At 63.2% G+C, this 55,369-nt stretch carries 49 protein-coding genes, 3 pseudogenes and 1 riboswitch; of the genes and pseudogenes, 30 read left to right on the top strand and 22 right to left on the bottom strand.

From position 1 onward, the window contains the following. Positions 1-104 (bottom strand): annotated as a pseudogene (locus AC0L18_RS27715) (co-chaperone GroES); the annotation flags it as partial. A gap of 251 nt (positions 105-355) precedes the next feature. Between AC0L18_RS27715 and AC0L18_RS27710 the strand changes: the two are divergent. Then, a complete protein-coding gene (locus AC0L18_RS27710) occupies positions 356-1,291 on the top strand; it encodes a bifunctional helix-turn-helix transcriptional regulator/GNAT family N-acetyltransferase (protein ID WP_473495043.1) in 936 nt (311 codons plus the stop codon). Between the two features lie 99 nt (positions 1,292-1,390). Here AC0L18_RS27710 and AC0L18_RS27705 read toward each other — a convergent pair whose 3' ends face one another. Beyond that, entirely contained in the window at positions 1,391-2,224 is an 834-nt protein-coding gene (locus tag AC0L18_RS27705) for an AraC family transcriptional regulator (RefSeq protein WP_473495042.1), read from the bottom strand. A gap of 265 nt (positions 2,225-2,489) precedes the next feature. Further along, positions 2,490-2,693: riboswitch (cobalamin riboswitch) on the top strand. Between the two features lie 87 nt (positions 2,694-2,780). Between AC0L18_RS27705 and AC0L18_RS27700 the strand changes: the two genes are divergently transcribed. From AC0L18_RS27700 to AC0L18_RS27675, 6 genes are all read left to right on the top strand, one after another. After that, positions 2,781-3,593, top strand: coding sequence for an ABC transporter ATP-binding protein (locus tag AC0L18_RS27700; protein WP_473495041.1), 813 nt, complete (start codon positions 2,781-2,783; stop codon positions 3,591-3,593). After that, the gene (locus tag AC0L18_RS27695) at positions 3,590-4,537 is read left to right on the top strand and encodes an ABC transporter substrate-binding protein (protein WP_473495040.1); all 948 of its coding nucleotides are present in this window, start codon (positions 3,590-3,592) and stop codon (positions 4,535-4,537) included. The genes AC0L18_RS27700 and AC0L18_RS27695 overlap by 4 nt, the downstream gene beginning before the upstream one ends. Positions 4,538-4,566: 29 nt before the next feature. After that, positions 4,567-5,583 (top strand): FecCD family ABC transporter permease, encoded by a 1,017-nt coding sequence (locus AC0L18_RS27690; RefSeq protein ID WP_473495039.1) that lies wholly within the window; start codon positions 4,567-4,569, stop codon positions 5,581-5,583. Between the two features lie 80 nt (positions 5,584-5,663). Beyond that, positions 5,664-6,161, top strand: a complete 498-nt coding sequence (locus AC0L18_RS27685) for a MarR family winged helix-turn-helix transcriptional regulator (RefSeq protein ID WP_473495045.1) — start codon at positions 5,664-5,666, stop codon at positions 6,159-6,161. Next, positions 6,158-7,336, top strand: a complete 1,179-nt coding sequence (locus tag AC0L18_RS27680; RefSeq protein WP_473495038.1) for an HlyD family secretion protein — start codon at positions 6,158-6,160, stop codon at positions 7,334-7,336. The genes AC0L18_RS27685 and AC0L18_RS27680 overlap by 4 nt, the downstream gene beginning before the upstream one ends. Before the next feature lie 13 nt (positions 7,337-7,349). Then, positions 7,350-8,879 carry a DHA2 family efflux MFS transporter permease subunit gene (locus AC0L18_RS27675; RefSeq protein ID WP_473495037.1) on the top strand — a complete coding sequence of 510 codons (1,530 nt, stop codon included), beginning with the start codon at positions 7,350-7,352 and terminating at the stop codon, positions 8,877-8,879. A 133-nt stretch (positions 8,880-9,012) separates the two neighbouring features. Here the strand turns inward: AC0L18_RS27675 and AC0L18_RS27670 are convergent, their stop codons facing one another. Continuing rightward, positions 9,013-10,176: an IS4 family transposase gene (locus AC0L18_RS27670; protein ID WP_473495044.1), complete on the bottom strand. Its 1,164-nt coding sequence runs from the start codon at positions 10,174-10,176 to the stop codon at positions 9,013-9,015. Positions 10,177-10,563: 387 nt separating this feature from the next. Between AC0L18_RS27670 and AC0L18_RS27665 the strand changes: the two genes are divergently transcribed. Then, positions 10,564-13,251 (top strand): EAL domain-containing protein, encoded by a 2,688-nt coding sequence (locus tag AC0L18_RS27665; protein WP_473495036.1) that lies wholly within the window; start codon positions 10,564-10,566, stop codon positions 13,249-13,251. A 69-nt stretch (positions 13,252-13,320) separates the two neighbouring features. On the opposite strand, the gene AC0L18_RS27660 is transcribed toward AC0L18_RS27665, so the two are convergent. Further along, positions 13,321-13,782 (bottom strand): CAP domain-containing protein, encoded by a 462-nt coding sequence (locus tag AC0L18_RS27660; RefSeq protein ID WP_245269160.1) that lies wholly within the window; start codon positions 13,780-13,782, stop codon positions 13,321-13,323. 253 nt (positions 13,783-14,035) lie between these two features. Beyond that, positions 14,036-14,599 (bottom strand): TetR/AcrR family transcriptional regulator, encoded by a 564-nt coding sequence (locus tag AC0L18_RS27655; RefSeq protein ID WP_091590887.1) that lies wholly within the window; start codon positions 14,597-14,599, stop codon positions 14,036-14,038. 75 nt (positions 14,600-14,674) lie between these two features. Between AC0L18_RS27655 and AC0L18_RS27650 the strand changes: the two genes are divergently transcribed. After that, a complete protein-coding gene (locus tag AC0L18_RS27650) occupies positions 14,675-15,496 on the top strand; it encodes an SDR family NAD(P)-dependent oxidoreductase (protein WP_473495035.1) in 822 nt (273 codons plus the stop codon). A 60-nt stretch (positions 15,497-15,556) separates the two neighbouring features. Further along, positions 15,557-16,651, top strand: coding sequence for an alkene reductase (locus AC0L18_RS27645; RefSeq protein WP_473495034.1), 1,095 nt, complete (start codon positions 15,557-15,559; stop codon positions 16,649-16,651). Between the two features lie 308 nt (positions 16,652-16,959). On the opposite strand, the gene AC0L18_RS27640 is transcribed toward AC0L18_RS27645, so the two are convergent. Together AC0L18_RS27640 and AC0L18_RS27635 are read right to left on the bottom strand one after the other, a co-directional pair. After that, positions 16,960-17,361, bottom strand: a complete 402-nt coding sequence (locus AC0L18_RS27640; RefSeq protein WP_473495033.1) for a hypothetical protein — start codon at positions 17,359-17,361, stop codon at positions 16,960-16,962. A gap of 427 nt (positions 17,362-17,788) precedes the next feature. Next, positions 17,789-18,148, bottom strand: coding sequence for a winged helix-turn-helix transcriptional regulator (locus tag AC0L18_RS27635; RefSeq protein ID WP_023802257.1), 360 nt, complete (start codon positions 18,146-18,148; stop codon positions 17,789-17,791). Between the two features lie 106 nt (positions 18,149-18,254). Here AC0L18_RS27635 and AC0L18_RS27630 point away from each other — a divergent pair, with 106 nt between their 5' ends. Further along, a complete protein-coding gene (locus tag AC0L18_RS27630) occupies positions 18,255-18,959 on the top strand; it encodes a glutathione S-transferase family protein (RefSeq protein ID WP_473495032.1) in 705 nt (234 codons plus the stop codon). Positions 18,960-19,018: 59 nt separating this feature from the next. On the opposite strand, the gene AC0L18_RS27625 is transcribed toward AC0L18_RS27630, so the two are convergent. Beyond that, complete coding sequence (locus tag AC0L18_RS27625; protein ID WP_167366313.1) at positions 19,019-19,159, bottom strand: hypothetical protein; 141 nt, start codon at positions 19,157-19,159, stop codon at positions 19,019-19,021. 71 nt (positions 19,160-19,230) lie between these two features. Between AC0L18_RS27625 and AC0L18_RS27620 the strand changes: the two genes are divergently transcribed. Beyond that, positions 19,231-20,058, top strand: a complete 828-nt coding sequence (locus AC0L18_RS27620; protein ID WP_287249790.1) for a DUF2189 domain-containing protein — start codon at positions 19,231-19,233, stop codon at positions 20,056-20,058. Between the two features lie 337 nt (positions 20,059-20,395). On the opposite strand, the gene AC0L18_RS27615 is transcribed toward AC0L18_RS27620, so the two are convergent. Continuing rightward, positions 20,396-22,360, bottom strand: coding sequence for a TadE/TadG family type IV pilus assembly protein (locus AC0L18_RS27615; RefSeq protein ID WP_473495031.1), 1,965 nt, complete (start codon positions 22,358-22,360; stop codon positions 20,396-20,398). A gap of 387 nt (positions 22,361-22,747) precedes the next feature. Here AC0L18_RS27615 and AC0L18_RS27610 point away from each other — a divergent pair, with 387 nt between their 5' ends. Both AC0L18_RS27610 and AC0L18_RS27605 read left to right on the top strand, forming a co-directional pair. Next, positions 22,748-23,608, top strand: a complete 861-nt coding sequence (locus tag AC0L18_RS27610; RefSeq protein ID WP_473495030.1) for a TIGR01459 family HAD-type hydrolase — start codon at positions 22,748-22,750, stop codon at positions 23,606-23,608. 43 nt (positions 23,609-23,651) lie between these two features. Next, positions 23,652-24,635, top strand: coding sequence for a bifunctional riboflavin kinase/FAD synthetase (locus AC0L18_RS27605; protein WP_473495029.1), 984 nt, complete (start codon positions 23,652-23,654; stop codon positions 24,633-24,635). A 112-nt stretch (positions 24,636-24,747) separates the two neighbouring features. Here AC0L18_RS27605 and AC0L18_RS27600 read toward each other — a convergent pair. Continuing rightward, positions 24,748-25,302 (bottom strand): annotated as a pseudogene (locus AC0L18_RS27600) (HdeD family acid-resistance protein). A gap of 329 nt (positions 25,303-25,631) precedes the next feature. Between AC0L18_RS27600 and AC0L18_RS27595 the strand changes: the two are divergent. Beyond that, positions 25,632-26,537: an alpha/beta hydrolase gene (locus AC0L18_RS27595; RefSeq protein ID WP_473495028.1), complete on the top strand. Its 906-nt coding sequence runs from the start codon at positions 25,632-25,634 to the stop codon at positions 26,535-26,537. Between the two features lie 209 nt (positions 26,538-26,746). After that, a complete protein-coding gene (locus AC0L18_RS27590) occupies positions 26,747-27,559 on the top strand; it encodes a MipA/OmpV family protein (RefSeq protein ID WP_473495027.1) in 813 nt (270 codons plus the stop codon). Positions 27,560-27,561: 2 nt separating this feature from the next. Here AC0L18_RS27590 and AC0L18_RS27585 read toward each other — a convergent pair whose 3' ends face one another. From AC0L18_RS27585 to AC0L18_RS27575, 3 genes are read right to left on the bottom strand one after another with little or no spacing between them, the layout of a single operon-like run. After that, positions 27,562-27,996, bottom strand: a complete 435-nt coding sequence (locus AC0L18_RS27585) for an RES family NAD+ phosphorylase (RefSeq protein ID WP_473495026.1) — start codon at positions 27,994-27,996, stop codon at positions 27,562-27,564. Between the two features lie 3 nt (positions 27,997-27,999). Beyond that, positions 28,000-28,380 carry a type II RES/Xre toxin-antitoxin system antitoxin gene (gene parS, locus AC0L18_RS27580; protein ID WP_473495025.1) on the bottom strand — a complete coding sequence of 127 codons (381 nt, stop codon included), beginning with the start codon at positions 28,378-28,380 and terminating at the stop codon, positions 28,000-28,002. Between the two features lie 4 nt (positions 28,381-28,384). Beyond that, positions 28,385-28,633: a hypothetical protein gene (locus tag AC0L18_RS27575; RefSeq protein ID WP_287378015.1), complete on the bottom strand. Its 249-nt coding sequence runs from the start codon at positions 28,631-28,633 to the stop codon at positions 28,385-28,387. Positions 28,634-28,687: 54 nt separating this feature from the next. Between AC0L18_RS27575 and ileS the strand changes: the two genes are divergently transcribed. Further along, positions 28,688-31,672, top strand: coding sequence for an isoleucine--tRNA ligase (gene ileS / locus AC0L18_RS27570; protein ID WP_473495024.1), 2,985 nt, complete (start codon positions 28,688-28,690; stop codon positions 31,670-31,672). Positions 31,673-31,863: 191 nt separating this feature from the next. After that, positions 31,864-32,535: a hypothetical protein gene (locus AC0L18_RS27565; protein ID WP_473495023.1), complete on the top strand. Its 672-nt coding sequence runs from the start codon at positions 31,864-31,866 to the stop codon at positions 32,533-32,535. 9 nt (positions 32,536-32,544) lie between these two features. On the opposite strand, the gene AC0L18_RS27560 is transcribed toward AC0L18_RS27565, so the two are convergent. Next, positions 32,545-32,997 (bottom strand): nucleoside deaminase, encoded by a 453-nt coding sequence (locus AC0L18_RS27560; RefSeq protein ID WP_473495022.1) that lies wholly within the window; start codon positions 32,995-32,997, stop codon positions 32,545-32,547. A 177-nt stretch (positions 32,998-33,174) separates the two neighbouring features. Between AC0L18_RS27560 and AC0L18_RS27555 the strand changes: the two genes are divergently transcribed. The 5 genes from AC0L18_RS27555 to AC0L18_RS27535 all read left to right on the top strand — a co-directional run bounded on the left by AC0L18_RS27555 (position 33,175) and on the right by AC0L18_RS27535 (position 39,564). Then, positions 33,175-35,133, top strand: coding sequence for a pseudouridine synthase (locus tag AC0L18_RS27555; RefSeq protein ID WP_473495021.1), 1,959 nt, complete (start codon positions 33,175-33,177; stop codon positions 35,131-35,133). After that, complete coding sequence (rsmD, locus tag AC0L18_RS27550; RefSeq protein ID WP_473495020.1) at positions 35,114-35,668, top strand: 16S rRNA (guanine(966)-N(2))-methyltransferase RsmD; 555 nt, start codon at positions 35,114-35,116, stop codon at positions 35,666-35,668. Before AC0L18_RS27555 ends, rsmD begins: the two co-directional genes overlap by 20 nt. A gap of 93 nt (positions 35,669-35,761) precedes the next feature. After that, on the top strand, positions 35,762-37,126 hold the full coding sequence (locus AC0L18_RS27545) for a M16 family metallopeptidase (RefSeq protein ID WP_473495019.1): 1,365 nt from the start codon (positions 35,762-35,764) through the stop codon (positions 37,124-37,126). Positions 37,127-37,391: 265 nt separating this feature from the next. Then, entirely contained in the window at positions 37,392-38,642 is a 1,251-nt protein-coding gene (locus AC0L18_RS27540) for a M16 family metallopeptidase (RefSeq protein WP_473495018.1), read from the top strand. A gap of 37 nt (positions 38,643-38,679) precedes the next feature. After that, positions 38,680-39,564 carry a patatin-like phospholipase family protein gene (locus AC0L18_RS27535; protein WP_473495017.1) on the top strand — a complete coding sequence of 295 codons (885 nt, stop codon included), beginning with the start codon at positions 38,680-38,682 and terminating at the stop codon, positions 39,562-39,564. A gap of 114 nt (positions 39,565-39,678) precedes the next feature. Here the strand turns inward: AC0L18_RS27535 and AC0L18_RS27530 are convergent, their stop codons facing one another. From AC0L18_RS27530 to AC0L18_RS27520, 3 genes are all read right to left on the bottom strand, one after another. After that, positions 39,679-40,494, bottom strand: coding sequence for an ADYC domain-containing protein (locus AC0L18_RS27530; protein ID WP_473495016.1), 816 nt, complete (start codon positions 40,492-40,494; stop codon positions 39,679-39,681). A 100-nt stretch (positions 40,495-40,594) separates the two neighbouring features. Continuing rightward, entirely contained in the window at positions 40,595-41,065 is a 471-nt protein-coding gene (locus AC0L18_RS27525) for a hypothetical protein (protein ID WP_473495015.1), read from the bottom strand. Between the two features lie 108 nt (positions 41,066-41,173). Then, entirely contained in the window at positions 41,174-41,560 is a 387-nt protein-coding gene (locus AC0L18_RS27520; RefSeq protein WP_473495014.1) for a hypothetical protein, read from the bottom strand. Between AC0L18_RS27520 and AC0L18_RS27515 the strand changes: the two genes are divergently transcribed. After that, positions 41,553-42,080: a cation diffusion facilitator family transporter gene (locus tag AC0L18_RS27515; RefSeq protein WP_473495013.1), complete on the top strand. Its 528-nt coding sequence runs from the start codon at positions 41,553-41,555 to the stop codon at positions 42,078-42,080. The genes AC0L18_RS27520 and AC0L18_RS27515 overlap by 8 nt on opposite strands. Before the next feature lie 54 nt (positions 42,081-42,134). Here AC0L18_RS27515 and AC0L18_RS27510 read toward each other — a convergent pair whose 3' ends face one another. Both AC0L18_RS27510 and AC0L18_RS27505 read right to left on the bottom strand, forming a co-directional pair. Beyond that, positions 42,135-42,848, bottom strand: coding sequence for a response regulator (locus AC0L18_RS27510; protein ID WP_473495012.1), 714 nt, complete (start codon positions 42,846-42,848; stop codon positions 42,135-42,137). Continuing rightward, on the bottom strand, positions 42,845-45,388 hold the full coding sequence (locus tag AC0L18_RS27505) for a hybrid sensor histidine kinase/response regulator (RefSeq protein WP_473495011.1): 2,544 nt from the start codon (positions 45,386-45,388) through the stop codon (positions 42,845-42,847). The genes AC0L18_RS27510 and AC0L18_RS27505 overlap by 4 nt, the downstream gene beginning before the upstream one ends. 289 nt (positions 45,389-45,677) lie before the next feature. Here AC0L18_RS27505 and AC0L18_RS27500 point away from each other — a divergent pair, with 289 nt between their 5' ends. Next, positions 45,678-46,379, top strand: a complete 702-nt coding sequence (locus AC0L18_RS27500) for a response regulator transcription factor (RefSeq protein WP_473495010.1) — start codon at positions 45,678-45,680, stop codon at positions 46,377-46,379. Positions 46,380-46,390: 11 nt separating this feature from the next. On the opposite strand, the gene AC0L18_RS27495 is transcribed toward AC0L18_RS27500, so the two are convergent. Further along, a complete protein-coding gene (locus AC0L18_RS27495; protein WP_473495009.1) occupies positions 46,391-47,542 on the bottom strand; it encodes a helix-turn-helix transcriptional regulator in 1,152 nt (383 codons plus the stop codon). 357 nt (positions 47,543-47,899) lie between these two features. Here AC0L18_RS27495 and AC0L18_RS27490 point away from each other — a divergent pair, with 357 nt between their 5' ends. Together AC0L18_RS27490 and AC0L18_RS27485 are read left to right on the top strand one after the other, a co-directional pair. Further along, positions 47,900-48,259 (top strand): hypothetical protein, encoded by a 360-nt coding sequence (locus AC0L18_RS27490; protein ID WP_236371360.1) that lies wholly within the window; start codon positions 47,900-47,902, stop codon positions 48,257-48,259. A gap of 75 nt (positions 48,260-48,334) precedes the next feature. Further along, positions 48,335-48,766, top strand: coding sequence for a c-type cytochrome (locus AC0L18_RS27485; protein ID WP_473495008.1), 432 nt, complete (start codon positions 48,335-48,337; stop codon positions 48,764-48,766). Positions 48,767-48,790: 24 nt separating this feature from the next. Here the strand turns inward: AC0L18_RS27485 and AC0L18_RS27480 are convergent, their stop codons facing one another. Both AC0L18_RS27480 and AC0L18_RS27475 read right to left on the bottom strand, forming a co-directional pair. Continuing rightward, positions 48,791-50,032, bottom strand: coding sequence for a CapA family protein (locus AC0L18_RS27480; RefSeq protein ID WP_473495007.1), 1,242 nt, complete (start codon positions 50,030-50,032; stop codon positions 48,791-48,793). 397 nt (positions 50,033-50,429) lie between these two features. Next, positions 50,430-51,326 carry an MBL fold metallo-hydrolase gene (locus tag AC0L18_RS27475; protein WP_473495006.1) on the bottom strand — a complete coding sequence of 299 codons (897 nt, stop codon included), beginning with the start codon at positions 51,324-51,326 and terminating at the stop codon, positions 50,430-50,432. Positions 51,327-51,491: 165 nt separating this feature from the next. Between AC0L18_RS27475 and AC0L18_RS27470 the strand changes: the two are divergent. The 3 genes and pseudogenes from AC0L18_RS27470 (at position 51,492) to AC0L18_RS27460 (ending at position 55,248) form a co-directional block, all read left to right on the top strand. Then, positions 51,492-52,399, top strand: a pseudogene (locus tag AC0L18_RS27470) (LysR family transcriptional regulator). A 461-nt stretch (positions 52,400-52,860) separates the two neighbouring features. Then, the gene (locus tag AC0L18_RS27465) at positions 52,861-54,219 is read left to right on the top strand and encodes a phosphatase PAP2 family protein (RefSeq protein ID WP_473495005.1); all 1,359 of its coding nucleotides are present in this window, start codon (positions 52,861-52,863) and stop codon (positions 54,217-54,219) included. A 501-nt stretch (positions 54,220-54,720) separates the two neighbouring features. Beyond that, complete coding sequence (locus AC0L18_RS27460; protein ID WP_473495004.1) at positions 54,721-55,248, top strand: YHS domain-containing (seleno)protein; 528 nt, start codon at positions 54,721-54,723, stop codon at positions 55,246-55,248. The last annotated feature ends 121 nt before the right edge of the window (positions 55,249-55,369 follow it).

Below are 55,369 nucleotides of genomic sequence, written 5' to 3'. Positions count from 1 at the left end.
TTCGCCGTGTCGGGGATGATGATCCCGCCGGCAGTCTTGGATTCGGATTCAACCCGGCGTACGACCACGCGGTCATGAAGCGGGCGGAACTTCGACTTTGCCATTTTTTATTCCTCGGTGAGAATGGTGAGAACAGTTCCTCCGTCCGGCGGCGCCGGACAAACCTATAAGCCCGGCGGCGCCGGACCTACGCTTGGCACTCACCAATGGCGAGTGCTAACGTGGCGGTGAGATAAGCCGGTGGCTGGCGAGAGTCAAGGCGCTGAGTGAGCTGATCGACAGCCGCAGCCTGCTTTCGAACTGATACTTGACTGAGTCAACTAAATAGTTGATCTTGTGCGGGCAAGAGGATGCCATGACGATTCATCATCAACCCGGCAGGGAGCGGATCGATGCTATGCGGGGCTTCAACCGCTTCTACACCCGCCAGATCGGGTTGCTCGACGAAGGGCTGCTGAAAAGCGCCTTCTCGCTGACCGAGGCCCGGGTGCTCTATGAACTGGCGCATCGCGATGGCCTGACCGCCACCGATCTTGCGCGCGATCTCGGTCTCGACCCCGGCTATCTCAGCCGGTTGCTGAAAAAGTTCGAGGAGCGTGGCCTGGTCGAGCGCGTGGCGACGCAAGCCGATGCTCGGCGCTCGTCGATCGCGCTGACGCCGGCGGGAAGAGCGGCGTTCGCGCCGCTGAACCAGGGTTCGCACGATCAGGTCGCGGCCCTGCTCGAGCGGCTTTCCGCACCGGAACAGGACAGGCTGGTCAAGGCGATGCAGACGGTGCAGCGCCTGCTGGGCGAGAGTGCAGAGCCCAAGGTCCCTTACATGCTGCGGTCTGTGCAGGTCGGCGACATCGGCTGGATCATCCATCGCCAGGGCCTGCTCTACGCGCAGGAATATGGCTGGGACGAAACTTATGAGGCGCTGGTCGCTGAAATCCTCGGCGCTTTCGTCAAATCCTACGATCCGAAATGGGAACGCAGCTGGATCGCCGAGCGGGAAGGCGAAGTCGTCGGCTCGGTCTTCGTCGTGCGCCAGTCGGACGCGGTGGCGAAGCTGCGCCTGCTCTATGTCGAGCCCTCGGCGCGCGGTCTCGGCATCGGCAGGCGGCTGGTCGAGGAATGCATCGGCTTTGCCCGTGCCAAGGGCTACAAGACATTGACGCTGTGGACCAACGACGTGCTGACTGCAGCGCGCCGCATCTACGAGGCGGCCGGGTTCAAACTGGCCAATCAGCAGCGCCACCACGCCTTCGGCAAGGATCTGGTCGGCCAGAACTGGAACCTGGAGTTGTAGCGTCTTTCCCCTCTCCCCTTGTGGGACAAGGGGAGAGGGCAAGATAAGGCGGAGTGCCTCGACACTAGCATCCAACACAAGTTGAAAACTGGCCCTTCCTCACCCTTTGACCGGTATCCAGATTTCCAGCCCGCCATTGCCGATGCGCGGATCGAATTCGGGGCCGTAGCGCTCGAATTCGGGCGCGTCGGCAATCTTGTGCCCGGAGGCCGGCAGCCATTTGTTCCAGATCGTGTTGACCGTGCGGCGGATGGTCGAGATGTGGTCACGATGGGCGAACACGGCGTACTTCTGCGCCGGCACGCGCACGCGCGAAAACTCCTTCGGCAGGTCCGAAAAATCGGACACCTCGACGCCGGCGATATAGTCGAAATTGCCTGCATCGTCGCCGTTGACGCAGACGCCATAGGCGACGTCGCCGACCTCGCCTGGAATGTTGCCGACATAGGGGCCGAACCTTTGCCACTGCATCGGGATGCCGGCGCTGGTTTCGCAACTGTAGCGCTCGCCAAGACCGGCGATGAGGAACGGCCGGCTGGTCTCAAAACGCGGCGGCTCGAGATTGGTGAGGAAGGACTGGTCCATCAGGATCGGCTCCACGAGATCGAGGTTTTTGAGCGAGCCTTGCGCGCGCACCAGTTCCGGCGTGGTGCCGAACTGGTCGCGGAAGGCGCGGGTGAAAGCCTCATGCGAGGCATAGCCGGCGTCGAGCGCGACCGAGAGAATGTCCGGTGCGCCGGCGGCGAGCCTGCGCGCCGCCTCGGTCAGGCGGCGAGAACGCAGGTAGCCCATCACCGAACGGCCGGTCGCCGCGCCGAAAGCCCGCGTCACGTGAAAGCGCGACACGCCGCTGCTGTTGGCGACATCGTCGAGCGAGATGGATTCCGGCAGATGGCTTTCGACGAACCACAGCGCTTTCTCGGTCGGGTTCATACGGCTCCTTGCTGTGGGACTGTGCATTTGGCCGGCTCATAGTGCCGCGTCCTGATGGAGGCAGTTTGATCGAAATTGCGCACCGCGCAATGCGACGCTGGTCGGCAAGTCGGAGGCGTTGGGCGAAGGGCTTGACGGGAGCAGGCGTTGTCCTTAGGTAGTAACGTTATTACATTACGAGATTCGGTATGCTCGTTCTGACAAGACCATTGCTCGCGGGGCACTCCGAACCCCGGAAACTTATTGCGCTGGGATTGGCGGAAAACTAGGGTGGCTGACTGATGGTCCCCAAGCCGAAAGGCGAGGGGTGAAAAGGGAACACGGTGAGATCGTCGGATCGAGGCCGTGGCTGCCCCCGCAACTGTAAGCGGCGAGCAAAATCCGAAATGCCACTGGCCGGCAAGGCTGGGAAGGCAGGATGGCGCAAGGACCCGCGAGCCAGGAGACCTGCCATCGCAGAGTTGACCGGACGGGGTGTGCCGGGAGGAGACGTGGACATCGGTTCTTGTCGGCCGGTCCAGCTTCCTTCCGTCGCCATTGAGAAAGTGACGGTAAGTTGGACGCCTGCCAGCCTCTTCTTGAAGCGCGTGAACTGAGCGCCACGGCGAATGGCCAGCGCCTGGTCAGTGCGGTCAGCCTTTCGGTCGCGGCGGGAGACCGCCTCGCCATCATCGGCCCCAACGGCGCCGGCAAGACGACGCTGCTGCGCATGCTATGTGGCACGCTGCGGCCGAGCGCGGGAGATGTGAGATTTTCCGGACGCCGGCTGGAGACATTTCCGGCCGCCGAGCGGGCGCTGCACATGGCGGTCGTCGGCCAGACCGATCAGCCCGATCCGCGGCTTGCCGTGATCGACTACGTCGGACTTGGGCGAGTCCCGCATGCCGGCTTGCGACGCAGGAGCGAGCAACGCGACATCGTCGTCGAAGCGCTTCGCAGAACCGGCCTGCTGCCGCTGCTCGGCCGCACGATCGGCTCGCTATCGGGTGGTGAGCGGCAACGCGCCCAGCTGGCGCGCGCCGTCGCCCAGGAGCCGAAAATCCTGTTCCTCGATGAACCGACCAATCATCTCGATCCGCGCGCCCGCAGCGAACTTCTCGAACTTGTATCGCAGTTTGGCATGACCGTCGTGGCGGTGCTGCATGATCTGTCGCTGGTCACGCCATTTGCCACCAGCGTCGCGGTGATGAACGAGGCCCGCCTGCAGGCACTCGCCGGTCCGCGCGAGGCGCTGACCAAGCAGTTGATCCGCGAGATTTTCGGCGTCGAGGTGCTTCGGCTGCGCCATCCCACCGAAGACCGCGAACTCACGGTGTTCGAAGTCCCGAACCGTGCCTCTTCTGATCTAACCAAGGAGCAACATCCGTGAAACGCCTCGCACTCTCTTTTGCCTCTCTGGTGCTTGCCCAGGCCGCCTTCGCTTTCCCGGTAACAGTCGACAGCTGCGGCACACCGCTGACGTTCGACGCCGCGCCGAAGCGCGCCGTCATCCAGGATATGAACATGGCCGAGATGGCCTTCGCGCTGGGGCTGCAACCGTCGATCGTCGGTCTGACCGGCATCACCGGATGGTACAAGGTCGGTCCGGAATTCAAGGCCGGGCAGGGCGCCATTCCGGAACTCGCACCGAAATACCCGACGCTCGAAAACCTGGTCGCGGTCGAGCCCGATTTCTTCCTCGCCGGCTGGTATTACGGCATGAAGCCGGGCGGCGAGGTAACGCCAGATACGCTGGCGCCGCACGGCGTCAAGACGCTGGTGCTGACGGAAAGCTGCGTCCATCTCGACAACAACCGCCCCGCCGCCTCGATGGACCTGCTCTACGGCGACATTGAAAAGCTGGGCAGGATTTTCGGCAAGCAAGCCAGGGCGGAAAAACTCGTTTCAGGCTGGAAAGCGCAACTCGCCGATATCACGGCAAAGGTCGGCGACCGCGAGCGGACGCGGGTGTTTCTCTACGACTCCGGCGAAGACAAACCCTTCACATCAGGCAAGTTCGCGATCCCCAGCGCCATGATCGCCGCTGCCGGCGGCGACAACATCATGGCCGACATGCAGACGAGCTGGGGCAACACGGACTGGGAAACGGTCGCTTCCCGCAATCCGCAGTTCCTGATCCTGCTCGACTATCAGGACGGCGGCGGTTACAGGAAACTGCTCGACTTCCTCAAAGTCCATCCGGCAATGAAGGAGACCGACGCGGTCCGGAATGAGCGCTTCGTCGCGCTGCGCTATGCCGAGCTGACGCCCGGACCCGCCAACATCGAGGCGATCGGCAAGATCGCCAGCGCGATGCACCCGGAAGCCTTCTGAGTTTGCGCCACAGGGCGTTCGAATTGGCCATGGCAGCAGGAGCGGCAGCAATCGCCGCTCTTGCTCTGCTGTCGATCGCCTATGGATCGACAGTCATAGCGTTGAGCGACGTGGTTGCTGCGCTCGGACATGCGGCCGGGCTGGATGGAGACCTCGTGCCCGGCTCAGTCGGCAATATCCCGGTCGCCAAGATCCCAATTGCCAAGATTGTCGTCGATCTCAGGCTGCCGCGCACCATCATGGCGATCTGTGTCGGCGCCGGGCTGGGCGTCATCGGCGCGCTGCTGCAGACGGTAACCCGAAACGACCTCGCCGATCCGTTCCTGTTCGGCCTTTCCTCCGGTGCGGCGGCGGGTGCTGTTTCCGTCATCACCATTTTTGGCGACCGTTTCGGCATCTGGACGTTGCCGGTTGCCGCCTTCACCGGCGGCATATTGGCCGCCGGCATCGTGCTTTTGCTGGTTTCGCGGGTGAGGGGGCAAGGCCCCGAACGGCTGATACTGGCCGGGCTTGCCGTCTCGTTCATGTTCATCGCCTTGACCAACTATCTCGTCTTCGCCGGAGACCAGCGCGCCGCTCACTCGGTTTTGTTCTGGACGATGGGCGGGCTCGGCCTGGCGCGATGGGACAATGTCGGGCTGGCTGCTCTTGGCGCGTGCACCATTCTTGCTTATGGCCTGTGGAACCATCGCAAGCTCGACGCCTTCCTGGCCGGCGAGAATGCTGCCGAAAGCCTCGGCGTGCCGGTTGTGCGGATGCGCAGGACGGCGTTTCTCGTCGCTGCCTTCTCGACGGCGATCCTGGTCTCGGTCGCAGGTGTCATCGGTTTCGTCGGGCTGATGATCCCGCATCTGTCCCGGCCCCTGGCAGGCCCGTTGCATCTGCGCCTGATTGCAAGCTGTGCCCTCTTCGGAGCGATGCTGCTGCTGGCAAGCGATCTTCTGGCGCGCACGCTGCTGCCGCCGCAGGAACTGCCGATCGGCATCATCACCAGTTCGGTCGGCGCTTTCTTCGTGGTCACCATGCTCATTCGCAATCGTTCATGATGGGCTGCCATGCACACTTGCCGGCTTCTGGCACAATGCCGCGTCTTGAATAGTGAGCACGCTTATAATATATGCCGCTCATGGTTTCCGACGGCATCGACAGATTGGGTTTTTTGATCCACGACGTGCAGCGCCTGATGCGCAAGCGCTTCGAGGCGCGCGCCAGCGGGCTCGGCCTTTCCTCGGCGCAATGGCGGCTGATGGTCCGCGTCGCCAAGGAAGAAGGCATCACCCAGGCCCGGCTCGCCGAGCTTCTCGAGATCGAGCCGATCAGCGTGTCGCGCCTGGTCGACCGCATGGAGGAGGGCGGCTGGATCGAGCGCCGCGCCGATGCCGCCGACCGCCGCGTCCGCATGATCTTCCCGACCGCCAAGGCGAGCCAGGCCTACGCTGAGATCAAGAGCCTTGCTGGCGAAGTCTATGAAGAATCGCTGGCCGGCGTGTCGCCGCAAGATCGTCGCGTCCTGATCAAGGCACTGGAGACGATGACCAGGAACCTGGCGGACGGCGAGCCGGCGCCGGGCGAAAATGTCGAGAGTGGCGAAAAAGTCGAGAGTGCAGAAGGCGCAGCAGCATGAACGCGGTAGCCAAGGTAGATGAGAATGCGACCAAGCTGGAGTTGGAAGCTCCCGCGCAGCCGGCGGCAACTCCGGTTACGGCCGCTCCGCAGCTAGCGCCGGCGCCGGTGGCGCCGAAGAAGAAGCGCCGTGCCGGCCGCATGCTTTTGATGTCGGCGCTCCCGGTGGCGCTGATCGCCGGCGGCAGCTACGTCTGGGTGACCGGCGGCCGTTACCAGGAGACCGAGAACGCCAATCTGCAGCAGGCCAAGGTCACGATCGCCGCCGATACGGCCGGCCGCATCGTCCAAGTCGACATTTTCGACAACCAGTCCGTCAAGCAGGGCGACGTGCTGTTCGCCATCGATGCCGAGCCTTACCGGATCGCATTGGCCCAAGCTGACGCGGCGGTGGCCGGCGCGCGCCTCAATGTCGAGCAGCTGCGTGCGGCCTATAGCCAGGCGGAAGCGCAGGAGAAGTCGGACGCCAGCCAGGTCGACTATGCGCAGTCGCAATACGACCGGGCCGCCGACCTGGCCCGCAAGGGCATCAACGCCGAGTCGTCGCTGGACGAGGCCAGGAACGATCTCGACAAGGCCAAGCAGCAATTGGCCGTGGCCGAACAGGGCATCCTCAGCGCCAAGGCGGGCCTTGGCGGCAATCCCGATATCGAGACCGACAGGCATCCGACCGTGATGGCGGCGCTCGCCACGCGCGACAAGGCTGCCTACGATTTGGCGCAGACCACGGTGAGGGCGCCGGCCGACGGCATCATCAGCCAGGCTGCCTCGTTCAAGGTCGGCCAGTATGTCGGCTCGGGTACGCCGCTGTTTTCGCTGGTCGAGACCGGCGATACCTGGATCGATGCCAATTTCAAGGAAACCCAGCTCACCAATATGAAGCCCGGCCAGACGGCTGAAATCGTGGTCGACACCTACCCGGGCCGGACGTTCGAAGCCACCGTCAAGGCGATCGGCGCTGGCACTGGAGCCGAGTTCTCGCTGTTGCCCGCCCAGAACGCCACCGGCAACTGGGTCAAGGTCACCCAGCGCATTCCGGTGCGCCTGCAGCTGGCCGATGCCGACGCCAGGATGGCGCTGCGCACCGGCATGAGCGCGACCGTCACGGTGGACACCGGCGTTTCCCGCGGGCTTCCGAGCATCTTCGGCCACGCCGCGGCGGGTGAAGCGCAATAGACGCCTCAACGTCATGAGCACGCCAGAAGCCTTTCGCGAAGTGCCGCATCGCGGCCTGATCACCATTGCGATCATGCTGGCGACAGTCATGCAGGTGCTCGACACCACCATCGCCAATGTCGCTCTGCCGTCGATGGTCGGCGACCTTGGCGCGTCGGCCGACACCATCAACTGGGTGCTGACCTCCTACATCGTTGCCGCCGCCATCATGACGCCGGTGACCGGCTGGCTGGCCGACCGCTTCGGGCGCAAGGAGCTGTTCCTGACGGCGGTGGTCGGCTTCGTCGTCTTCTCCATGCTATGCGGCGTGGCATGGAGCCTGGAGACCATGGTGCTGTTCCGCCTGATGCAGGGCGTGTTCGGCGCGGCGATCGTGCCGCTGTCGCAGACCTTCCTGCTCGACATCAACCCGAAGGAACGCCACGGCCAGGCGATGGCGATCTGGGGCGCCGGCATCATGGTCGGGCCGATCATCGGCCCGACGCTGGGTGGCTGGCTGACCGAGAGCTTCAACTGGCGCTGGGTGTTCTTCATCAACCTGCCGATTGGCATCATCGCCTTTCTCGGCATGGCCGCCTACCTGCCGAACATCGCCAGACGCGTGCGCGGCTTCGATTTCTTCGGCTTTGCCATGCTCTCGCTCGGCGTCGGCGCGCTGCAGCTCATGCTCGACCGTGGCGGCGATGCCGACTGGTTCTCCTCGGCCGAGATCTGGATCGAGCTTGGCCTCGCCATTTCAGGTTTCTGGATGTTCACCATTCATCTGCTGAGCGCCGAAAACCCGTTCATCGACCCGAAGATATTCCTGGACCGCAATTTCGCGACCGGACTGGTCTTCATTTTCATCATCGGCGTCATCCTTCTGGCCAGCCTGGCGCTGCTGCCGCCGATGCTGTCGACGATCTTCGGCTACCCGACCATCACCACCGGCGTGGTGATGGCGCCGCGCGGCGTCGGCACGATGATCTCGATGCTCGTCGTCGGGCGCATCATGCACAGGATCGATGCCAGGCTGCTGGTGATGATCGGACTGGGGCTTACGGCGCAGTCGCTTTACACGATGTCGGGCTTCTCGCCGCAGATGGACAACTGGCTAATCCTGACCTCGGGCGTCATTCAGGGCCTCGGGCTGGGCCTGGTCTTCGTGCCGCTCTCCACCATTGCCTTTGCCACGCTCGATGTGCGCTTCCGCACCGACGCTACGGCGCTGTTTTCCCTGGTGCGCAACATCGGCTCGTCGATCGGCATCTCGATCGTTTCGGTCATGCTGGTGCGCAACACGCAGATCAACCACGCCGAGCTCTCGGCCTATATCAATCCGTTCAACCCCAACCTGTGGGCGGCCTCGCCGGCGGCGGCGGGCGGCGATCCGGCGGCGCTGTCGCAGATCGACGGACTGGTCAACCAGCAGTCGCTGATGATCTCCTACATCAACGACTTCAAGCTGATGATGGCGGTGACGCTGGTGGCTTTCCCGCTGGTCTTCCTGCTGCGCAAGCCGCAGAAGGCTTCAGCGGCTGCACCCGCCGCGCCTATGGACTGACCTCTGGGACCGGCGCAGCGGGCCGAACCGCCTGCCGAGATTTCACCGGCAGGATCGGCGATCTTCTGCGATGGGGCCTGCACGAGATTGGCTCCCCCTTCTCCCCTTGTTGTGCAGGGCTGTCCGGGGAAAGTTATTCATATACGAAGGCCATCTGATTGGGAGACGCTCGGTCCCTTGGGCGGCTTGGATTGACCGGTGGCGGCTTCTCGATGGTGTGCATTTTCCGCCGCCCGAACAAGTATTGAGCGACCAGTTCTGTGAACCTCAAGATTGGAATAGTGACGCGGCGGGTGCGCGCGATAATGCGCAGCAGTGCAAAGGCGATCATTGCGGCAAAGAGTTGCAGGCGGATTGCATTGCTGCTGTTGCCGAGGAACTTGCGGATCTTGAGGTGCTGCTTGATCCAGCGGAACAGAAGCTCGATTTGCCAGCGGCCTTCGTAGAGCTGTCCAATCTCGACGGCGGAGCGCTCCAGATCGTTGGTCAAAAGCGTGATGGTGTCGCCCTCTTCGCGCTGAACGCGCAGGCGACGCAGCCGCATCGGCAGCTTGCAAACGCCCTTGCTGACCAGGCTTACCTCACTGTCTTCCACAACCAGGAAGCCGTCGCCCTGCGGCTCGGCTACAGGGCGATCGCGCACCAGCGCCAGCCCCATGTTGGATTTGGGCCGCGTCACGAAGATCGATCCGGCTTCGGCGATCGCCGTCCACCAGCCATAATGGCAGTAGCCCTTGTCGAACACGTAGGTCGCTCCAGCTTCGATCGTGATCTGGCGACCGACCTGGGCGTCGTTGACGTTGGCGTCGGTGATGTCGAGGACGCGCGGACTGTCGGTCTTCGGGTCATAGACGACATGCACCTTCATGCCGCGGATGCGCCCATTCGACTTGGCCCAATCGCACAGTTTGCCGAGCGGAACGGGGGTCGAGTCGATCAGCCGCAGCATTGCTTCGCCCTCGCGCCGCGTTTGCCTGTCGAGCAGGTTCGCCACCAGACCGAACGCCTCGGCAAAGATGGCGACCGGACGCCGTCGGTTGGCATCCGACAAGGTCGAACGTATCAACGGACCGCTGCCCAGGTGATAATGATGCTGGCTGTTGGCGTTCCAGCCGGCTTCCAGGCCACGCAAGCTGCTGCTGCCGCAGAACTGGGCATAGATCAGCGCCACCAGATGATCCCAGCTTCTGAACGATTTGTCGTACGCATCCCCGTCGTGGTGATCCACAATTGCTTGGAATTGACGCCGATCGATGGGTTCAAGAAGCTGCCCGAAGATGCTAGGTGCAAAGCGCATGCCCCGTTCCTTTTCTGAGTCTCGACAACCAGAGAGAAGACGGACAAACCCCGTTTTACGGGGCATGCACATGTGGCATTTCGATTCACTCAAAACTTTCCCCGGACAGCCCTGCTTGTTGTGGGAGAAGGTGGCCGCGAAGCGGCCGGATGAGGGGTGCTCCAGCTTGGAACCGACAGCACTCCGGCCAGCATCCCTCAACCGTCTCGGCGCTGCGCGCCGATCCACCTTCCCCACAAGGGGAGAAGGCAAGAACTGCGCCATGCCACCGGTCGGCATCGACCCGGTTCACCTGCCATTAGTATATCTGGACCACTATGCGGTCGCTTAGCTTGCAGCGAGCTTTCATTGCTTTGCGCCAGGCGCGCCGAACCGGAGGAACTGTGTTTGGTCACGAAACCATCGAGGCAAGCCGCCCAAGCGCCCGAACCGACCGAGCTTGCCACGCTGGCCAAACTGGCGGGCTCCTCGTACGAGACGCTCGAGCGCGAACTCAGGGCTACGATCGCAACACTTGAGCAGCAGGCGCTGCGATTCGAGACGGCGATCGACAACATCTCGCAAGGCATCTGCTTTTTCGACGCCGCTGAACGGCTGATCCTGTGCAACCGCCGCTATGCGGAAATTTACCGCATCGCACCCGAACACTTGCGTCCCGGCCGGACGCTGGGCGAAATCGTCGAACGCCGCATCGCTGCCGGGACATCCGCGATGGCCAGCGACGCCTATCTCGCATTTGCCCGGGCGGTCAATTCGGGCACGACTTTGAGAAACTGGACCGCCAATCTCACCGACGGCCGGACAATTCAGATCTGCCACCAGCCGATGCCTGACGGCGGATGGGTGGCCACGCATGAGGACATAACGGAGCTCACCGCCAATCGCCTGATCGTCGACGAGCGCATCTCGCTGCAAACGCTGATCGACTGGGTGCCCGACTACCTGTGGGTGAAGGACACCGAAAGCCGCTTCGTCGTCGCCAACAGGGCCATTGCTTCCGACAGCGGCAAGGCCAAAACCAGTGACATGATCGGTTTGACCGATTCCGATCTTCATGCCCCCGAGCTTGCGCAGAAGTTTCGCGCCATCGAGCAAGGCGTGCTGCGCAGCGGACAGCCGATGATCGATGAGGAAGAGTTCGTTGTCGATGCGTCAGGCGCCGGCAAATGGTTTTCGTCGACGAAGGTGCCGTTGCGCAATGTTCAAAACGATGTCTTCGGTCTGGTCGGCATCGCCCACGACATCACCGCCCGCAAGCAAGCGGACACCCTTCGAGACGGGCAGGCGCAGATACTGGAAATGATCGCGACGAGCGCCCCGCTCGAAGATGTGCTCGACTGCCTCATGCGCCTCGCCGAGTCTCAGTTGACGGGGATATTCGGTTCCGTCCTGTTGCTCGACAAGGATGGCAGCCACTTGCGGCACGGCGCCGCGCCGAGCTTGGCAAAGGCCTATACAAGCGCCATCGACGGGATCGCCGTCGGCCCCAAAATGGGATCCTGCGGAACCGCTGCCTACCGGCGCGAGCCGGTCATTGTCGCGGACATCATGCACGACCCGCTTTGGCACGATCACTGCGAATTGGCGGCGGCCTATGGCTACCGTTCGTGCTGGTCGACCCCGATCCTGTCGCACCAGGGCGCTGTGCTGGGCGCCTTTGCCATGTACTCGACGACCGTGCGCGAGCCGACCGCGGCCGAGACCCGGCTCATCGATTTCACGACGCGTATTGCCGGGATCGCCATCGAGCGCAAGCTGGCCGAAGATCGGATCCACTTCATGGCCAACCATGATGTGCTGACCGGACTGCCCAATCGCGCTCTGCTTGAGGACCGGCTTTCGCAGGCGATCCTCTACGCGCAGCGATACGATCGCTGGGTGACGGTGGTGTTCATCGATCTGGACAATTTCAAACTCGTCAATGACACGCTTGGCCACAATGCCGGGGACGAGCTGTTGAAGACCGTAGCCGGCCGTATCGTCGAGCGCGTAAGGGCGACCGATACGGTCGTGCGGCTTGGTGGCGACGAATTCGTCGTCGTTCTGTTCGATCAACCGACGAATGTCGATCTCATCTCCGAGACCCTGCAAGCAATTCGGGCGGCGATTGCAGAGCCGGTTCAGCTCGGAGCACATCGGCTGAGGGCGACGGCCAGTATCGGCATCGCCAGCTACCCCAAGGATGGGACCAACCCCGACACGCTGCTGGCCAATGCCGATGCGGCCATGTATCGCGCCAAGGAATTCGGCCGCGACAATTTCCAGTTCTACGCTCCCGAATTCAACACCAGAGCGCATGAGAAATTCGTGCTTCAGGAGGACTTGCGTAACGCCCTGGCCCGTTCGGAATTCACGCTGTTTTATCAGCCTCAGGTCGACCTTCGGTCGGGCCACGTCTTTGCCGTCGAAGCGTTGCTTCGCTGGAATCATCCGACGCGCGGCATGATGGCACCGAACGCCTTCATTCCGACGGCCGAGGAGACAAGTCTGATCGTGCCGATCGGCGATTGGGTCCTGCACGAGGCCTGTCGGCAGAACAAGGCATGGCAGGATGCCGGCCTGCCGCCGATGACCGTCTGCGTGAATGTGTCGACGCGGCAATTCAGGGAAAAGAACCTGATCGGCCGTGTCGCCGATGCCCTGAAAGTCAGCGGTCTGGAGGCCAGATATCTCGAGCTGGAGGTGACCGAAAGCCTGATCATGCAGGATATCGACCTGGCGGTCGCAACGATGAATCAGCTGCAAAACCTGGGCGTTCAGATCTCGATCGACGATTTCGGAACAGGCTACTCCAGCCTCAGTGCGCTCAAGACCTTTCCAGTGGCGCGGCTGAAAATCGACAAATCGTTCATCAACGATATCGCTGCTGACGAAAACGACCAGGCTGTCGCCAGCGCCGTAATATCATTGGGTCAAAATCTGAATCTGAGGGTCATCGCCGAGGGCGTCGAGACGGACGATCAGGTGGCCTTCCTGCGCAAAAACAACTGCGATGAAATGCAGGGCTATCATTTCAGCGAGCCGGTTTCGGCCCCCGACATCGAGAAAATGCTCAGTGGCGAACCCATGGATTGACGGGTCGACCATGATCTCCTCAGCCAAGGCGGCATTGCCGCCAGCGCGGATTGCCCTGTGCCCGCGTTGCTATTTGCCCAGGACAAGGCTCCAGTAACGCCGCGAGCTGTCGCGGCCGTCCCGCACATAGGCCAGGCCGAAGCGGGTGAAGCGCGGGTCGAGCATGTTGCGGCGGTGGCCGGCCGAATGCATCCAGATGTCGAACAGCTTCTGCTGATCGAAACGGCCCTCGGCGATGTTTTCGGCGGCAGCACCGGCAATGCCGTTGCCCTTGACGCGCAAAGCAAATCCCTTGCCCCAGCCGGTCGAGTGGGTCATGCGGCCGCCGCGCGCCATATAGCCGGACTGCTGCAGGGCTGCCTGTTCGAGCTGACGGTCGGGGACAAGCGGTTCGAGGCCGGCTGAGGCGCGGATGCCCGCCAGCGTGCCGACGGCGGAGGCGGAGACCCCGGCGCCTTCGCCGGTGGGCAGCACAGTGGCACAAGCGGCAAGCCCGGCCAGCGCGGCAAGGCCGGCAGCTCTAAGCAGCATTCGCCTGTTTGGCGTCGGGCGCGTTTCGTCAGGGCGGGGTTCTAGGGATGGTTGATTGGCGGTGCCGGTGAGCGTCATGCCTGCCTGACATAGCGGCAATAGTGGCTTTTGCCGGGCAAGGCGTTCAGAAATCTCGCTCGCTGCCCCCTTAGCCGTCCGCGAACTCCGCTGATGCGCGCTGCGGCGCGATAGTCTCCAAGCTTGCCGCCCACCCACCGCCGGTAGCCGCATTGCTCAAGGGCGCTCCTGGCGGCTATCTGGCAGACACCTGGCTGATCCCGGTATCGATCCAGGCACGCGTCTGTTCCAGAACTTCATCCGAAAGCGCAGGATCGTCGATAGCCCGGGCGAGGATCACTGCCCCCACCATCGCTGCCCAGCATCCGATCGCTGTGCGGCGTCTGTCTGCCGGATCCAACTCCGGCAGCGTCTTGCCGATATGGTCGATCTGCGAGCGAAGGCCTTCGGTCATGGCCGAGCGGGCAGCCGGGGTCTGATGGCGGATGTCCGCAACAAGGCCCGCTGTCGGGCAACCACCGGCGGCATTGTCGCGATGCCGGGGCGAAAGATAGTCATCCACATAGGCGCGAAGGTCGCCCCCTCCGCTTGAGTCCGCGGCGAGGACATGGGCAAGGGTTTGGGCGATCAGGTCGTCCTTCGAGCTGAAATGGCCATAGAAGCCGCCATGGGTGAACCCGGCGGCTTTCATCACCTCCGCCACGCTGACCGCGTCGAACCCCTTGTCGCGAAACAGCCGGCTGGCAACATCCAGAATTCGGCGGCGGTTCTCCGCCATCTGTTCTCGACTGACCTTCATTTCAAAATTCTCCGCCGGCGCCGTTGACATTTACATGATGGGCATCATATTTACAATGCAATCATGATGATCGTCATGAATATAGAGTCCATCAGCGAAAAGAGCAATGCCATGACCATTCCGTCAGTCCTCATAACCGGCGCCTCCACCGGCATCGGAGCCGCCTATGCCGAGCGCTTCGCGCGCCGCGGGCACGACCTTGTGCTGGTTGCCCGTGACACGGCACGAATGGAGGTTCTGGCCGCCCGTCTGCGTCAAGAAGATGGCGTGGCGATCGACATCATCCAGGCTGATCTTACGCAGCCTGCCGAGCTTGCAACGGTAGAGACGAGGCTGCGCGACGACGCCCGCATCGGGATCCTCGTCAACAATGCCGGAACGGCCATCGGCGGAAGCTTCATCGAGCAGAGCACCGATGACGTCGCGCGGCTGGTTGCGCTCAACACCACCGCGCTTCTGCGGCTAGCCAGCGCCATCGCCCCGCGTCTTGCGGCGGCCGGCGAAGGGGCGATCGTCAACATCGGCTCGGTGGTCGGCCTGGCGCCGGAGTTCGGTATGACGGTCTACGGCGCAACCAAAGCCTTCGTGCTGTTTCTGTCGCAAGGACTCAGCCTCGAGCTCGCGCCGAAGGGCGTCTACGTCCAGGCCGTGCTTCCCGCCACGACGCGAACGGAGATCTGGGGACATGTTGGGGCCGACGTCAACACGCTTTCCAACGTGATGGAGGTCGACGATCTGGTGGATGCGGCGCTGGTCGGCTTCGACCGCCGCGAACTGGTGACCATCCCGCCGCTACCCGATGCCGGGCAGTGGGACGCGCTTCAGGCCGCACGCCAGGCCATGCTTCCGAACTATCGGAACGAACATCCCGCCGAGCGGTACCGCACGGTCGCCTGAGCATCAACGAACCCGTTTCGATAAACGACCCGCCGCGGCGGGGACAAACAAAGGTGATCCATGACGAGCACAACGCTGTTTGAGCCCTATACTCTCGGCTCGCTGACCCTCTCCAATCGTATCGTCATGGCGCCCCTGACGCGCAATCGCGCCGGCCCGGGTTTCGTTCCAGGCGATCTCGCCGCGCAGTATTACGGCCAGCGCGCGTCGGCCGGCCTACTGATTTCCGAGGCCACGCAGATCTCGCAGCAGGGACAGGGTTACCAGGACACGCCCGGCATCTACTCCCAGGCTCAGATCGGCGGCTGGCGCAAGGTCACCGACGCCGTGCACGCCAAGGGCGGGCGGATTTTCCTGCAGCTCTGGCATGTCGGTCGCGTCTCGCACGTCGACCTGCAGGAGAACGGCGCCGCGCCTGTCGCGCCCTCGGCGATCCGGGCCGCGACCAAGACCTTCGTCGGCAACGGCTTTGTCGACGTTTCGGAGCCCCGCGCACTCGAACTGGATGAATTGCCGGGCATCGTGGAGGATTTCCGCAAAGCAGCTGCGAACGCCATCGAGGCCGGCTTCGATGGCGTCGAGATTCACGGCGCCAACGGCTATCTGCTGGACCAGTTCGCCAAGGACGGCGCGAACCTCCGCACGGATGCTTATGGCGGATCGGTCGAGAACCGCGCCCGGCTGATGCTGGAGGTTGCGACTGCGGTGGTCGAGGAGATCGGCGCTGACCGCACCGCCATCCGGATTTCGCCCGTCTCGCCCGCCAACGGCGTCTCGAGCTGCGCCCCCCAGGCACAGTTTGACTATATCGTCGATCAACTCGATGCTTTGGGCATCGTCTACATCCATGTCGTCGAGGGCGCCACGGGCGGATCGCGCGATGTCGCGCCGTTCGACTTCGGATCGCTGCGCCGGCGCTTCAACAACACCTATATCGCCAATAACGGCTATGACCTCGAACTCGCCGCGTCGCGGCTCGCCGACGGCAAGGCGGACCTGTTCGCCTTCGGGCGACCGTTCATCGCCAATCCCGACCTTGTGGAACGGCTGCAGACGCGCGCGCCGCTGGCCGTGTTCGATCAGGCGACGCTCTATGGCGGCGGCTCCGCTGGCTATACCGACTATCCCGCGCTCGCCGCTTCAAGCCGGCCATGAGCGATCAGGGTGCCGCGCCCGCGCGGCCATCCCACGCCGACAGCAGCGCCGCCGCCTTCGCCTGTAGGCAGCACGGTGGCGGCAAGGCCGCCTGCCTGAGATAAGCGCAATCCTGGCGGCCAAATCAATCGGGCGTGGATTGTTCCACGCCCGATCAAATCAGCGCTCGGGAGTTCAGTCCCTCGGTATCCCCGGCAGGGGCGAGCCAGAGCCCGACTGATCCAGCCCGACTGATCCTTTTATAGCAAGCAGCCTCGTCGCTTAACGGTGGCACCGCTCATCCCGGAGAGTAACCATGGTGCTCCCAGTTAGAGGCCGAAAGCTTCCAGTGAGAACTCGCCACTGCTTTCGTCTAGTTGAATGACCTTCACCTGCATCTTTGTCGGAGCGCATTCCTTAATTGATCTCGGTTTGGCATTCTTGTCCTTCGCGATAGCGATGATCACCTTTACCCACCCGTCGCAGTGATCGAGCGCCCACCTGAGGTTTTCCATCAACTCGTAGTAGCCACGACTGGTTTTGCTGTCAGCCCAAATAGGCCCGCGCTCGTAAACAAGACGACCGTCTGCCGATTTTTTGAACTCGTCCTGCCAAAGGGTAACCGCAACGGTCTTGGTCCCCTCATTTCGAGCCGACCAACTCCACTGCACGTTAACCGGAGCTGTACCGAAATGCGCAAAGGCCGCAGTGTGCGTGTATTTCTTCGGCATGTGTCTCTCCCACCGTCATCGCGAGGTAAGCACCATTGCTCAGGCCCCACAAGCCCCCAGTCGACAGCCCACCAGGTATTGCGACAGGAAGCATGGCCAAGCACCTGCGGTCGGTTGTCGCCGAGCAATACCGCGGCATCTATAGCGCCCTATGGCGATGCCGGTTGGTCCGATCGCGGTCCGGTGGCCGGTTTCCGAGGTTCGCGCCGAGGTGAAGCAATGGGCGGACACATCGGAGGACAGGGGCGTCTGCGAATGGCCGCTTCAACCAAATGCCCACCCATAGCGTCGGTCGGCATTCGGCCCATTGCGGACACCACTCGACTGGTCGTCTCCGGCGCTCCCTCCGGTATCCGGCCCGGACGGCAGATCCGACCCAAAAGCGGTTGTCCAGCCTCGGGCACCAACCTCAGATTTTCCCCACTGCCTACTCCGCCGCCACCAGCCTTGGCGCCGATGAGACCCGGCCGGCCCGATCGTCCTCGGTATCTTCCCACCAGTCGCCCAGGGCGTCGATGAGCGGCACAAGCTTGAGACCCGCTGCGGTGAGATCATAGTCGACGCGTAGCGGATAGCCGGCATGCGCCGTTCGCCGCACGATCCCGGCTTCCTCCAGCTTGCGCAGTTCCAACGCCAGAATGCGGTGCGACACGGTCGGGTTGTCACGCCTCAGGTCGCTGAAGCGCTTGGTCCCGTCCTTGAGATAGTAGAGCAGCAAGGTCGGCCAGCGACCGCTGAGCACACGCATGGCCTCTTCGATCGGGCAGCTTGAGACGACATCTTTCATGGCGGATCCTGGTTACAAAATAGTGCGTAATTTACATGGGACGACCAGCGTTTAGGGTCAAGCTTCGCTGCGCAGCGTGATCCCTGAACATGGAAGAGACAAAGAAATGGAACCTATCCTCCTTTACGGCGTCCCGGCGGGAAGTTCGATGGGGCTCGTCGCTGCTTTTGAACGCTTCGGACAGCCCTACCGCCTGTGCCGCGTCGACATGCTCACCGAAATGAAGAACGACGCCTATGCCCGCATCAACGGCCGTCAGGAAACGCCAGTGATGATCACCGACGAAGGCAGAGTGCTCACCGAGACCATGGCGATTGCCGCTTGGCTGGAAGCCCGCGATACGCAACGTCGCATCAGCTTCGACCCGCGCTCGCCGGAAGCCGACCGGATGCATCAGCTGATGGCTTTCGTGAACACCGGTTTCACCGCCGCTTTCACCCCGCTCTGGGCTGCCTATGAAATGGAATCGGCCGAACCGGCCCTGCTGGCGACCTTGCGTGACTTTGGCCGCCAGGCTGTTGCCGAACGCCACGACCGGCTTGAGGCGATGATCGTCGACACCGACTTTCTGGTCGGCGACCGCCTGACGCTGGCAGATACCACGTTGATCGGCGTGGCACGTTGGGCGGAGTTCCACCAGGCGGTCGACGGCGCCGCCTATCCCAAGCTGGCAGCGCTGCGCCGCCGGATCGAAAGCGATCCGGACGTGCGATACGCGCAGGCCATTGAGGACGGCGAAACGCCGGCGGGTTCGGGTGCCTGCCTTGGCCACGTTCCGCTGGCCGAGGTGATTGAACGCTTTGGTGCCTAATGCATGTCGCGCAAAAGTGTGCGGCGGTTTTGCGATAACGACATGCATAAACAAACAACCTAAAGCGCGTCGCAATGAATCCATTCAGCCGCGACGCGCTTTAGCACACGCCAGCGGCGCGGCACGAACACGGCCTGTGCCGCGCCGCGCATGCTCAATCCCACCCGATTCGCGACAAGCACATCGAATTCGGCTATCATGCCATCGCTCTTGAAGTGGCAGCTACGGGCGGCCATCCTGGCGGTGGCCCCCTGAATGCGGGAGAATGGGTATGGCCAGCTTTCATGTCATGTCGGACGCGCGTGGGATGCACGTGCAGCCCAGGGTGCGCCGCATCACCACGGCGGACCTGATCGATGTGCTGCGGCTCGGCGTCGAGGATTTTTGGGCAAAGCCATCGCATTACGTCTTCCTGTGCCTGATCTATCCGGTGGTCGGATTGATCCTGGCGCAGTGGACGACATCCGGCGCCTACGCCATCCAGCTGCTTTACCCGCTGATGTCCGGCTTCGCCCTGCTTGGACCGTTCGCCGCGATCGGCCTCTACGAGATCAGCCGCCGCCGCGAGCTCGGCATGGACACGTCCTGGTGGCACGCCCTCGAGGTGCGCCACTCGCCGGCGCTGCCGGCGATCGCGGTCATCGGCATCATGCTGGTGGCACTGTTCCTGCTCTGGCTGTTCACCGCGCAATCGATCTACTCCAGCCTGTTCGGCGCTCAGCCGCCGGCCTCGATCGGTGGCTTTGTGCGCGAGGTGCTGACAACGCCCAAAGGCTGGACGCTGATCCTGCTCGGCAATGCGGCCGGCTTCGTCTTCGCCGCGATCGTGCTGGCGACGACCGTCGTCGCTTTCCCGCTGCTGCTCGACCGCGATGTCGGCGCGGTCTCGGCGATCGAGACCTCGGCACGGGCGGTGATGACAAACCCGCTGCAGATGGCGCTGTGGGGCCTGATGGTCGCCGTGCTGCTGGTCATCGGCTCGATCCCACTGTTTGCCGGGCTCGCCGTCGTCATGCCCGTGCTTGGCCATGCGACGTGGCATCTCTATCGCAGGCTGGTCGAACCAGAGCGGGCGCAGCCGGACCGGCGGCCGATGTAGGCGGAAGTGGCGTTTGGCACTGCGTGTCGGTCGCCATCCGGACATCTCCTCACGCGGGGGGAGATCGCCGCCGAGGTTTTCGCTCTACGATGTACCCCCACCCCTAACCCCTCCCCACAAGGGGGAGGGAGACTTCCGTTGGCGCCGACCTCGGCAGATTGCCTGCCTTTCGGCGCCAAAGGCGAGGTTAAAGGTGCGCGGCAGCGTTCCCTCCCCCTTGTGGGGAGGGTTAGGGTGGGGGTCCATCTTTGCAAGAATCCCTATGTGGTTGTGCTGCGCGTGAAAGAGGGTCCCTTAAGTCACCAGTTCCATCGCCTTCAGCCGACCCCCACCGCCTTCAGCCGACGATGCGCAGGTTCGACAATTCGTTAGCGATTTCCCTAAAATTGTCCGACAGCGTCGCCCCGGTCGCGTTCCAGAACAGCTTGGCCGGCTTGGTCGGATCGGTGGGATCCTTGCGGAAGCGCGAGTCCGAGGAGCAGGCCTTCAGCGCGTCGAGTGCTTTCTTGTCGCCGGCATCGGTGGTCGACAGGTCGAGCGCAACGGTCATGACGAGAACGTTCGAATTCTTCGCGTTGCCGCAAAGGGTCTGCATCTGCTCGTCCAGCGCGGCGGTGTAGTTGGCGCCGGTGTAGGTCGTCTTGCCGATGTCGGTGCTTGTGTTCATGAACAGGCGCGTCACGCTTCCAGACCCCGGATATGTCAGGCCGGTGTAACCGTAAGCGGCGTAGGTCGACCTGTTATTGGCATAGCCGCTGTCGCTGACGGCGCTGTAGGTATTGGCGCCGTCGGTCAGCACGATGACCACCTTGTCGTTGCCTCTTTCAGCGTTCGGCCGGCCCTCGGTGAAAGGTTCGTTGCTCGACACCGTCCGCCAGCCCCAGGCAAGGCCTTCCGGCACGTTGGTGTTGCCGTTCGGCGCCATGGCGTCGATGGCGTTGTCGATCTCCTCTTTCTGGGCAAGCTGGGTCACGTCTTTGAGCGGTGTGATCGGGTTGGTCGTGCAGGACGAATTCGGGCCGTCGCCCGAGGTCGCCGACTTCGAGCCGTAAGGCTTGACCAGGAAATATTTGCGCATGTCCGACTGCCGCTGCGAAGCGGTTGGGCTGTCGGTGTAATAGGGCCAGTCGGCCCACCAGTTGTTGCCGTAGCCGTAGGACAGAGAGGTCACGTCGTTAGCGCCGTCGCGGTTAAAATCGAGCCAGAGGGTGCCGGCCTCGTCGGGCGCAAACATCGGCACGAACAGCGTGGCAGGCGCGGCGGTGCTCGGCGTCGTGTCGTCGTTGTTATAGGGGTACGGCCTCGCCTCCACGCAACCCTGCCAGCTCGCATAGCGGCTGGTGGTGTAGATATATTCCGGGGTGGTCCAGTGGCCGGTCCGGCAAGTGCCGTTTTTCCTGTATTGATCGCAGATGTACTGCCTGCTGTTGGGCACTTCTTCGCGACCGGATTCGACCGTCATGTCGGCGAAGAGGCTGAAGCGGGTCAGTGGTTGATCCTCGGTGTCGCCCCAGCCGGTGCCGCGTTTGTACCAGACGCCGTTGAGCTTTTCGGCGTATTTGTCCGGATCGTCGGCGGCGGTCATCTTCGCCCAGTCGAAATCCTCGTGCTGGATCGGGGAGATGCCGTCCTGGTCCATCCAGCTATCCAGGTCATGGGTGGGACCGACATTGACCGAAGCAGCGAACGGCACGAGGGAGAACTGCACCGGTTTGCTGACCTGCTTCATCTGCTGTGCCTGCAGCGCCAGCGTATCGACAAGCTGCTTGGCGGCAGTCTTCAGCAGGTCTATTCGCCTCGCGCCGGTGCCGGAACCGAGTTCGTTCATCGAGCCGGAATTGTCGAGCACCAAAGCGACTTCCAGCGTGTTCTTGAGACGGATTTCCGAGCAATCCGTGAAAGTTGTAGCGCCGCTGGTGGTCCCGCCGCCCAGCAGCATGGCGGCGGCCGGCAGAAAATAGGGGTGATAGGTCAGGGCGCTGCAGAGCTTCAACGTGCCGCCACCCGCATTGCTGTTGGGCAGGGTGACGGTAAGCGACGTGTTGGCCGGATCGACGGGGCCGAGATTGGTTTCGAAGAAAGTCTTGGCGTAGGCCCTGGCGGCGTCGTCGGTTGCGCCGGAGACGACCTGCTGAGCCGTGGCGAGGCCGGCCGCGTCCAAAGCGTTCAACGTGGCGTGCTTCTGACGCAGCAGTTCCGAGTAATCGACGCTGAGCGCCACTCCGCCCATCAGAGGCACCATCGTGATGACCGTCATCAGCGTATAGTTGCCACGCCGGTCCCTACCGAATTTTCGGATCATTGTCTTCAGCCCCTCGCCAAAACCCCTAGTCGGCGAAAGATGCCATCAATCCTTAAATTTCAGATTGCTGAAAAACATCCAAGATCGGCTTGCTTTTTCAAGGCTCGTTAACCACGCCGCCGATGCCGGCATTGCTGCGCGCGGCTGGACCGGCCGCCGAAGCCTTCAGAATGGGGAAGTCTCGGCAAGAGCGGCTTGCGCGTTTGCCTTCGTCAGTGCCAAGGCGATCCTGAAACCTGGGCAATCCTGAAACCAGGGCAATTCTGAAAAATGTGAAAGCTGGTGACAGGGTCAAGTGCTTCGGTTAATGCGAACCTGCCGCGGTGGACCCCTGTCGCGGCGGACGTCGGCGGCGACGCTCGCAACCATCATGATTTGGGAAACGATATGGCGGACTCGCCCGATATCATCGGCTCGCTCGCGGATTTGTCGGGAGCCTATTGTGCCATCCTGTGCGACGTCTGGGGTGTGGTCCACAATGGCGAACGGCATTTTCCGGCCGCGGCTCTGGCGCTGGGCACCGCGCGCGAGGCGAAGATACCTGTCGTGCTGATCACCAATTCGCCGCGCCGCAGCGCCGATGTGGTGGCGCAGATGAATGCGATCGGCGTTCCCTCTGCGGCCTATGACCGCGTCGTCACCTCCGGCGACGTGACCCGCGACCTGATCATGGAAGGCCCGCGAAAAATCTTCCACATTGGCGCCGATCGCGATTTCACGCTCTATGACGGGCTTGATGTCGAGCTGGTCGAGGAGTTCGAGGCGTCCGGCGTGGTCTGCACCGGGCTGTTCGACGACGAGGTCGAGAAGCCGGAGGACTACGCCGATCTTCTGCGGCGGCTGCGCGCCAGGAACCTGCCCTTCATCTGCGCCAATCCCGATATTGTGGTCGAGCGCGGCGAGCGGATGATCTGGTGCGCCGGGGCGCTGGCCCGCGACTATGCCCAGCTCGGCGGGCGCACGCTGATTGCTGGAAAACCTTATGCCCCGGTCTATGACGTCGCGATGAAGGAGATCGCCGACCTGCTCGGCCGCCCGGTCGAGCGCTCGGACGTGCTGGCCATCGGCGACGGCATGATGACCGACATCAAGGGTGCTGCCGACAATGGCTTCGACGTGCTCTACGTGTCGGGCGGCATCCATGCCCGCGACTACGGCGATGCGCTACAACCGGATCCGGCCAGGCTGATCGCCTTTCTGGAAAGGCATGGCTACCGGCCGGTCGCGATCATTCCGAGACTGCAGTAGGCTCGCTCGATGACGGAAGCCTCGAAATGACGCAAGCCCCGAAATGACTGAAGCCTTCGAACGCGTTTCTGCCATCTCGCCGCTGCCGGCCCATTTGCGGGGTGGCGTGGTAGCGATCGGCAATTTCGACGGTGTGCACCGCGGCCACCAAGCCGTGCTCGAACGCGCGCTGGCCGAGGCCCGCCGGCGCGGCGCGCCGGCGCTGGTGCTGACCTTCGAGCCGCATCCGAGAAAGGTGTTCCGGCCCGAGATTCCGCTGTTCGTGCTGACACCGCCGCCGATGAAGGCAATGCTGCTGTCTCATCTGGGCTTTGCCGCACTCGTCGAGCAGCCGTTCACGCGCGCCTTCGCCGCACTGTCAGCGGAAGCGTTCGTGACCGATGTGCTCGACGGCAATCTCGGCATCATCCACGCCGTGACCGGCTTCGACTTCCACTTCGGCAAGGACAGGCAAGGCGGACCGGCCTATCTGATGGCGGCCGGCGAACGCCACGGCTTCGGCGTCACCCTGGTTGACGCCTTTCGCGACGAAGGCGCCGAGGTGGTGTCGTCGAGCCGAATCCGGGCGCTGCTGTGCGAAGGGGCAGTGGCGGAGGCCGCCGGCCAGCTCGGCTACCGCTTCACGGTCGAGAGCGAGGTGATCGGCGGCCAGCAGCTTGGCCGGACGCTCGGCTTTCCAACCGCCAATATGAGGCTTTCGCCGGAAGCCAATCTGAAGGAAGGGATTTACGCCGTCCGCTTCCGCCGCGCCGACGGCACGCTTCATGATGGTGTTGCCAGCTTCGGCCGCCGCCCGACCGTCGATGACAACGGCACGCCGCTTCTGGAAACCTTCGTCTTTGACTTCGCCGGCGATCTCTACGGCGAGCTATGCGCGGTGTCCTTCTTCGGTTTCCTGCGCGCCGAGGTGAAGTTCGACGGGCTCGACGCGCTGGTCGCGCAGATGAAACGCGACGAGGCCGAGGCGAGGGCGCTGCTTGCCGGCGTCAGCCCGCTGTCCGAGCTCGACGCGGCCGTTGCTTTCTAAAGCATGATCCCGAAAAGTGGGAACCGGTTTTCGGAAAAGATCATGCTAAAACAAAGCATGATCCCGAAAAGTGGGAACCGGTTTTCGGAACAGATCATGCCAAACCAAGGACCTATTTTTTCAGCGCCAGGCCGACCGCAATGAAGGCCCAGCCCTGGAAGATCAGGTCGACGGCGAGAAACAGCCCCAGCACCCATACGCTGTTGACTGGCCAGCCCATGGCGATGACCAGGCCGGCCAGCGCGCTGATGACGCCGGCCGCAACCAGCCAGCCCCAACCTTTTTCCGGCCTGTGCCTGTACCCGACCCAGGCCCTGAGCACGCCTGATGCGAGAAGGGCGACCGCCAGCAGGAAGGTCAGCACCGCCGACGCCAGCAGCGGGTTTTAGAAGGCGAAGAACCCGGCGACGGCATAGAGAAGACCACTGAGCAGCCAGTAGAAAAACCGGGTCCATGTCTTCACACCGAAGGCATGCATGATCTCGATGATTCCGGCCATCAGCATCAGCCAGCCGACGACGTAGATCGAGGCGACAGTGGCGATGAACAGATTGCCGAAGGCGATGCCGCCGAGGATCAGCAGCAGAACGCCGAGCCCGACGAACCATCCCCATTTCGCCCGCGTCTGACCGATTGCATCTTTCAAGGCATCGCCGTGCAGTGTCATCGCCCTTCTCCCTCAGGTTACCATTGCCGGCTTGGAAGGTAACGCTGACAGGCTTGCCGGTAAAGCGAGCAGGATGCGAGCGCCACACCCCGAGCGATCGCTTGCCAGACGTGGCTAGACCCGAAGCGGCCAAATATCAGACGTAATATTCGACCATGTGCGGCGGCAGTGCTAAAGCATGACGAGCGGGTTCTGGACGACTGTCGTCCTCTTGTCTTCGCCATGGCGCAAACGAAAGCGGTGGCCCAGCGCTGGCTGTGACGCCTTATTGGATGACGTGAGGCTGCTGCTGTCGCCCGTTTTTATGCTTGATGAGGCTAGGGAAGCAAATGAGCGACGTGGACGAAAGCCTCGATCTGAGGGAGATTAACGGAGTGCGCAGTTTGCTGACGTCAAAGCCACGACCGGTGGGCTGGGACGAACGCCGGGCACGGCTCGACGAGGTTGGTTCGGTCTGGCCGATTGCGGACGACGTCAGATGTGAGAATGCGGTTTTCGACGGCCTCGAGGGAGAGTGGTCGCTAGCGCCTGAGAGTGACAGCGATAAGGTTCTGCTCTTTTTCCATGGTGGTGGCTACTGCTCCGGCTCGCTCAAAAGTCATCGTCGAATGGTGACCGAGGCAGGTCGAGCAATGGGAATGCGCACCCTCGCGATCGACTATCGACGCGCACCGGAACATCCTTTCCCTGCGCAACATGAAGACGCACTCACCGCATGGCGCTTTCTGGGGCGGCAAGGGATCGCGCCGGATCGCATCGTGGTTGGCGGCGACAGTGCGGGCGGCAACCTCACCTTATGCCTGGTCAGTATATTGTGCGCGGCAGGGGAGCGGTTGCCGCGATGTCTTTGGCTGGTTTCGCCCTGGACGGACCTCTCGATGTCTGGCGCGACGCTATCGACTAAGGACGCAATCGACCCTATCGTCCACCGGGCGTATTTGGAGGAACTGGCCACCGCCTATGTTCCCCATGGCGTTGGTCGGCGCGATCCCCTGATCTCGCCATTGTTTGCCGATCTGAGCGGATTTCCCCCAATGCTGATACAGGTCGGTTCGGCCGAGGCGCTGTTGTCGGACGCAACTCGGCTCGCGCAAGCCGCTGGCGCGGCTGACGTCAAAGTACGTCTCGAAATTTGGCCGTATATGATTCACGCTTGGCCGGTTTGGAATGCAGGATTGAGTGCCGGTCGCCGCACTCTTCACAGCGCGGGAAGCTTTGTCCGCGGATTTTTGTAACTCTTGGGTGAGCAGCCAGGGTCACACGGCTATTGCCAAAATCCAAAAAGCAGCCGAGACATTCCAGAGTGGGAAGCCCGTTGGCAGCTGCTAGCGCATTTTCAGAAACGCCGCCGATGTTTCGGACATTAAGCCAAATTTTACTGAACTGGCGCCATGGCTTGCGAAGGCTGGTTGTATCGCCAACCTGTTCGACTTATGGAGTAATGATGCGTTTTGTCCGAGCGAATCCGGTGGTTCTGGCCGCCTTCATACTTGGGGCCACCGGTGCCGCCGAAGCCGCCGATGGGGCCTTGGGCTGGCTGTCTGGCGACTGGTATCTGACAGTCGGCGCCACCGGCCTGGTCGCCCCCGATTTCGAAGGCAGCAAGAACTATATACTCAGCGCCCAGCCGATCATCTCGCTCGGCAAGGCCGGTCCTGCGGCCCGCTTCACCTCGCGCAACGACAACATCTCGCTGGGGTTGATCGACGAAGGCGGCTTCCGCGCCGGCCTGGCCGGAAAAATCCTGTTTTCGCGCGATGGCGACGACGCCGACGAACTGAGAGGCCTCGACCCGGTGCGCTGGGGCGGCGAGGCCGGCGGCTTCTTCGAATTCTATCCTTTGGACTGGTTGCGCGCCCGCGCCGAATTGCGGCACGGCATTCGCGCCCATAACGGCTTCGTCGCCGACATCGCCGCCGACGCATTCCACGATGTGACGCCGGAGGTCAGGATTTCGGGCGGGCCGCGCGTTTCGTTCGCCTCGTCGGATTATTTCGACGCCTATTACGGCGTCGACGCCGGGGAAGCCATAGCGTCGGGCCTCAGCCGGTACCGACCGGACGGTGGCGTGAAATCGGCGGGCCTCGGCGGCGCGGTGACGTGGAAAGTGACCGAGCCGATGACGGCCAGCCTGTTCGCCGAATATTCGCGGCTGATGGGCCCGGCGGCCGATTCCAGCCTGGTCAAGGAGCGCGGCTCAAGGGATCAGTTCACGATCGGCGTGTCGACGACCTATCGCTTCGATTTCTCGATGTGAGCCTATCCCAGTAGTCGCGTATCGACCGGATGGGTCGTGGCGCTAACGATACGGATGCCGTCGCGGGCCAGCAAATCCGGATTAAGAAGATAGTTCCTTGTGAACGGGACAATTGCACAAGGGACTTCCATGACCGCCTGGGTGGCAGCAGCGACAAAGTTCGTCCCGAGCCGTTGTGTCATGGACAGATCGTCCTTCCAGTCATCGGGCAAACCGGGAGACATGATGGCAATGTCGTCCGGCATTTCGATCTCTAGAAGCTGATAGGTCTGGGGCATGTCTTCCGCGTCGACATGCACAAGTATCTCGAGAAGTGCCGTGGCCGGGTGATCGGCGCAGTAGACAATTGGTGTCCCCATGACATGCCAACGGCCGCCGCTGACCAAACCGCCGACACCCAGCAGGTCGGCGTAGCCGGAAATGCGCCAGATCCGCATATGTCAGGCAAAGATGCCATGGTCGATGCGATGGAGCTCTTCTTCCACCAGCGCTGCACCCGTTTCTGACTGCAAGAGGTTAATAGGTGTCTCGTCAAGCACCCTGCTGTGCTTGCGCAGCCAACGCTGCGCCTTTTCGTGATTGCCGAAAACCCGATCCGCTATCGCCGAAATCCGTTCAAGCCGCATGACGCGGTCGGACTCGGCGATCGTCAGTGTCTCGTTTCGCTCCTTGCGACGCGCTAATGTCCGTCGCGGGCCGACGATCTTGTAGATTTCGTCATTGCTGAAGCCGCGTTGGCGAAGTCCTTCGACCCTGGTGACATGAACGAGAAACCGTTCCGTTGCCGTGTCCTGGATACCTTTGATGTGCAAGCTGGACATTATTTTAACTCCGCTGCCATTTGCCCAAAGACATAGGCGCAACTGGCACATGAAGCAAGGAGGCGTTCGCGAGTTCGGGCTTTTCAATGGGGCCGGCCTCGTCTAAAAGCCCGGTCATGACGCAGTTTCCTCGCGCGCTCGCGATTGCGATACGAATTACAAGCCCGGTGTTCCGGGCGGCCTGAGCGCCGCCGGAGCCGCCGGGAATTTTGCGCGCGGCCTCTCGCGCTTTTTCCAGATCATGATAGTTCAACGCCCGGGCTCTTTGCCGGGCAATGCATATGGCAGACCAATGACCGATACGCCGATGACCGACACTGTTGAAACGATCGACTACTCCAAAACGCTTTACCTGCCGCAGACGGATTTTCCGATGCGTGCCGGCTTGCCGGAGAAGGAGCCGCTGCTGGTCAAGCGCTGGCAGGAGATGGAGCTTTACCGCAAGCTGCGCGAAAACGCCGCCGGCCGCGAAAAATACGTGCTGCATGACGGCCCGCCCTACGCCAACGGCAACATCCATATCGGCCATGCGCTGAACAAGATCCTCAAGGACGTCATCACCCGCTCGTTCCAGATGCGCGGCTACGACTCGAACTACGTGCCCGGCTGGGATTGCCACGGCCTGCCGATCGAATGGAAGATCGAGGAGCAATACCGCGCCAAGGGCAAGAACAAGGACGAGGTCCCGGTCAACGAGTTCCGCAAGGAATGCCGCGAGTTCGCCGCGCACTGGATCAAGGTGCAGGGCGCAGAGTTCCAGAGGCTCGGCGTCGTCGGCGACTTCGACAATCCCTATACGACGATGGCGTTCCATGCCGAGGCGCGCATCGCCGGCGAGCTGTTGAAATTCGCCATGTCGGGCCAGCTGTATCGCGGCTCGAAGCCGGTGATGTGGAGCGTGGTCGAGCGCACCGCACTGGCCGAGGCCGAGGTCGAATACCAGGACTATGAGAGCGACACGATCTGGGCGAAGTTTCCGGTCGTCAGCCTCGCTCGTCAGGTCACCAACGTCGAAGATGGGCAGCCAGCCTTGGATCCGAGGCTGACGCAGACGTCACTGGACTTGCTGGAGGCCGATGTCGTTATCTGGACGACCACGCCATGGACCATCCCCGGCAACCGTGCCGTCAACTATTCGCCACGCATCAACTATGGCCTCTACGAGGTCACTGCGGCCGAGAATGCTTTCGGCCCGCAGCCTGGCGAAAGGCTGATCTTTGCCGAAGCGCTGGCGGAAGAGGCTGCGACCAAAGCCAAGGTGACGATGGACCGCCTCCGTAGCATTTCGGCCGAAGAGCTTGGAAGCCTTACGCTTTCTCATCCCTTCAAAGGTTTGAATGGCGGCTATGAATTCGACGTCCCAATGCTCGCCGGCGAGCATGTCACCGACGAAGCCGGCACCGGTTTCGTCCACACGGCGCCGGGCCATGGCCGCGAGGATTTTGACGCCTGGATGGACGCTGCGTCAGATCTTCGCCAGCGCGGCATCGACACAGCGATCCCGTTCACCGTCGACGATGCCGGCTTCTTCACCAAGGATGCGCCAGGCTTCGGCGCGGACCGCGAGGGCGGTGCGGCGCGCGTCATCGACGACAACGGCAAGAAGGGCAATGCCAACCAGGCGGTCATCGACGAGCTGATCAAGCGCAATGCGCTGTTCGCGCGCGGGCGGCTGAAGCATTCCTATCCGCATTCGTGGCGGTCGAAGAAGCCGATCATCTTCCGCAACACGCCGCAATGGTTCGTCTTTATGGACAAGGAGCTCGGCGACGGCACGACACTGCGCAGCCGTGCCCTGAAGGCGATCGACGACACCCGCTTCGTGCCGGCCGCCGGCCAGAATCGCATCCGCGCCATGATCGAGGAGCGCCCCGATTGGGTGCTGTCGCGCCAGCGCGCCTGGGGGGTGCCGATCGCCGTCTTCGCCGATGCCGACGGCAACGTCCTGCGCGACGAGGCGGTCAACCAGCGCATCATCGACGCCTTCGAGGAGGAAGGCGCGGACGCCTGGTTTGCGGCCGGCGCCAAGGAGCGTTTCCTCGGCAATCACGATGCCTCGAAATGGCAGCAGGTTATGGACATCCTCGACGTCTGGTTCGATTCCGGCTCGACCCATGTCTTCACCCTGGAGGATCGTCCGGATCTGAAATGGCCGGCCGACGTCTATCTCGAAGGTTCCGACCAGCATCGCGGCTGGTTCCACTCCTCGCTGCTCGAAAGCTGCGGCACCAGGGGCAGGGCGCCTTACGACACCGTCGTCACCCATGGTTTCACCATGGACGAGGAGGGGCGGAAAATGTCGAAGTCGCTCGGCAATACCGTCGTGCCGCAAGACGTCATCAAACAGTCGGGCGCCGATATCCTGCGGCTATGGGTGGTGACCACCGACTACTGGGAAGACCAGCGGCTCGGCAAGAACGTGCTGCAGACCAACATCGACGCCTACCGCAAGCTGCGCAACACCATCCGCTGGATGCTGGGCACGCTTGCCCATGACGATGGCGAGGACGTGCCGCTGGACAAGATGCCGGAGCTGGAGCGGCTGATGCTGCACCGGCTCGCCGAACTCGATGAAGTCGTGCGGGCGGGCTACGACGCCTTCGAGTTCAAGCGCATCACCCGCACGCTGCTCGACTTCATGGTGGTCGAGCTGTCGGCCTTCTATTTCGACATCCGCAAGGACGCGCTCTACTGCGAGGCGCCGTCCAGCGTGAAGCGCAAGGCGTCCGTGCAGGTGGTGCGCCATCTGTTCGACTGCCTGGTGAAATGGCTGGCGCCGATGCTGCCCTTCACCATGGAGGAGGCCTGGCTCGACCGTCATCCGGACGCCGTCTCGGTGCATCTCGACCAGTTTCCGCAAATCCCGGTCGGCTGGAAGAACGAGGCGCTGGCGGAAAAATGGCGCAAGGTGCGGCAGGTTCGCCGCGTCGTCACCGGCGCGCTGGAAATCGCGCGCGCCCAGAAGGTCATCGGCTCGTCTCTGGAAGCGGTGCCGGTCGTCACGCTCGATGATGCGGCGCTCGAAGCGGCGATATCGGATGTCGACATGGCCGAAATGGCGATCACCAGCGATCTGGTCATTGCGCATGGCAACGCGCCTTCCGGCGCCTTCACTCTGGACGACGTCAAGGGCGTCGCCGTGGTGGTCGAGAAGGCCGAGGACCGCGGCCTGCTCAAATGCGCGCGCTCATGGCAATACACGGCCGATGTCGGGCAGGACAAGGAATTCCCCGACGTTTCGGCGCGGGACGCGGCGGTGCTGCATGAATTGAAGGCGCTTGGTCGTATATAAGGCGGTGCACAAATGCCACGGCGGGCGGCTGATCGGCCTCGGCTCGTTGCCCTTAACGAGTGGTTGAGATAAACACGCGAAACTCCGGACGACAAATTGTCGCCGGATTTCCGTCGGAAGAGCATAGGCGATGGGGACCGGACCTTTGGCCGGCGGCGATCGAGAGGCTGTCTAGAGTGGGACTTTTTGGCATGACCGAAAGAACTTGCGCGCGCGTTGCGCTGCTGGCGCCACTTGTCGCATCCGGCCTGGCCCTGTCCGGCTGTATGGGCTCGCCGACCTACGGGACCGACAAGACCGCCTCCGCCCAGCTTGCCGGCGATCTGACCAGCGCTTTTTCAGTCATGCCGAAGAACAAGGAAAAGATCGACTACAAGCCGCGCCCCGAATTGGTGAAGCCGGCGCCGGGCCAGAAGCAACTGCCGCCGCCGCAGGACAGCGCCACGGCAAGCGCCGATTGGCCGGAATCGCCCGAGCAACGCCGCGCTCGCCTGCGCGCCGAGGCCACGCTCAATCAGGACGATCCGTCCTACCAGGCGCAGATCGTCGATGACGTGCAGACGGATCCGGCGGCGATCAAGGCTGCGATGAAGGAGTCGGGTTCCGATCATCCGCCGGCCTGGAAGCCGGCGGATTCGGACAAGGGCCGCGCCGCCGAGGTCAAGCGCCGCCTCGCCGAACAAAAGCAGGGTGACCCGAACACCCGCAGATATCTGAGCGAGCCGCCGGTGCAATATCGCGCCGCTGCCGCCACCGCGCCGGTCGACGACCTCGGCGAGGACGAGTACAAGAAAGCACGCCGCCTCAAGAGGGAAGCGGCCGCCAAGAACAAGAGCGGCATGTTCGATTGGCTGCCCTGGTAGGCGCCGACGCTACGGTTCGCGTCGCTCCCTGAAGAAATCCTTCAGAAGCAGCGCCGCGTCGCTCTCGGCCATGCCTGGATAGATGTCCGGCGCATGGTGGCAGGTTGGTGAGGCGAAGAAGCGCACGCCGTTGACCACAGCACCGCCCTTCTCGTCGGCGGCGCCGAAATAAAGCCGGCGCAGCCTGGCGAAGGAAATGGCGCCGGCGCACATGGCGCAGGGCTCGAGCGTCACATAGAGATCGTGACCGGTGAGCCGTTCGCTCGACAGCTTGCGGCAGGCCTCGCGGATCGCCAGCATCTCGGCATGGGCCGTGGGATCTGCAAGCTCGCGAGTGCGGTTGCCGGCACTGGCAACGACCGTATCGCCGCTGGCGATGACCGCGCCGACCGGCACTTCGCCGCGCAGGGCGGCGGCTTCAGCCTCCTCCAGCGCCAGCGCCATGAAATCCGGCCGCTTCAAGCGGTTTCCATTCCTATTATCTCCTCGCTACTCCGGCATGATCCTGTTATCTAGCGCATGACCCCGAAAACCGGAATTGGTTTTCGGAAGGGATCATGCGCCAAATCAAAGTCCTACAGCGTCCTTTGCGCGTCCGTATGGACGCGCGGCGCTGTAGTGCAAACGAGCAAAGGCCAAATGGACGACAAAAACAAGAAATTCCCGCGCCAAAAGGGTCCGGGCAAGACCGGCCCGAAACCGTCGGGCCCGCGTGGTCGTGATCCCGCTGCTGGCAAAGGCGGTAAGCCATCCTTCGGCGCGAAAAAACCTTACGCGCCGCGCGGTGACCGCCCAATGGCGGCTGACGGCGAGCGGCCGAAGCGCGACTCCAAGAGTGGCGAACGGCCGTTCAGCAAGGGGCCGCGCCCTGACGGCAAACCCTATGAAAAGCGTGAGGGGCCGCGCAAGCCATACGCGCCGCGCGGCGATCGCCCGATGGCGGCTGACGGCGAGCCGCCGAAGCGTGACTTCAAGGCTGGCGACCGGCCGTTCAGCAAGGGGCCGCGTCCGGAAGGCAAGCCTTACGAGAAGCGCGAAGGGCCGCGAAAACCGTACGCGCCGCGCGGCGACCGGCCGGCGGCTGCCGAAGGCGAGCGCAGCGAAAGGCGCTTCGACCGTCCCAAGGGAGACTTCAGCGATCGCCCAAAACGCGACTTCGGCGATCGGCCCAAGCGCGATTTTGCCGGTGATCGGCCCCAAGGGGCATCGGGCGGCTTCAAACCGCGCCCGCGTCCCGCCGAAGCGACGGAAGAGGCTGGTGAGCGCATTGCCAAGCGGCTGGCCCGCGCCGGTCTTGCCTCGCGTCGCGATGCCGAGGAGCTGATCGCGGCCGGCCGCGTCAAGGTCAATGGAAGGGTGCTGTCCTCGCCGGCCTTCAATGTGATGCCTGGCGACATCATCCATCTCGACGGCATGGAGATCCCGCCGATCGAGCGCACCCGGCTGTTCCTGTTCCACAAGCCGGCCGGCGTCGTCACCACCAATCGTGATCCCGAGGGCCGCAAGACCGTCTTCGACGTGCTGCCGGCCGACCTGCCGCGGCTGATGACCATCGGCCGGCTCGATATCAACACCGAAGGCCTGCTGCTGCTCACCAATGACGGCGGGCTGGCGCGCGTGCTCGAACTGCCGGCGACCGGCTGGCTCAGGCGCTACCGCGTGCGCGTCCACGGCAAGGTCGAGGAAAGTGCGCTCGCCGGCTTGCGCGAAGGCATCGCGGTCGACGGCGTCTTCTATGGCGCCATCGAGGCGACGCTCGACCGCGAGCAAGGCACCAACGCCTGGCTGACGCTTGGCCTGCGTGAAGGCAAGAACCGCGAGGTCAGGAACATACTGGGCTCGCTTGGCCTCGACGTGACGCGACTGATCCGCATTTCCTACGGACCGTTCCAGCTCGACGACCTGCCCGAGGGCCATGTGCTGGAGATCAAGGGCCGGGTGCTGCGCGACCAGCTCGGCGAACGCCTGGTCGAGGAGTCCGGCGCCAATTTCGACGCTGACATCACCAAGCCGTTTTCCAACAGGCCGGTGCGGCGCGAAGCGGTGCGGGAAGAGGAGCCAGCGCGGCCGAAATTCACCCGCGATGGCGAACGCCGTCCGATCGGCGAAGGCGGATTGATCAAGAACCGCAAGCGCCGCGAAGGCAGCCGCGACGAGGCGCTGGGCAAGCTGTCGACAAGTCCCGGCAGAAGCTTCGGGCCGGAAAAGAGCTTTGCCGATCGCGGCCCCAAATCTGAACGTAGCGGGCCGGGCGGCTTCGGCGGCAAACCGGGCGGCGGGAAAAAGTCCGAACGCGAGCAGCGCCCGATCGAGCCGCCGGGCCAGCGCAAGGCCAATGTCTGGATGGCGCCCGGCGCGCGGCCGATCGGCAAGGGCAGGGCGGACGCCGATGCCGCCAGGGCGGCCGAAGCCAAGGAACGCAAGGCCTCGTTCAAGCCGTCTTATGGCAAGCCCGCCCATGGAGGGGGAAAACCCGGAGGCGCAAAGCCGTTCGGAAAGCCGCGTGGCGAACGCCCAAATGATGGCGGCAAAGGCGGCGACCGGCCGCGCAGCGGCCCCAAGGGATCCAGGGGAGGCAATGCGGATCGTCGGCGGTGAGTTTCGCGGGCGTCCGCTGGCGACGCCCCGCTCAAGCGCCATCCGCCCGACCACCGACCGCACCCGCGAGGCTGTCTTCAACGTGCTGGCGCATCGTTTCCCCGACAGGCTGGTCGGCGCGCGGGTGCTCGACCTGTTCGCCGGCACCGGCGCGTTCGGCCTCGAGGCGCTGTCGCGCGGCGCATCTTATGGCGTCTTCATCGAAGAATCGGCGGAAGGGCGCGGCCTGATCCGCACCAATGTCGAGGGTTTCGGCCTCACCGGGCGTACCAAGATATTCCGTCGCGACGCTACGGCTCTGGGCGAGGCGGGCACGATGGCCGCGTTCGGCCTGGTGTTCGCCGACCCGCCCTATGGCAAGGGCCTGGGTGAGCGTGCCTTGCGCTCGGCCAAGGCCGGCGGCTGGCTCGTCCCCGGCGCGCTCTGCGTCGTCGAGGAGGCGGCTGCGGCGCCGTTCGAGGCAGGGCCGGGCTTTTCGGTTGTCGACGAGCGAAGCTATGGCGAGACCGTCATCCGCTTTATCGAGGTTGGATGAAGGGAGCGCAGCGCCTTCAAATGACGAACAAATCAATTTGCCTGTGGCGATACCCCCGCCTATCGTCCCACCCCATGACAACCGGAGTCGTTAATGACATCTCAGGCTGATTGGCTGCGCGGTACGCTTTTTGCGCTGGCTCTTGTGATGACCGGGCCGGTTCTGGCCGACAACAAGCCGGACGACGGCAAGGTGACGAGTTTCCTGCTCGACAACGGCATGGAGGTCGTTGTCATCCCCGATCGCCGCGCACCGATCGTCACTCATATGGTGTGGTACAAGATCGGCAGCGCCGATGAGCCGCCGGGCAAGTCCGGCATCGCCCATTTCTTCGAGCATCTGATGTTCAAGGCGACGACCAACCATGCGGCCGGCGCGTTCGACCGCGCCGTCTCCGCCATCGGCGGTTCGAACAACGCTTTCACCTCCTATGACTACACCGCCTTTTACGAGACGGTGGTGCCGCAGGCGCTCGAGCAGATGATGGATTTCGAGGCCGATCGCATGCGCAACCTCATCCTCAACGACGACGTCATCGCCACCGAGCGCGACGTCATCCTCGAGGAACGCCGCTCGCGCATCGACAGCAATCCGCAGGCAGTGCTCGGCGAGGAGGTCGACGCCACGCTCTGGCAGAACCAGCCCTATCGCATTCCGGTGATCGGCTGGATGCAGGAGATGGAGAAGCTGAACCGCGCCGACGCCAAGGCTTTTTACGACAAATACTACACGCCCAACAACGCCGTGCTGGTGGTGGCCGGCGATGTCGAGCCGCAGGTGGTCAAGGCGCTGGCCGAAAAGACCTATGGCAAGGTCGCGCGTGGTCCAGACCTGCCGCCGCGCATCCGTCCGGTCGAACCCGAGCAGAACACCAGGCGCACGGTGACGCTGGCTGACGCGCGTGTCAGCGTGCCGAACTTTTCGACGCAATGGGTGGTTCCCTCCTATCACACCGCAAAGCCGGGCGAAGCGGAAGCGCTGGACCTGCTGGCGGAGATCCTTGGCGGCGGCAGCCGCAGCCGGCTGTACCAGCAGCTTGTCGTCAAGCAAGGCATTGCCGCCGAGGCCGGCGCCTTTTTCCAGGGCACCATGCTCGATGCCACCAACTTCACCGTCTATGGCGCGCCGCGCGGCGACGCCAAGCTGGCCGATGTCCAGGCGGCGGTCGAGGCCGAGGTCGCCCGCATCGCCAGCGAGGGCGTCGCATCAGGCGAGTTGGAGAAGGCCAAGGATCGTTTCGTCCGCTCGATGATCTTCGCTCGCGACAAGCAGGATTCGATGGCCAACATCTACGGCGCGACGCTCGCCACCGGCGGCAACGTCAGGGATGTCGAGGAATGGCCGGGCCGCATCCGCAAGGTCACCGCCGATGAAGTCAGGCAGGTTGCGGCGCGCTATCTCAATCTCAACCATTCGACATCAGGCTATCTCTTGCCGCAGACACAGGCAGGGAATTGAGGTGATGAGGAACCAGCATAGCCGCGACTTCCCTTCTCCCCTTGTGGGAGAAGGTGGCCTCGCGAAGCGAGGTCGGATGAGGGGTGTTCCAGCTTGGCACCGACGTCGTTCCGGCCAGCACCCCTCAACCGTCTTGGCGCTGCGCGCCAATCCACCTTCTCCCACAAGGGGAGAAGGGAGAGCCGCGCGTGTTGCCATCCCTTTAGTTACCCTGCTCCTCTCCCTCGTCTTCCTCGTCCTGCCGGCGCTTTCCGCTCGTGCGGCCATGAGCATCCAGGAGGTGACGTCGTCAAAGGGCATCACCGCCTGGCTGGTGGAGGACTATTCCGTGCCGCTCGTCGCCATCCGCTTCGCCTTCGACGGCGGCACGACGCAGGATCCCGCTGGAAAGGTGGGCCTTGCCAATCTGATGAGCGGCCTGTTCGACGAGGGGGCCGGCAATCTCGACAGCGAGTCCTTCCAGATCAAGCTCGACGACGTCGGCGCAGAGATGAGCTTCGAAGCGGCGCGCGACGGCACCTATGGCTCGATGCGCATGCTTGCCGAGCAGCGCGACGCGGCGTTCGACCTGTTGCGGCTGGCGGTCACAGAGCCGCGTTTCGACCAGGCGCCAATCGACCGCATCCGCGCGCAAGTGCTGTCCGGCATCATCGCCAACGAGCTTGACCCGGACACGCTCGCCCAGCGCAAATGGCTGGAGGCACTATACGGCACCCATCCCTATGCGCGGCCCGAAGAGGGCACCAGGCAAAGCATCGCCACCATCACGCCGGACGATCTCATCGCCTTTCACAAGGCGAATTTTGCTCGTGATGGCCTGCATGTGGCGGTGGTCGGTGCCATCGATGCCGAGACGTTGAAGAAAAAGCTCGATCTCGTCTTTGGCGGCCTGCCGCAGCATCAGGCGCTCAGCGCGGTCGCCGATGTCGATCCGAAACTCAACCAGCAGCTCGAGGTCAATTACGATCAGCCCCAGACGTCGCTGCAACTCGCCTATCCCGGCGTCGAGCGGAGTGCGCCGGATTTCTTCGCTGCGGTTCTGATGAACGAGATCCTCGGCGGCAGCGCCTTCACCTCGCGGCTGTTCGAGGAGGTGCGTGAAAAACGCGGTCTGGCCTACAGCGTCAGTTCCGACCTGGTCGACCACCAGCACGCCAACGCCCTGGCCATCACCACGGCGACCCGCGCGGACCGGGCGGCCGAGACTTTGGCTGTCGTGCGCGAGGTGGTGAAGCGCATGGCCCAGGAAGGGCCGACCGAAGCGGAACTGGCGGCGACCAAGAAATACTTGATTGGCGCCTACGCCATCAACAATCTGAACTCCTCCGCCGCCATCGCCGCGACGCTGCTCGAGCTGCAGCTCGACAAGCTCGGCAGCGACTATATGCAGCGCCGCGCTGCCCTCATCAACGCGGTGACGCTGGATCAGGTCAAGGCGGCGGCGAAAAAGCTGCTTTCCGCCGAGCCGGCCGTCATGGTCGTCGGGCCGAAGCACGGCGAGGCCAAGGAGGAATGAGCCCAAATGGGGGGCAGGGCCAAATGAGGGGCAGGGGATGAGCCCGAGCTTCGGCATCGCCTTCGGCGGCGGCGGCGCGCGCGGGCTGGCGCATATCCATGTCATCGAGGTGCTGGACGAGCTGGGTATAAGGCCGGTCGCGATATCAGGCTCATCGATCGGCGCCATCATGGGCGCCGGCATGGCTTCGGGCATGGCCGGCAGCGACATTCACCACTACATGCGCTCGATCCTCGGCCGCCGCGCCGAGGTGGCGGCGCGCATGTGGCGGGCGCGGCCAGGCACCTTTGCCGAGGCGCTGAAGGGCGGGCTGGGTGTCACCCAGTTCAATGTCGAGCGCATCCTCAAGGCATTCATGCCCGACGCCATACCCGAAAGCTTCGCCGAGCTGAAAATACCGTTGAAGGTGACGGCAACGGATTTCTTCGGCCATAAGCTCGCCGTGCTGCGCGACGGCGACCTGCATTCAGCGCTTGCCGCCTCTGCGGCTATTCCCGCGGTATTCCGACCGGTGATGCGCGACGGCAGGCTGCTGATCGACGGCGGCATCTACAATCCGGTGCCGTTCGACCTGATCGAGGACGACGCCGACATCATAATCGCCGTCGACGTCGTTGGCGCGCCGGCCAAAGGCGGGCGCAAATACCCGACCTCCGTCGACCTGATGTTCGGCGCCACGCAATTGATGATGCAGTCGATCATCGCCGCCAAGCTGAGGCAATGCCAGCCGGACATACTGGTCAGGCCGGCGGTGTCGAAATACCGCGTGCTCGATTTCATGAAGATCGACGCCTTGATGGCCGAAACGGCTGATATCAAAGACGAGCTGAAGCGGGAGATCGAGAAGGCGGTGGAGGCGCGGGCCAAGGTCGACACGAGCAAGCGCCCCAAGCAGGTTGGGGGCGTGGCGCGAAAAGTTTGACGCCTGGTGGCCTCAATCGAACGAGGCCACTGCGATAAGCCCAGCAGACCCTTTCGCGATATGACTATTCCGCAACCGCCTGAACCGTTCGCCGGTCGATCGAACGGTTGAGGATCAGCGCCCCGGCATGGCTTTCGCACGCTGTTCGCGGCTGTTGCCGCACATCCGGCAGATCGCAGCCAGCCCCCCCTCCATCGTGAGCACGTCGGGTATTCTGGTGTGGCTGACGCAAAGCGCACCGTCGGCACCCCACGCCGCTTCGAACGACATATTAGGCGCGGCCTCGTCCTGTTGGATGCCCTTGCGGTCGTAGATCACGATCGGCGCCCCGTTGCGGGTATGGCCGACGCCATCGCCGCAATAATCGGCGCGGATCATACGGGTGCATGCCTGGTGATGATCCCACAGCGGTGTGCCGTCCGGCGACTTTTCCCAGGGCCGATATCCGAAGCGCACGCATTTCGCCTGCGCGCCGCCGGTGCAGGTAATGCTGAACGCAGTGTCGGACGGCAAATGGCGGCCGTCCTGCGTCCAGGTGCCGGCGAGCGGAAAGCCCATGCGCCGGCCCTCGATGTCCGGTTCGCAAATGTTGCGCCATGCGCCGCTAGCCGCGTCGCGGGTCGACATGGCGTAGAGCATCACCCCGCCATCCGGATTCCTCGGATCGATCTCGACCGCGTCGATGCGCAGCGGCACCTGGTCTTGTCCATCGCCAATCGTCAGGACGGCGCCGACGAGATCGTCTTGAGCGACAATGCGACCGTCTTCCGTCGTCACCTCGAACCTTGTGCCGACGACGGAGATCGAGCTGATCGCGTGCCCGGTCCCGGCATTGGCCGAGGGCACTGCTGCCATGCTGGAAATGGCTGCGGCGACGGCGACCAATGCGCGGCGGCCGATATGGGCGAGGCGGTTTCTGTAGGCTGACATTGTTGGCTCCTGACGGCAGGTTTTGCTAATGAAACGCGGCCAACGAGAACGGACAGCAACGCCATCCGTTCCATTGACGACGGACGCCTAGGTCCGGACCTTAACGCCTCGGCGTGGGGGTCGGCCGGTCATGGTTGCTCCCGGCGCCGCTGCCGGTGTCGTGCTGGCCAGACGGAAGGCCGCTGCTTTTCTTGCCAGCGGTCGAGGATTGGACGTTGCCCTTCTGGACAGCCGGCAAACCGCGATCGTTCGGGTCAAAGACGGAGCGGTCGTTCGGGTCAACAACGGAGCGCTCGTTCGGGTCAATGACGGACTTGCCGGCCGGAGCGAGACTTTTCGCCAGAACGATGCCTTCGGCGTGCACGCCGTTGAGTGCAAGGACGCCGAGGCCATTCGCGAAAATCGCGTTGCTGGTTAGCGAGTTGCTCGTCACCGCATTGGTGGTTATCGCATTGTATGTCAGGCCGTTCAGCGATTTGCCGTTCGAGCCTTCCGGTCCCCCGGCGCTGGCCGGTGCGGCGAGGCAGGCCATTGCCGAGGCAGCGGCCATGTAAGTCTTGAAGCGATTCAATCTTGATTTCCTTTTCGTTTTCAGCGGAGCCGTCCTCTCGGTTCGCTCCATGGGGCGGCTTTTCGCTCCCGTCTGTTTCGGACGAATGCCGAATTCGTCCGAATTGTTTCAGTTGTTGCGATCCGCCCGGTCCTGCGCTCGATGAGCGAGCGTCCGCTTCGTCGTCATGCAGAAAGGCATGCCGCCCCGCGTCAGCATCCCCTCGAATAACCAATTGCGGCGTGCGCCCGCCGCGGCGACACAAAGGAAACCTTCAGCCGGCAAATCGGCAAATCCGCGCAACATCCCTGCGCCATCGGTGACGCCAGAAACTAGGAGATTTCTGGCGATGCAACCTCTGCGAAAAACCAATGACCGATCGAAAGGTGCGGCGGCGCGGACGGCACGGCTGGCGGTGCTGGCCGGCACCCCTGGCCTGCTGCTGACGGCATACGCGGCGGCGACGTCCACATCGCTGACCATCCGCGCCGATCTCGCGCTGACCTTGATGGACATGCTGGTGCTGGTCTCCGTCCTGGTTGTGGCTGGCAGCATGAAACTGGGCATGAACAAGCGCCGGGCAGCCATGGCCGAGACGCTCGTCAACGCGCTGGCCGCCGTCGGCATGTGCCTTTCGATGGCGGTCGTCGCCAGCATCGCGGTCCAGCGGATCGCGGCCGGCGGCGTCGAACCGCACGGCCCCGGCGTTGTTCTCGCCATGAGCCTGAACCTGGCCTATGCGGTGGTCAATTTGTGGATCCTGCGCCGATGGAAGGCCCGCAACTTGGCTGCCGCGTCGGCGCTGGCCCGCGCGCAAATCTGCCTGTTCTCTGACAAGCTCTCGTCGAACCTGCTCATCGCCGCATCGCTCGCAACAGCCATGATCTGGCAAGGCACGATGATGGCCCGCTTCATCGATCCGATTGCCGGGCTGCTGATCGCGACGATGACCGCGCGCTGGACCATTCCTGTCGTGCGAGACACTGTTCGAAGCCTGCGCCGGGAATATCGCCGGGCGCGCAGGCCGATCGCGTAGGCAAAGCCATAAACCGTACCAGCTGGACGGCTCAGCCTCTTTAAAGCTCCGTATCTAGCGGTGTCGCGCCTCGTCCTGGGCAGGCTCGTAGACATAGCCTTCGCCGCGAACCGTCACCAGGACCACCGGCGCGTCGGGTTCTGTCTCGAACTTCTTGCGCAGTCGGGTAATGCGGATGTCGATGCTCCGGTCGCCCGGCTCGAGGTCCCGGTTGTGGGCGAGCCTGCACAGCTGGTCGCGCGACAATATCTGCCGGGGATGGCGCGCGAAGACGCATAGCAGGTCGAATTCCATCGACGTCAACTGGACGTCGGCGCCGTCCGGGTCGACCATCGTGCGGCCATCAATATCGAGGATGCAGCCGCCGAAACGGATGCGGTTTTCCGGCGTCCGCTCTTCCTCGCCCAGGCGCCGGATGACGCTCCTGACACGCGCCAGAAGTTCGCGTGGTTCGAACGGCTTGGCCATATAGTCGTCGGCGCCGGCGGCAAGACCTTCCAGCCGATGCGGCAGGTCACCGACGGCGGTCAGCATCAGGATGCCGGCGCGGCTCTGCTTGGCGATTTCGCGGGCGAGGTCATAGCCGCTTTCGCCGATGAGATTGACGTCGAGAATGACCAGGTTTGGGCCAAAGCGGTCAAGCTCGGTGTGCATTCCCGCTCCATCCGCAACGGATCGGACATCGAAGCCGTGCATGAGCAGGTAATCCGACAGCATCTCGCGCAACGGCGCTTCGTCGTCGACGATGAGCAATTTCTGTTTTGTCACGCTTCGGCCTCTTCCATTGCGCTGGTCTCCATCGCCCTTAAGCGTTCCATCACGAGCCTGCGAAAGGTCTGCGGATCGAGCGGTTTCTCGATCACCGGCGCGCCCGTCTCCCCGATGAAGCGGTCAATCTCCGGTGCCAGCGTGTCGCCGGTCACGAACAGCAGCCGGCGAGTGAGCCCGGGGCGCAATTGTTCCAGCGCGCGGTAGAGGCCAGGGCCGTCGAGGCCGGGCATGCGTATGTCGCTGATCAAAAGGTTGATCCCGTCCTCGCGCACAGCCTTGAGGGCGGCATTCGCGTCGTCGGCGATGGTGACGTCGTGGCCATCGCGGCGCAGCATCTCGGCGATCATCGAGGCAATGTCGGAATCATCGTCGACCACCAGAATTCGTGCGGCCGAGGGCGCGGGCGGCATCCTGCCTGCAGCCTCGGGCGGAGCGACCGTCTCGGCTCGGCCGCTCGGAAGCCGGATCGTAAACCGTGCACCGCCGCCCTGCGTCGAATCCAGTTCTATGCTGCCGTCGTGGGCAGTCACGATACCCTGGCAGACAGATAGCCCGACCCCGGTGCCTTCGCCGGCCAATTTGGTCGTGTAAAAAGGCTCAAAAGCACGCGCGCGGACCGTCTCCGGCATGCCTGGACCATTGTCGGCGACAACGACCTCGACGACATCGTCTTCCCCGGTGGTGACAATGGTCAGCCGCCGCGGGTGCGGAACCTGCAGCAAAGCCTGCTGCGCGTTGACCACCAAGTTGGTGACCACCTGATGAAGCTGGTCCCTGTCGCCCCAGATATTGGGAAGCGGTTCCGCCAGTTCGGTGCGGATCTCGATCCCGGCCGAGCGCAGGCTGTAGCCGGCGAGTTCCAGTGAGGCAACCACGACATCATTGATGTCGACGGCGCCCCGTGTCGGCGGCTTCTTGCGGGCCATCGCCAGAAAGGTCCGGACGATGCGCGAGCATCGCTCAGCCGCGGCGTGGATCTTGTCGGCGCGTCCCACGGTTGCCTTATCCGTCGAGAATTCCTTCAGCATCGAACTGTAGCCGATGACGACGGATAGCGGATTGTTGAGTTCATGCGCCACGCCGGCCAGCAGCGAGCCGAGAGCGGCGAGCTTTTCCGACTGGTACAGCGTCTCGCGTTGGCTTGCGATCTCCGCCTCGGCCTCGCGCTGGCGGGTAATGTCGGTGACGGCGGCAAGCATGGCCGAACGGCCAGCCTGCGTGATCAGGCGCGCCGAAACCAGCGTATCGATTCTCGACCCCTGCATATTGGTCATGCCGGCTTCGAATGCGTCGACGATGCCATCCCTCAGCAACAGCCGCAGGAGATCGTCTCGCCGTGAGAGATCTTCCCACGTCGACGTCGCTTCGGCTCCGATCTGGCCGACCTCGATGCCGAGCACCTTGCGCGCCGGTTCGTTGACGAACAGGATTTCGGGCCCTTCTATTGCCGAGATGGTGATCGGCAGCGGCACGCCTTCGGCGATGGCGCGAAACTGCGCCTCCCTTTCGGCCAACAGCTTCTCGGCCTCCAGTCTGGCTTGCTCGGCCAGGACGCGATCCGAGATGTCGCGGCCGACGGACTGCACTTCGACAAGACGCCCGTCGCTGTCGAAAATGCCATGATCGTTCCAGGCGAGCCATCGGCGTGCGCCATCCGGCATCGCATTGACAAGTTCCATGCTGGCGTTCGGCGCCTGCGGCGTGAGGCGGGCAAGGTGGTCCAGGAACCTGCGCCGTTCGTCGGGCGGCAGCACATCGAGTTCGCACCAGGACGGGTCGAGAAGCTGTTCGCGTGTCATCCGGCACGCTCGGCAATAGGCGTCGTTGACGAAGCTCAAATGACCCTCTGGCGACATCCGGACGACGAATTCGGTCTGCAGCTCGACCACGCTGCGGTAGCGCTGCTCGCTGGCCTCGAGTGCCTGACGGGCGAGTTTCTGCTGGGCTATATCGCGTCCGATCGACTGTATTTCGATGAGCTTGCCGCTGTCGTCGAAGATGCCGCGATCGGTCCAATGCACGTTGATTTCGCGCCCATTGTACAGGGCGCCGGTCTCTTCCACTTCGCAAACGGGTCGGTCCGGGGTCACTCGACCGATGATTTCGTCGAAGCTGCCGAAATCGGCGGAAAACGAGTTGAAATAGTGCCAGTCCGGGCTCAGCAACTCTTCGCGTGTCTTGCCGACAAGGCGGCAATAGGCGTCGTTGGCAAAGCTCATGCGCCCATCCGGCGCGACGCGGATGATATACTCCGTCTGGGCCTCGACAACATTGCGGTAGCGCTGTTCGCTGTCGGCCAGTTCGCGCAAGGCAGTGCGGTTTTCGGCGAAGATGCCGGCGATTTCCCGCAGAAGCACGCCGTGCAAGGCGTATACCGAGACAAGCAGCCCGACAAAAATGAGCGCATAGGGAAAAAACGACTGTTGCAGCGCGTAGGACTGGTAGAGGCCGATGCCGGCGACAAGCACGAGCAGCGGCAAAACGCAGGCCGCCATCAGCAACGCGTAACGCCTGGACAGCTTGGAGGAGGTCGGCACGGCGAGGTCTCCACAGACGGATGCGCCGTCACGACGGTTGCTGTTCCCGTGCGGCCAGTGGACTGAACGGCCAACGGCCTGTCAAGCCGGCCTGCCCGGGCTTCTGCGCGACGTCTTTGAACATAACCGCAAGGATGTTTCACGATGATGCCGTACGACCGATTTCCCGGCTTCTATTGTTTCAATTGTGTCGAACCGCCAGAAATCGGCAGCAGATGGGCTGCGCTTGCGATTGACCCGGGGCAAATGCGCCCTGTAGGTTTGCGCCGTCGCTCGCCGGGGGGAACGCATGGCCGACATCATTATCGTGGACGACGAGACCGACGTGGCGTTCATGATCGCCGACTATTTGCAGGCTAAAGGCTACGGCATTCGCACGGCATCCGGCGGCGCCGAATTGCGCGAGGCGATCGCGGCGTCGAAGGCCGATCTCGTCATTCTCGACCTCAACATGCCAGGCGAGAACGGCTTTAGCCTGGCCCGCTGGCTTCGCGAGCATCACGACGCCGGCATCCTGATGCTGACCGGTGCCGATTCGGTGTTCGACAAGGTGGCGGGCCTCGAGATCGGCGCCGACGACTATCTGGCAAAACCGTTTTCACCGGTCGAGCTCGAAGCGCGGATCGCCGCGGTGCTGCGCAGGCGCAGGCCGAAGGGATCAGACAATGCCGACGCTTTGCCGGCCGGGCATTTCGCCTTCGGAACCTATGTGTTCGATGCCCGCGCGAGAAACCTCATCGACGCCGACGGCGTGGCCATTCCGCTGACGCCGATGGAGCTCGATCTGGTGGCGGCCTTCGCCACCCGGGCCGGCCAGGTCATTGGTCGCGACGAATTGCTCGATCTTGCGCCGCCCAGGGGCGACGAGCCGTTCGACCGCAGCATCGACAGCCGCATCACCCGGCTGCGCCGCCGGCTCGAAAAGGACCCGGCCAAGCCGGAACTGATCAAGACGATCCGCGGTGTGGGATACCTGTATCCAAGACGCTGAATGAGTGTGATTCAGGGACCAGGCTGCCCCGCGGGCGGAACGATCTGCATGACAAGGCGCATCAGATCGGCCTGACGGGAGGCGCCGGTCTTCTGGAAGATATTGTCGAGATGCGTCTTGGCGGTCGCGTTGGCAATATGAAGGCTGGCGGCGGTCTCGGCCAGGGTGTGCCCGGCCACAAGGCTGGCGAGCACACGGGTTTCGGCCAGCGTAAGCCCAAAGGCTCTCGCCAGCATTCCGGCGGCGTCATGCTCGTCCGGTGCATTGCCGATGAACACCGCGGCTACCGCCGCGGGTTCCATGCCGGCGCGCAGGTCGCCGCCGGCCATCGGCAGCACGCGGGCGAAGACGGGCGGCAGGCCGGATTCAGTGAGGAGGACGGCAAGCCCTGTCTTGCCGATGCTGACCTCATCCTGAGCCGCAAGCATGATGGCGCTGTGAAGCTCCCTGGAAGCCGACGGGATCTTCGCTTGCAGAATGCCCCGGACATCCTGGATCGGGCCGCCGCTCTGCAGCATGTGCTTGGCCGAGCGGTTGGCGTGCAGGACGGCGCCACGTTCATTGGTGAGGACCACGGCGCATGTGAGCGCATCGAGCGCTTCGGCCATTCCTGCGCGCTCGACAGTGCCGATGTCCAGCATGTTGCTGATTATCACCGAACGGCGCACATGCGGCAGCAACAGTCTGCCAAGCTTGATTTCCCGCTCGGTGATAATGCCTTGCCGCTTATGTCGGGCAACGGCGAAGCCGGCAAGGCGGGTAGGGGTGTGGATCAGGAAGAACGACATGACGTCGACCAGGCCTTGCGGCTTCAAGCACTCCTGAAAATACCGGGAGGTTTCCAGGTAAGTTTGAGGGATATGGCGTGAGACCACATGCGGCATATCGAGCGAAGGCCATGTCGAGAGATCCTCAAGCAGCCGGGCGTGGATCTCGGGGATATATTTCGCCTGTTGCTCCAGCCAGTATGGCTCTATTCCCACGGTCCTGTAGATCAGCAGCCGGTCGTTGGCGAGGTCGTCAAGCTGCAGCACCGCAGTCTGGGCGTCGAGCGCATCCCTAATCCCAGCCAGCGCGTGCTCCCATCGCCCCGGGTCGAGTGCGCAATCGTAGATCGAGCCGATCAGCTTCGACAGATCATGATGCGACAATGCCTTGGCCATCGACGGCCCCCCGCATGTCGACAGCGCGTCCGACGCGGAAAGCAGCGCGCTCTCACAGGTGCTCTCGCCTCTCCAAGTTTTAGCGATCGCTTAAATTCCGATTATCTCCCCCAAACAGGGGATGCGCAAGCACCCGGGCGGTGAAATACTCGCGCCCCAGAAGATAAGGTCACACTTAACTGTGACAACCAGTGCGGTTCTGCGCGTTCCTGGCTCGCGGGCCTTCGCCACTGTGATTCAGCCGGGGGGACTAATCAAGAATTCTGCCTGCGTGCGCCGACTATCACGGCGCGCGAGCATCTATTGCTGAAACCTTGAGCCGGGCTTGTCCCGGACAATTCGGGATGGAGCAGCATTATGTACAGATACATTGCTTTTGCAGCACTTTGCATGGCGGCGATGCCCGCGCATGCCGGCGAGCTTGGAGCCATGAAGGCTGAAAGCATCGATCTCGCCGGCTTCCTTGGTGTCGTCTATTATACGCCTCAGGAGGACGGCTATCGGGTGGTCACCACAATCGCGCAGGGCGAGGCTGGCTTGCCGGTGCGTTTCGTGGCGACACTGACCGAGAACCAGATAGTCGCGGTCTCCGTGCCGGGCAAGCTGGGAGAGTCGGACCAGATCATCGAGATATCGCGTGTCGGCGGCAAGCTTGTCGTCAGCCCGCATCCGATAGACGGGATCGTGGTTTCTACCCCGAAGCTCGCCGTCGACTGATCCAGGGTTGAGTGATCCAACATCAGTGATCCAACATCGAGTGGTCCCGGGGCATGCGCGTTGCGGCGGCGCTGGATGAGCCTGCAACATGGGCGACAGACGATGTCTCCATGGTTCGTCCTGGCTGTTGTTGTCTTTACCGTTGCCGCCGGCTTCGCCGCGTCTTCGCAGGTTGAGCTGGCCCCTGGCAAGTTCTACGAGGCTGTCGGCAACAAGGTCGATGCGCGAACCTATAACGGTTTTCGTCGCTACCATGGCAGCTGCAATCACTGCCATGGCCCCGACGGCATGGGCTCGACCTTCGCCTCGGCGCTTGTCGACCGGCTGCCCGGCATCGAGGTCTTTCGGCGCAATGTTCGCGACGGCGTGCGCAGCGGCGCTTCGGTGATGAAGGGCTTCGCCGACGATCCCAATGTCGCTCCTTACATCGACGACATCTACGCCTATTTGCAGGCCCGCGCCGACGGTGCGCTTGGCCGGGGTCGGCCCGAGAGGCTTGAAAATTAGTGCCGCTGGCTTACCGCAGGCGCTTCACCAAAGCACGGTGAGACGGTTATCGCTCCCGAGCGCCACATGCGTGCCGAAAGGTGAGCACTCGCGCTCAAGCATGGCAGCGAGCCAGGCGGTATCTTCGCGCAGGGCGCGGTTTAGCCGGAACCGGGCGAGCTGGAACGGCACCAGCTCGAGCGCAACAAGCGTACCGCCCGGTACGGCGAGCCGCGGCAGGTACATCAGCGCAAGCTCACCACGAAACGTTTCGTTGCCGGTGATTCCCTCATAGTCGGTGAGGAAGTCGCCGCATCCGTAGAGGATCAGCCGGCCGTGATGGATTTCGATCGGCTTGGGATGATGGGAGGAGTGCCCATGCACGACATCGAAACCTGCAACATCGATGAGAGCATGGGCAAGCGCGCGTTCTTTCGCCGGGACTTGGTAGCCCCAGTTGCCGCCCCAGTGGATCGAGGCCACCGCGAGGTCGCCAGGTTGTTTTATGGCCAGCACGGATCGGGCGATCTGCTTGAGCGACCGGGCCGAGACATCCGCCAGCAAATTGACGCCTGGCTTATAAGCTCCGGCTGCCCATGAAGCTGGAACGCCGCTCGACTCCAGCGCGAAGCCGAAGACCAGCACGCGGCCCCCGCCGGCCGGTTCAATGACGGCAGGCGCCGCCGCCTCGTCCGCGTCAAGCCCGGCCCCGGCACAGGCCAGGCCGGCAAGCCGCAGCGTATCGAGGGTCTCGACGAGGCCAGGCTCATCCCAGTCGAGCACATGGTTGTTGGCGAGCACGCAGCAGTCTATCCGTGCCGCCGCCAGGCAGCCGATGTTTGCCGGGTTCATCTTGTAATTGATCCCCTTGGGCGCCAGGGACAGGCTGGTGGTGATGCTGGTCTCGAGATTGATGATCCGCGCGTCGGGCGCTTCACGATCCAAGTCGCTAAGCGCATCGCCCCAGACATACGCCTCGTCGACCTTTCTCGGAATAGGGCCGTTGACGCGTTCGGCAAGCTCGACATAGGTCGTCGCCGATTTGACATAGCGCTCGCCAAGGTGCGGATCGCCGGGACTGGCGAGGATTTGGTCGATGCCGCGCCCGAGCATCACGTCGCCGCACAGGAACAGTTTTGCGCTGCTTCGGACGGACCATTCAGATCCTGCGGCGGCGTTGTTCGCGATCTGCGGCATCGCTCCCGAATCTCCTGCGTGCCAACACCCGGTGACCCCAAGGGGTTCCCAGCCAATTTGCGCGGATCGCATTTCGCGCCGCGAGATCAACCTGCTCGTCGACCACAGCCAGATCGTGCAGCTCGAGGCGCATCGCTCCGGCACCTGGGTAACCAAGGGCACTGGGGCGGATTCAGAATATCGGGTGAGGGGGCTGAGCGGCCTCGAACGGCAATCACCCCAGGTTTGCGCTGCCCCTCATCGCCCTGCCGGGCACTTCTCCCAGTATAGCCGAGGCTTCGCTCTACGATGTACCCCCACCCCTAACCCTCCCCACAAGGGGGAGGGACACTTCTGCTGGCGCTGACCTCGGCAAATTGCCTGTCTTTCCAAAGGGAAAGTGAGGGCGCGCGGCAGCGTTCCCTCCCCCTTGTGGGGAGGGTTAGGGTGGGGGTCCATCTTCGCAAGAATCCCCATTGGAGCGCGGCTTCATTCCAGCTTGGCGCTCTCAGCCCCACTTCATCTCGCCGGTGGCGACCTTGGAGCCGATGTCGAGCGCCACGCCCATGCCGAGGCCGGGGAAGCGGGCTTCCATGGCGCCCTTGAGCGCGGCCGCGTCCTTAGCCTTGGCCAGTTCTTCCTCGAAGGCGATGAGATAGGTTTTGGTGTGCTCGACGCCCGAAAGGTCGGTGGCGGCCTGCGGCGTCATGTGGCCGGGCACGACGATCTCAGGTTTGCTGGACGCGATCTTTTCGAGATTGGCGAGCCAGGCGGCGCGCTGTTCCTTGCTCGACGTGTCGGCGGTCCAGACATGCACGCCGGAAAAAATCATCACCCCGCCGAACACGGCATTCAGCGACGGCACCGAGAGATAGCGCCGGTTGGCAAGGCCTTCGGCGTCGACGATCTCGATGGTCTCGCCATCGACGGTGAGCGTCTTGCCGTCGAAGACTTCGGGGATCACGACATCGGCGAGCGCCTGCGGGCCATTCTCCTTGAGCTGCGGCCCCCAGACGGCGATTTTCTTGTCGACGCTGCCATTGATGGCGGCCACCGTCTCGGCAGCGGCGATCACCCGTGCCTGCGGAAAAACCTGCTTGATCGGCTTGAGGCCGAAATAATAGTCCGGGTCGGACTGGCTGACATAGATGGTGGTGAGCGTCTTGCCGGTCGCCTTGATTGCCTCGGCCACGGCGCGGCCGTCGGAATAGGTGAAACCGCCGTCGATCAGCAGCGCCTCGGAGGCGCCGGTGGCCAGCACCGGGGCGCGAAAGAAGCCGTTTTCGCCGGCCGGAAAATGTTTCCAGGAAAGCCCGCCAGCCGCATGGGCAAGCCCGGCGGGATCGAAGACGGCGGCGGCGCCGGCGGCGAGGGTGGTTTTCATGATGGCTCTCCGTGTGAACATGGATCTCTCCTGGGCTTGAGAATGCGGAATTCGGGCGGGCGCATCTTCCGGCGCAGCCTCGATGCCGGGAAGATGGCAGAGGCGGAATGCGTATTGAAGGCCAACAAAATAGACGTAATGTATGCCATTGCCTGACAATGAGGTCGCATTAGCCATGAGCCGCGCATGAACCTGAACCGGCTGGCCTATTTCGCTGCGGTGGTCGACGCCGGCTCGTTCACGCGGGCCGCCGAGCGGCTGGGCATAACCAAGGCGGTCGTCAGCCAGCAGGTGGCGCGGCTGGAGCGTGATGTCGGAACGACGCTGCTGATCCGCACGACGCGGCGCGTCCATCCGACCGAGGCCGGCCGGACATTCCATGCCCGCTGCCTGCAGGTTCTGCAGCAGGCCGAGGCTGCCTTCGACGAGCTCGCGCAGGCCGCCGCCGAGCCGACCGGCACGCTGCGCATCGCCGCGTCCAACGATTACGGCACCTCGGCGGTGGTGCCGGTGGTCGCCGCCTCAGCGCGCGCTACCCCGCCTGCCGGGTGGAGCTGACGCTGGGCGACGAGACGATCGACCTGGCGTCTGGTGGGATGGACGTGGCGATCCGCGTCGGCTGGCTGGCCGATTCCAGCCTGCAGGCGCGGCGGATCGGCACATTTGGGCAATTCATGGTGTGCGGTGCCGAGTTCGCCGGGCGCTTCAGGGCCGGCGAACCAGACTTGGCCGGACTGCCCTTCGTCGCCAACATGGCGCTGCGCGAACCGCTGCTATGGCAATTTTCGCGCGGCGACGATGAGCATGAGGCTGTGCGCATGCAGGCAACGATCGCCATCGACGCGACGCCGGCAGTGCTGGCGGCCGTCCGCGCCGGCGCCGGCCTGTCGGTGCTGCCGGATTTTTTGGTGCGGGATGAGTTGGCCACGGGGCGGCTCGTCCAGGTCCTGCCCGAGTGGCGGCTGCCCTCCGGCGGCATCTACACGGTCTACCCCGCCGCACGGTTCCGCCCGCCCAAAGTGACGAGGTTTGTCGAGATGCTGATTGCGGCTGAGCAGAAGGCAGAGTCAGGCGGGCAGGGGCGCCAAGGCTGAAGCTGCCGATCTCCCCCCTTGTGGGGGTTGAGCAGTGGTCCGCGCAACGGACGGAAAGCCAATTGCTTGGCTTTCCGAACGACGAAAGCCGGCAGGCCAGAGGGGAGCGCTGTCCCGCCAACCTATCAGCGAATTGCATAGCGTAACCGCGCAAGTTCCCAGCCCATCACAGTTTGCCCTACTGCAGCTTGAACGCTGACTTCGTGAACACGATCTCGGTGCTGACTTGCGCCTTGGTCAAAGTGCCAGTCGATGTGGCCGGCAGGATAGGAAGTGGGTGCAAATCAGGAAGACAGTGGCCTTCGGACGTGCTCTTTCACAACGCTGCCGGGCTCTAACTATTATCCTTTTACCCGGCAGCGTTGTGGCAGTTATAATTAGACTTGGCTAAAATAAAGGTGGAAGAGCCGTGAAAACGGAAAACCCTCCGTCTTTGGCGGGGCAACCTATGGGAGGCTCGCATGCTTAGCGGTTTTGGCAAGGCCTGCGCAGTAATCCTTTTTTCAGGGAACTGCGCTTTCGCCCAATCGGATTTGATAGAACCAGAAGCTGGAACGTGGAAGACGTGGGTAATCACGTCTGGCGAGGACTTCCGAGTCCCGCCGCCGCCTGACGCCTCCGCCGCAGCAGCCGAATTGGCACAGATGCGGGATCTCTTGGCGCAAAAGGATCCGGCTGCCGCCGACAAAATCACCTTCTGGGACGCCGGCTCGCCTGGGTACCGATGGATCGATCTGGTCAACAATCGCCTTCTCGAGAACCAGCAGATTCCAAATGCGCACCGCCTCTACTCCTATTTGACGATGGCGATGTACGACGCCACCATTGCTGCCTGGGACGCGAAGTACTTCTACAATCGGCCGCGCCCGAGCGAGGCGGATGCGACACTGGCGACTGCGCTGCCGCCGCCGCGGAGTCCCTCCTATCCATCCGAGCATGCCGCAGCCGCCGGAGCTGCCGCGACCGTTCTTTCTTATTTCTTTCCCGAAGAGACATCGTCGTTCAAGGCAATGGCCGAAGAAGCGGCACAGTCGCGTGTCCTTGCCGGTGTCCAGTTCCCAAGCGATTCTTCCGCCGGCCTGGAGTTGGGGCGCAGGGTCGCAGAGCAGGTGATTGCGCGGGCAAAGGCCGATGGCTCCGATGCAGCGTGGAGCGGCACTGTTCCGACCGGGCCGTGCATGTGGGTCGGGAACAAACCCGCCAATGTAAACATGCCAAACTGGAAGCCGATCGTGCTGGCTGCACCCGATGAATTCAGGCCGCCGGCGCCGCCCGACTGCCAGTCCCCGGCCGTAAAGGCCGAGATGGACGCAATCCGACAGTTTGAACGAAAATTCCCTAGCAGCTACAAAGCGTTCTACTGGCAAAGCCCATCCGGCCTGTTCACCGACTGGTATGACTATGCCAGCAAGTGGATGTTCGAGGACAAGACGGATACGAACCCGCCGCGTGCCGCGCGGGCTTACGCGATGCTCGCAACGGTCTATTACGACGCCTACATTGCAAGCAACGACGGGAAGTACGCCTATTGGTATCTGCGGCCCAACATGCTTGACGCGAGCATCACTCCCCTGTTCGCGGTGCCAGCTCATCCCAGTTACCCGTCGAACCACTCCACGCTCTCGACTGCCCGATGCGAGGTCCTGGCGTACCTGTTTCCCGGCCATGCGGAGTTCATCCGCGCGGTTGGCAAAGAGGCGGGTGATTCCCGCGTCTGGGCAGGCATCCACTATGAAATGGACAACCGGGCCGGCGCCGCGCTCGGTAAAGCGGTCGCGGGGAAATTTATTGAGCGGGCGAGAAAGGACGGAGCTGACTAGCGGAAGGAGAGGACACCTGCTCGACGTTCGAAACCTTCTTTGCCGATCGCCGGTCGAGGCCAAAGGGTAGAACGGAACTTTGTTCGCCACGTATCAGAAAGTTGCAGGCGCCACGCGCCTTCATCTTCTGACGCTTTGTGGACGTGAGACGCAACAGGGCTTCCAAGTTGCCGTTCCCCTGCGCCCCGATCTATAGACCCGCTTCGGAGTCGACTCGTGACATTGGCTGCGTCCGGCGCAAACGTCAGCAGGTGGCGCAATCGAGGCGACCCGTGGTTTTAACCGCTCTGCACGCGGAAGAAGCCGTTGGAGGACTAGGTTGGGTGGGAAGCAGTCCCTCAATGCGATGAGCACGAATGACCGCGATGCGGACTAAGCAGACGAAGAATGGGGCCCGGCGCCCCTGCAATGGGCGCCGGCCTCACCACACTCGCACTCCGAAAATCTCCGAAACGTGTTGCGGCCGAGCGCTACAAGAGCGATAATTAGTGCCCGAACGGAATGACGCAGACGGTTTCGCTTGCCGCGGGGCTGGTAGCGGCCCGGGACGGTGAAATCAGGGAATTCGCCATGCACAATGTCTCTCGGCGAAATGCCATTCGCTTCGTTCTGGCGGTCACAGCCGCCCTGTTTGCAACCTCGATGCCCTCTTTTGCCACGGAAGCGGTTCCGCTGGCGATCAAGGGTTATGACCCGGTCGCCTATTTCACCATCGGAAGCCCCACGCGCGGGCTGCCGGAGATCGAGTACGAATGGGATGAGCACCGCTACCTCTTCGCGAACGCCGAGCATCGCGAGCTTTTCAAGGCCGATCCTGTTCGCTACGCGCCAGAGTTCGGAAATTTTTGTGCAATGGCGCTGGCCCTGGGCGAGCTCGACGAGGCCAACCCGGAGAACTGGCTGATCAGCGACGGAAAGCTTTATATTTTCGGCAAACCGGCCCCGATGGGACCCGCGCTCTTCCAGCAGGACCTTGCTGCGAACATCGCGAAGGCCAACCAGAACCGCGCGCTACTTCAAGGACATTAGCGGTTCATTCTCTCGGCCGGTGGCAGGTCGCCTGTGACGGGGTAGTCGACCGTGAACAATCTTGATCGCTAAGCGGCAAGCTGCTTCGGCCGGTTCAGGAACGCGGCGATCAAGAGCCACA

The sequence above is a fragment of the Mesorhizobium sp. WSM4819 genome (assembly GCF_055811215.1).
Note: the sequence above shows the minus strand (reverse complement) of the source record. Positions and strands in the feature narration are given on the sequence as shown.

What these genes read in the sequence shown, in the direction of transcription:
- AC0L18_RS27710 (WP_473495043.1), top strand. Translation starts at nt 356, where the DNA reads ATGACGATTCATCATCAACCCGGCAGGGAGCGGATCGATGCTATGCGG.
- AC0L18_RS27705 (WP_473495042.1), bottom strand. Translation starts at nt 2,224, where the DNA reads ATGAACCCGACCGAGAAAGCGCTGTGGTTCGTCGAAAGCCATCTGCCG.
- AC0L18_RS27690 (WP_473495039.1), top strand. Translation starts at nt 4,567, where the DNA reads ATGGCAGCAGGAGCGGCAGCAATCGCCGCTCTTGCTCTGCTGTCGATC.
- AC0L18_RS27685 (WP_473495045.1), top strand. Translation starts at nt 5,664, where the DNA reads ATGGTTTCCGACGGCATCGACAGATTGGGTTTTTTGATCCACGACGTG.
- AC0L18_RS27680 (WP_473495038.1), top strand. Translation starts at nt 6,158, where the DNA reads ATGAACGCGGTAGCCAAGGTAGATGAGAATGCGACCAAGCTGGAGTTG.
- AC0L18_RS27675 (WP_473495037.1), top strand. Translation starts at nt 7,350, where the DNA reads ATGAGCACGCCAGAAGCCTTTCGCGAAGTGCCGCATCGCGGCCTGATC.
- AC0L18_RS27670 (WP_473495044.1), bottom strand. Translation starts at nt 10,176, where the DNA reads ATGCGCTTTGCACCTAGCATCTTCGGGCAGCTTCTTGAACCCATCGAT.
- AC0L18_RS27660 (WP_245269160.1), bottom strand. Translation starts at nt 13,782, where the DNA reads ATGCTGCTTAGAGCTGCCGGCCTTGCCGCGCTGGCCGGGCTTGCCGCT.
- AC0L18_RS27655 (WP_091590887.1), bottom strand. Translation starts at nt 14,599, where the DNA reads ATGAAGGTCAGTCGAGAACAGATGGCGGAGAACCGCCGCCGAATTCTG.
- AC0L18_RS27650 (WP_473495035.1), top strand. Translation starts at nt 14,675, where the DNA reads ATGAATATAGAGTCCATCAGCGAAAAGAGCAATGCCATGACCATTCCG.
- AC0L18_RS27645 (WP_473495034.1), top strand. Translation starts at nt 15,557, where the DNA reads ATGACGAGCACAACGCTGTTTGAGCCCTATACTCTCGGCTCGCTGACC.
- AC0L18_RS27640 (WP_473495033.1), bottom strand. Translation starts at nt 17,361, where the DNA reads ATGCCGAAGAAATACACGCACACTGCGGCCTTTGCGCATTTCGGTACA.
- AC0L18_RS27635 (WP_023802257.1), bottom strand. Translation starts at nt 18,148, where the DNA reads ATGAAAGATGTCGTCTCAAGCTGCCCGATCGAAGAGGCCATGCGTGTG.
- AC0L18_RS27630 (WP_473495032.1), top strand. Translation starts at nt 18,255, where the DNA reads ATGGAACCTATCCTCCTTTACGGCGTCCCGGCGGGAAGTTCGATGGGG.
- AC0L18_RS27625 (WP_167366313.1), bottom strand. Translation starts at nt 19,159, where the DNA reads ATGATAGCCGAATTCGATGTGCTTGTCGCGAATCGGGTGGGATTGAGC.
- AC0L18_RS27620 (WP_287249790.1), top strand. Translation starts at nt 19,231, where the DNA reads ATGGCCAGCTTTCATGTCATGTCGGACGCGCGTGGGATGCACGTGCAG.
- AC0L18_RS27615 (WP_473495031.1), bottom strand. Translation starts at nt 22,360, where the DNA reads ATGATCCGAAAATTCGGTAGGGACCGGCGTGGCAACTATACGCTGATG.
- AC0L18_RS27610 (WP_473495030.1), top strand. Translation starts at nt 22,748, where the DNA reads ATGGCGGACTCGCCCGATATCATCGGCTCGCTCGCGGATTTGTCGGGA.
- AC0L18_RS27605 (WP_473495029.1), top strand. Translation starts at nt 23,652, where the DNA reads ATGACTGAAGCCTTCGAACGCGTTTCTGCCATCTCGCCGCTGCCGGCC.
- AC0L18_RS27595 (WP_473495028.1), top strand. Translation starts at nt 25,632, where the DNA reads ATGAGCGACGTGGACGAAAGCCTCGATCTGAGGGAGATTAACGGAGTG.
- AC0L18_RS27590 (WP_473495027.1), top strand. Translation starts at nt 26,747, where the DNA reads ATGCGTTTTGTCCGAGCGAATCCGGTGGTTCTGGCCGCCTTCATACTT.
- AC0L18_RS27585 (WP_473495026.1), bottom strand. Translation starts at nt 27,996, where the DNA reads ATGCGGATCTGGCGCATTTCCGGCTACGCCGACCTGCTGGGTGTCGGC.
- parS (WP_473495025.1), bottom strand. Translation starts at nt 28,380, where the DNA reads ATGTCCAGCTTGCACATCAAAGGTATCCAGGACACGGCAACGGAACGG.
- ileS (WP_473495024.1), top strand. Translation starts at nt 28,688, where the DNA reads ATGACCGACACTGTTGAAACGATCGACTACTCCAAAACGCTTTACCTG.
- AC0L18_RS27565 (WP_473495023.1), top strand. Translation starts at nt 31,864, where the DNA reads ATGACCGAAAGAACTTGCGCGCGCGTTGCGCTGCTGGCGCCACTTGTC.
- AC0L18_RS27555 (WP_473495021.1), top strand. Translation starts at nt 33,175, where the DNA reads ATGGACGACAAAAACAAGAAATTCCCGCGCCAAAAGGGTCCGGGCAAG.
- rsmD (WP_473495020.1), top strand. Translation starts at nt 35,114, where the DNA reads ATGCGGATCGTCGGCGGTGAGTTTCGCGGGCGTCCGCTGGCGACGCCC.
- AC0L18_RS27545 (WP_473495019.1), top strand. Translation starts at nt 35,762, where the DNA reads ATGACATCTCAGGCTGATTGGCTGCGCGGTACGCTTTTTGCGCTGGCT.
- AC0L18_RS27540 (WP_473495018.1), top strand. Translation starts at nt 37,392, where the DNA reads ATGAGCATCCAGGAGGTGACGTCGTCAAAGGGCATCACCGCCTGGCTG.
- AC0L18_RS27535 (WP_473495017.1), top strand. Translation starts at nt 38,680, where the DNA reads ATGAGCCCGAGCTTCGGCATCGCCTTCGGCGGCGGCGGCGCGCGCGGG.
- AC0L18_RS27530 (WP_473495016.1), bottom strand. Translation starts at nt 40,494, where the DNA reads ATGTCAGCCTACAGAAACCGCCTCGCCCATATCGGCCGCCGCGCATTG.
- AC0L18_RS27515 (WP_473495013.1), top strand. Translation starts at nt 41,553, where the DNA reads ATGGACATGCTGGTGCTGGTCTCCGTCCTGGTTGTGGCTGGCAGCATG.
- AC0L18_RS27520 (WP_473495014.1), bottom strand. Translation starts at nt 41,560, where the DNA reads ATGTCCATCAAGGTCAGCGCGAGATCGGCGCGGATGGTCAGCGATGTG.
- AC0L18_RS27500 (WP_473495010.1), top strand. Translation starts at nt 45,678, where the DNA reads ATGGCCGACATCATTATCGTGGACGACGAGACCGACGTGGCGTTCATG.
- AC0L18_RS27495 (WP_473495009.1), bottom strand. Translation starts at nt 47,542, where the DNA reads ATGGCCAAGGCATTGTCGCATCATGATCTGTCGAAGCTGATCGGCTCG.
- AC0L18_RS27490 (WP_236371360.1), top strand. Translation starts at nt 47,900, where the DNA reads ATGTACAGATACATTGCTTTTGCAGCACTTTGCATGGCGGCGATGCCC.
- AC0L18_RS27485 (WP_473495008.1), top strand. Translation starts at nt 48,335, where the DNA reads ATGAGCCTGCAACATGGGCGACAGACGATGTCTCCATGGTTCGTCCTG.
- AC0L18_RS27475 (WP_473495006.1), bottom strand. Translation starts at nt 51,326, where the DNA reads ATGTTCACACGGAGAGCCATCATGAAAACCACCCTCGCCGCCGGCGCC.
- AC0L18_RS27465 (WP_473495005.1), top strand. Translation starts at nt 52,861, where the DNA reads ATGCTTAGCGGTTTTGGCAAGGCCTGCGCAGTAATCCTTTTTTCAGGG.
- AC0L18_RS27460 (WP_473495004.1), top strand. Translation starts at nt 54,721, where the DNA reads ATGACGCAGACGGTTTCGCTTGCCGCGGGGCTGGTAGCGGCCCGGGAC.